Source organism: Companilactobacillus musae (genome assembly GCF_003967595.1).
Taxonomy (GTDB): domain Bacteria; phylum Bacillota; class Bacilli; order Lactobacillales; family Lactobacillaceae; genus Companilactobacillus; species Companilactobacillus musae.
The window spans coordinates 1-57,671 of record NZ_BIFW01000004.1; the positions used below are offsets into that span (position 1 = coordinate 1).

Below are 57,671 nucleotides of genomic sequence, written 5' to 3' on the forward strand. Positions count from 1 at the left end.
TAAACAGATTTTGACCGGAAATAGTGGCTTGAAAATCACTTAATATTTCTATATTACAAAGCTAGCACTACGCGTTATTTACAATAAACGCTTTTATTAGATTTTTAATTGAAATACTGACCGTAACTCTTGTCATTACTATTGGTTTAACCAAATACTCAATTCCCCTAAATATTTTAATTGGAATAATCTTACCAATAATTTTCATACTGTTATGGGCTACTTTCATAGCGCCTAATTCTCCAAGACGAGGTTCTATATTCTTACAAATTTTTATCGAGCTGATGGTTTTCAGTACTTGCACATATTTATTGATGTTCAAAATATCCATAATGGCCGGATCAGTCTACCTATCAGTTACTTTCTTAAATACTATAATTATTCATCTAGGAAATACATTATCATAAAAAAACAACTTACCATTATTTATATCGACTAAGTACCTGACTGGGATTTATTTTCTCGTAATAAAAATAGACAATTATACAAATCAGAGCAAGTTATTACTCCCTTTAACTTTTACAGTCTTACAATGAATTATTCAGAAGTAAAAGACTGGAGGTAATATTCATGGTACCTATTGAAGATAAAACTTTTCGAGGTTTTGAATTAATGATCATGAAAAATGCCATTGTTGATATTCTAACAACCGATTCTGTCAATATGATCATTAACTATCACGTCGACCCTAATAAAGACAAACGTCCGGTTCAGCCCAGTTTGATAAATCGACTTAACTTCTAAAGTAAGTCACCATCTTCTTTTTTCAGAAAGTGTTATGATGTCAAAATAGACTTTAAACTTTTTGAAAAAATGAGGTTTTAAAATGAATCAAACTATTGATAACTTGTTACAACATGTTTCTGTCCGAAACTTTACTAACCAAAAGGTCACTACTGAACAAAAAAATGCTTTATTAGACGCTGCTCAAAGTGGTTCAACCTCTGAATTTGTTCAGGCATTTTCAATTATTGAAATAACTGATTCAAAGTTACGCCAAGAAATTTCAGATATTACGATTAGTTCACCACATGTTAAAGAAGCTGATACTTTTTATATCTTTGTTGCCGACCTAAATCGCCAAGCCCAACTTCTTAAAGCACACAATCAAAGTCTCGACAGTATCAAAAACATGGAATCCCTTTTAGTTGCAACTGTTGATACGACCATTGCGGCTCAAAATATGGCGACTGCTGCCGAATCAATGAATTTAGGAATCTGTTACATTGGCAGTATTCGCAATAACATCAAAAAAGTTGCTCAAGCAATTGATTTACCAAAATATACTTTTCCACTTTTTGGCATGACTATCGGTGTCCCCGAACTTAAAAATCAGCATAAACCTCGCTTGCCTCAAAAAAATCAAGTTGCTATTAATTCATACAAGCAATTACAAGCCGATAACTTATCGGAATATGATCAAAAAGTTAAAACTTACTATGCTAACCGTAAGTCAAACCCCCAGGACACCACTTGGACAGAAAAGAATTTAAATATCTTTGATCATATCCATCGTCCTGAAGTTGCTGCTTTCTTGAAAGAACAAGGTTTTTCCTTAGAATAATTCATATAGTTATAACTTACATTTATTTGTTGAGTTATAGCTTTTTTTATTTTCTGAAAATTTACATAATTAATACAAAAGTTTACAATAATTGAACACAAAATACACACTACTTTTATATTATTTGATTATAGAAATAAATAATTAGTCTTACCGAATAAAAATTGTAGGTGTGAATGATATGGATAATTTAGGTGATATTTTAAAAGAAACTAGACAACAAAAACGGTTATCACAACTGGAAACAGCCGAAGATATCTGTTCTCAATCGACCCTTTCTGAAATTGAGCATAATAAGTACATCCCCAATACACAACTATTAATCAATCTCTGCCAAAGATTATCAATTGATTTTGATAACTTATCTTTAGCAGAAAATTTTAAAATTGGCAAAGAAAAATATTTCAATCAAAAAGTTAGATCCTTTTATAAAAGCCATGATTATAAAACTTTGCAAGCCTTTTTAAATCGACCAACCGTCATTGAAACAGTGCAGACAAGCAAACAAACACAAGCATATTATTTTTATCTTTCAGTTTGTGCGTTGCGCTTAGAACATGGTTTTGACAATGCAAAGGAATTACTTAAACTCTCTCTAGCTAGTGCCGGTCACAGTCGCAAACAAACCACACTAACTAGAATAGGTAACATTTCTTTAGCATATATCTACGCTCGTCAAGGTCTTAAAACTTCCGCTTATCGACAAATAAGTCTATCCCTCAAAAATATCCACAAAACTGACTACGAGGAAAATCTCAATTTAATTTTCTACGTGGCTGCCCTCTCGTACTTTGAGCTTTCCCAATTTGATTTAGCTATTGAAACTATTGAAGATGGAATTCACTTCACTATAAACAACGGATCACGCTTTATGCTAATCAACAGCATTTATCTAATGGCAAATATTGCTAACGTCATCAAACAAAACAATGCTCATTTAGCACTTAGAAGTTATGATTTATTCAACAATTTTATCCATGAAAGAACGTTTGAAAAAGCAAATTAATGAAAGCGTTATTTTTATTATCCTTAAAATGATATACTGCGAATAAAGGATGGTAATAAAAATGGATGATGTGGAATTATTAATTGAACAATTACAAGCAATCGCTCAAACAGGCAAACATTATAGCAAAGATGTTTTTGATCGAGAACGTTATGAACAATTGGAAACTGTCGCCAAAAAATTAACCACACAACTAACCAACAACGCTACACCTAAACAATTGGATATATTTTTTGACGCTGACACTGGTTATGTAACTCCTAAAGTAGATATTCGAGCTGCAACTTTTAAAGACGACAAGATTCTCTTAGTCCGTGAAAAAAGTAGTGGACAATGGTCAATCCCTGGTGGTTGGGGCGATATCGGTTACTCAGCAAGTGAAATAGCTGTCAAAGAAACCTTTGAGGAAGCTGGAATTCGTACTCAACCTAATCGTTTAATAGCTATCAAAGATATGCAAAAAAATCATTATCCTAAGAAGAATCTCAATTATATCTACAAATTATTCTTTGAATGTACGCCAGTTGAAGATAACCTTCACAGCGGCGTTGAAACCTCTGATGTTAAATACTTTACTCTCGATGAAGCTTTGAATTTAGATTTATCATTAGCACGAAATATGCGTGAGGATTTTAAGATGGCTTTTGAATGCCACCATTCTGAGAATTGGCAAACCTATTTTGATTAATTGATAATTATATGAGACAAAACAAATAGACCGCTAAAGTATTAATTACCTTAGTGGTCTATTTGTTTTGTCTCAAAATTCTGTACTTATATAGACAGTAGCTCTGAAACGAGCTACACAGAAACTGATTGCATCTGTTTTGCTCTCTACAGTAGATGTGCGTCTTTCAACAACTCTTCAATATAAGTTCCATGGACCTTTTCCATGACCTTCTTCTCAACTAAACGTTCCTTAAATGGCAATTTAATATCTTCAATCTTTTGTTTGCCATCTAAGTAATAGATTGCTCTCAACAATGTACGAACATCAAAGGCTGATCCAAATACTTCTGGAACTCCACGATCAACGTTCAACAATGTATAAACGGCTTCCATTGCTGTTCTAACTGAATATTCTGTCGTAAAGACAGTGTCACGTTCTGTTTCAGCAAAATTACCAATAAAGGCTAAGTTCTTTGAACCTTCTGGTACTACTAGTGGACGGTCGCCGACTTTTCTTGGCATGAAGTATGATGTGATATATGGCATATGTGCTGGAATAGTATTTGCATGATTTTCAGCAATATCTTTAATCTTATCTGTTGGTACACCGATATGGTAAAGCCACTCTTCACAAAGTTCATCACCGGTACATTCAGTAATCTTCTTATTTACAAAGTTACCTGGTTTATCTGAAAATAGTCCATAGACCCAAACTACCAATTCATTATCCTTTTGTCTCTTAAAGTGTTTTTGACGACTAATTGAATATCCATAAAGCCAGTTAGAATCTTTAATGCTTACTGGACCGCTTGTTACAATTGATCCACTGTGAGGGTCTTTTTGACTAATTTTTTCAATATATGGTACGGCTTCGTCATCAGTCAAAGTAATTGTTCCTGAAATTACCCAGTTAGCATCGGGTATATTCTTGCAAAAGACATCAGGATTACCAAAGGCTTTATCTTGTTTAGCCAAATTTTCCCATAGTTGCCAACTACTTCCTAATTCATGCTCAGTTGGTGCTGGGTGTGTCTTATCACCATAAGTTGTACTTTCAGTAATTGAACCGTTGGTAACAAAGACTAAGTCATTTTCAGTAAGACTAACTGTGCTGTTCTTACCGTCAGTTGTCATATCAATTTCTGTGGCAACCTTAGTTCCATTTGAAGTATCAACTTTAATATTATTAACGTGTGTATTATATGTAAATTGAACGCCCTTGTCTTCCAAGAACTTGATCATTGGTTGAATCAAGGATTCATATTGATTGTATTTAGTGAATCTTAATGAAGAAAGATTTGACAATGAATCAATATGATGACAGAAACGCATCAAGTAACGTCTCATTTCCATAGCACTGGCCCATGGTTCAAAGGCAAACATTGTTGACCAATATAACCAGAAGTTTGAATTCAAGAAATCTTCTGTGAAGACTTCATTGATTTTCTTATCGCCCAAATCTTTCTCAGGTGTCATAACAAGATCAATCAACTCTTTGACTGCTTTAGGTGTCAAAGTCAATTGTCCTTCTGTTGGCAATTCCTTACCTTGTTCTTGAATTACTCTGCCGTGAGAAAAACTAGGGTCCTTCTTATTTAACCAATAGAACTCGTCCAAAACAGAAACATCAGGATTTTCCAATGAAGGAATTGATCTGAACAAATCCCAAAGTGTCTCAAAGTGAGGTTCCATCTCTCTACCACCACGGATGATATAACCTTTTTGCTCATTACAAATACCATCCATACTACCACCGGGTAGAGCGAGTTCTTCTAGAACATGAATCTTGTCGCCTTTCATTTGACCGTCACGAACAAGGAATGCTGCAGCAGCCAAACCCGCTAATCCAGAACCAACAATATAGGCCGATTTATTATCAACGCCTTCTGGTTTCATTGGTTTAGCAAATGCTTCATAATTACCATTACTTCTATACATAAGAATCACCTCTTGATTCCATGTAACTGCTTACAGCTAAAATATAGTTCTATTGACACTAAGATACAATAGTAAAATTGTGATTTTTTTGTGAAATTTAGATTTATTTTTAATTATATTTTGAGACAAAATAAAAAAAGAGTGGCATTTGAGACATTCTCAAACATCACTCTCATTTTTAGAATTCTTCATAAACTGCAGGATCTTGGTTTTCTGTACGACCATCTGGTCTAGTTAGATCATTAATTTTTTCCATATCGGATTGTGAAATTTCAAAATCAAAAATATTCATATTTTCGCGTTGTCTAATTGGAGATGAAGACTTAGGAATTGGAATCGTATCTAATTGATATTCCCATCTCAAAATAATTTGGCCAACTGATTTATGATACTTTTGACCCAACTGTACCAAAGTTTCATTCTTCAAAACTGAACTAGCACGCCCAAGTGGGCTCCAATCCATTGTTACAATACCATTTTCCTTATCAAATTGACGCATTTCTTTTTGATTGAAATATGGATGCAATTCGATTTGATTAATAGCTGGTAAAATACCAGTTTCTTTTTGAAGTTTTTCCAAATGTTCAGGTAAGAAGTTGCAGACACCAATTGACTTAACCAAGCCAAATTTTTGGGCATCAATTAAAGCTTGCCAAGCTTCAACATACATCCCACGTTTAGGATTAGGCCAGTGCAACAAGTACAAGTCAAAATAATCTAAATGTGAACGATACAATGATTCTTGTAAAGCGGTAATCGCGTCATCATAAGCATAATAACGACCTGGCAATTTAGAAGTTACCGTCAATTTATCACGGTTAATACCACTTTCTGCAATAGCTTTACCAACTGTACCTTCATTTTCATAATTATAGGCAGTATCAATCATTCTATAACCGTTGTTAATGGCTGAAACTATACTTTGTACACCTTTACGACCGTTCAACTTATACGTTCCAAATCCAAAGTCTGGAATCTGTTGACCATCATTTAATTTATACATAAATACGCCCCTCTCAATAAACTAATATTAACGTACAACAAATTCTGGTATTCAACAATTATTTTAGTTTTTTGGGCAAAAAAAAGTCCTACATCAATCCGTGATGTAGGACTTTAGACCACTTTACAGAAAACTTTGGAATGTGCAAAGCGGTCATTTTGAATCACAGGTAGGCTACCTGCACAATTAATAATACAGGCTTTGCTTCAAAATAGCCAGCCTTTTTCACAAATAATCAATTTTCATCATCTAATAACTGATAAATCTGCTTAGCAGTTGGTTTGACATCGGCCGCAATCCGAGAATAATTCTCTAAAACTATAACGCCGTTCTTACCATTATTGGACATATGAACTACACCTTGAAAACCATATCCCCAGCCATTAGCAAAGTTGTCGTTCTTGCCATGGTACAAACCACCGCCATAGGTACTTGAACTACCAGGCTTGTATAATTCTTTACGAGATTTTTCCGTCAACATTGAACCAGTCAAAATATACTTTTCTACCTTATAAAGATCCGCAGCACTCATATATACTTGCCCAGTTCCTAGTTCATCGAATTCAAACGACCGCTTAGTGTAATAAGCATTTTTGTAATCCAAGCGAGCAGATAAAGGATCAATATTATTATAGCCATTAGCCTTTTGCAAACTAGGTTTCTCATCATAAGCAAAAATAGTATGTTTTAAATCAAGCTTTTTGATGAAAGCATGCGTAAATAATTTCCGATAGGACTTACCTGTAACCTGTTCCAAAATGCCACTTAATAAATTGTAATTAATTGGTGAATAAAACCACTTATTATACAGAATGCTAGAGAATTTAATATTATCAATATCGTTATCAATAATGTCAGAATCAGACATAACCTTATCTGGTCCTACATCCCCCTTCAATACCAAACCAGAAGTCATATCTAGCATCTGTCTAATTGTAATTTTTTTACTACCAGGTATTTGTGGATAAAATTTGGCTAATTTATCTGATAATTTGAGGCGTTTTTTCTGCACTTGTTTCATAATCAACGCCGCCGTCATAGACTTTTGAATTGAATCAATTTCGTAAGTAGTATTCTTATCGTTATAAATGCCATTATAAAAATCAGAATAACCACGACTTGTTTGATAAATTGGTTTGCCATCTTTAACAACCAATAAGGTTCCTGAATAACCTTTATTATCCAATAAGCTATTAACCTTCTGATCGAAATCATCTCCGGCCGTCGGATCAACTGAACTATCAGCTAAAACAATCGTGCTAGAAAAAGTTCCTAAAAGAATTATTTCTAACATCAAAATAGGTAAAAATGTTTTTTTCATATATATACACCTGTGAAACCTACTACGTACCTTCCCATATCGTAATTATAAATTAACTTGGTCAAAAACAATAATAATAAACTCGATACCTTATCGCATTTCACACCCCTATTCAGTCGTTATGTTAAAATATAGCCAATACAAAAAGAAGGAGATTTAAATGAATACAATAATAATAATTGCTATTATCTTAGTGATAATCGTTATCTATGCTGGCATGTACAATAGTCTAGTTAAAGCTCGTAATCGTGCTCGTGAATTCAGCTCACAGATCGATGTACAACTAAAACGTCGGACTGATTTGATTCCTAACCTAGTTGAAACCGTTAAAGGTTATGCCAAACATGAAAAGGAAACTCTAGCTCAAGTTATTGAAATGAGAAACAACGTTACTAATGCCAACTCACTTCAAGACAAAGTTGATGCTGACAATGCTTTGACTGGTGCTTTGAGACAAGTCTTTGCTTTGGCCGAAAGTTATCCTGATCTAAAAGCTAACCAAGAATTCTCTCAATTAATGGAAGAACTTTCCAACACAGAAAACAAAGTTTCTTATGCACGTCAAGCTTACAACAGTCAAGTACAGGCTTACGATACAGCTATCCAAACTTTCCCACGTAATATTATTGCAGGTATTCATGGCTTCAAAGAAATGAATTTCTTGCAAGTTCCTGACGTGGACAAAGTTGCTCCTAAAGTTAAGTTTTAATCGAGGTAACTTATGATTTACCAGCAAATTGATCGTAATAAACGTAAAACTTACTTGATATTTTTCATTTTCTTTTTGTTATTAGCTGCTTTGGGAAGTTTCATCGGTGCTTATTTCTTCGACAATATTTATTCAGGAATAATTATTGCCCTAGTAATTGCTATCGTCTATACACTGATAACTTACTTTCAATCAACTAGTATCGTTATGCAAATGAATGGTGCTAAAAAACTTAATTCAGCTAAAGATGCTCCTGACCTTTGGCATATTATCGAGGACTTGGCAATGGTTGCTGATATTCCATTACCAGATATTTATATTATCGACGATCCAAGTCCAAATGCCTTCGCCACTGGTCGCGATCCACAACATTCAGCTGTAGCCGTTACAAGCGGCTTATATAAAATGATGAATCGTGAAGAACTTGAAGGTGTTTTAGCACATGAAATCTCTCACGTTAGAAACTACGATATTCGAGTTTCAACCATTTCTGTTGCTCTGTCATCAGCAGTCATTTTAATTTGTTCCATTATTGGTAATGCCTATCGTTGGTGGATTCCAATGCGAGATGATGATCGCGATGGCAACAATTCCAACGCCATTCGTGTTGTTTTGTGGTTAGTTGGTTTAGTCTTCGCAATTCTAGGACCAATGATTGCTAGTTTAGTTCAAATGGCAATCTCTAGAAATCGTGAATATCTAGCCGACGTTTCTGGTGCAGAACTTACTCGTAATCCTCAAGGCTTGATCAACGCCCTAGAGAAATTACAAGAAAGCACCAAGCCAATGAAAAAAGTCGATGATGCCAGTGCCGCATTATATATCGATGATCCAACTAAGAAAAAGCATTTTTCAGGGCTCTTCGATACCCATCCACCTTTGGATAAACGTATTGCGGCACTGAAAAAAACATTTGAATAGTAACTTTGAACTGATCTTGATTACTATTATTAAGGTCAGTTTTTTATTCTTATTTTAGAAATCGTTTTATTTCAAAATAAATATACAGTTATATAGTTTTTAACTATTACACTATATACGAATTAAATTATACAATTCAGCAAATATTGTTCAAGATTTCTGAAAGTTTATGATAAAATCAAACATGAAGACAATCAATCTTCGTAGTGAGGGGAAATATTATGTATATGTTGTTATTAGTCGTTTTAGGGGCGATCGTGTTATTCACCACGTTCATGGTCAAACCCAAACGTCGGATTCATCGACGCTTAGTTTCATTGGGGGTATTGCTAGTTATAGTTGGTGGTTCAGGAATCTATGAATCCTATCAGAACACTGGACAAGAAACAGGTGACAATCCGCGACAGTCGGAAAAATCCACAACCTCTTCTAGCTCTGATTTAGCCAATCTAGACTATCAAGGCAACCAAGAAATCACCGTCAATAACAATAATCCTACTTTCACAAAATCCGAACTAAATGTCTCGAACGGTCCTTGGCAACAATTCGCTGACTTGGACAATCTTAACCGAGCCATTCAGGCAGATGCATTATTGAGTAAAAGCTTGATGCCTACCGCAAAACGTGAACCTTTGTATGTCAACCCTACTGGTTGGCACAACAAACACATTAAGGGAGGCTGGCTATATAATCGATCACACCTAATTGGTTATCAATTGACAGGACAGAATAATAATCCTAAAAATTTGATGACTGGTACACGTTCGTTGAATTCACCAGAGATGCTCAAGCATGAAAACGATATTGCTTATTACATTAAGCAAAACCCTAACAATTATATTAGGTATCGCGTTAAACCGATATATCGTGGCAATGAATTAGTTGCTCGAGGAGTTCAAATGATGGCTGAATCAATGACTGCCAATGGTCAACCAGATAACGGAGTTTCTTTCAATGTCTATATCTTCAACATTGAAAAGGGTGTCAAGATTAATTATAGTGATGGTACCAGTGTAATTAATAATAATTATTAAGGAGATGGTCGTAGTGCAATATAGTACAGGTGATAAGGAAATTTTCGATCTAATTAAAAAGGAAGAGAACCGACAAAATAGAAATATTGAGTTGATTGCTTCTGAAAATATCGTTTCTGATAATGTTAGAAAAGCTCAAGGTTCAGTTTTAACTAATAAATACGCTGAAGGATATCCTGGGCATCGTTATTATGGTGGTTGTGAAAACATCGATCAAATCGAACAAATCGCAATTGATCGTGCCAAAAAATTATTCAACGCTGAATACGTTAACGTTCAACCACATTCAGGTTCACAGGCTAATGCTGCCGCTTATCAAGCAGTTTTAAAACCTGGTGATTCTGTTTTGGGTATGGATCTTAATGCTGGTGGTCACTTAACACACGGATCAAGAGTTAACTTTTCTGGTAAAGTTTATAACTTCCATTCATATGGCGTTAATAGTGAAGGCTTGATCGACTACGATAACGTTCAAAAGATTGCTGAAGAAGTTCAACCAAAACTTATCGTTGCCGGTGCTTCTGCTTATAGCCGTATCATTGACTTCAATAAGTTTAGAGAAATCGCAGATTCAGTTGGTGCTTACCTAATGGTCGACATGGCCCATATTGCTGGACTTGTTGCCGTAGGTCTTCACCCTACTCCAGTTGGAGTTGCTGATATTGTAACTACTACTACTCACAAAACACTACGTGGACCTCGTGGCGGTATGATCTTAGCTAAAGCAGAACTAGGTAAAAAGCTTAATTCTGCAGTCTTTCCAGGAACTCAAGGTGGTCCTTTGGAACACGTTATTGCTGGTAAGGCAGTTGCCTTTGGCGAAGATCTACAACCTGAGTTTAAAACTTACATGGAACAAGTTATCAAAAACGCCGCTGCTATGGCAAAAGTTATCAATGATGCTGATAACCTTTCCGTATTAACTGGCGGTACAGATAACCACTTGCTTAATGTTGTTTTAACAGAATGTGATTTGAACGGTATGGAAGTTCAAAACCTTCTTGATTCAATTCATATCACTACTAACAAGGAAGCCATTCCAAATGATCCATTGCCACCAAAATATACATCTGGACTTCGTCTAGGTTCTCCTGCTATTACATCAAGAGGATTCGATGAAAAGGATTGTGAAGAAGTAGCTCGCATTATTGTTGACGCTATTAAGTATCATGATGATCCAGAAAAGCTCCAAGAATTGGATGCACGTACAAAAGCTTTGACTGACAAGCATCCCGTTGAATTTAACTAAAAATTGTATGTAAAAAGCGGACCTCTATTTTAGAGATTCGCTTTTTTTGTGCTTATTTGTTGTTGAATGATAAAAAAATTCTATTATTCATAATAATATTTCAATACTATTAAATATCTGTTTTGCTGAATAAATAAGATGATTCTACCCATTCATTTGTAGCAACACGATAATATGTGACACCTGCATATTTCTTTACTTGATCAGAATACCAGGGAGTCCCATTACTTAAAGCTCGATTAGTAATATCAAAAATTTTACCATCAGTAGTCGAAAATCCTACTAGTGGCACGTAAAGATCTCCATTCTTATTAACAACTCTCACTACTTCCTTATGCATAGTGACAATGGCTGTTTCAGGAGCGGATTCGGGATCAACCTTTGTATATGTTGGAACCTGTAATATTCTGTATCCTGTTGCCGTTCTCTGAATAGAGATAGTATCTTGACTAGGTACATAGCCCTTCACTTCAGGTGTTTCCTGTGTATCAATATCACCAACATTTTTTGCATTAACAATATCAGTAGAAACTATTTTTTTTCCGCCATCAACATTAACCCCAAAACTTAAACTAGTTAATATCCCACCATATGGATCATTGAAATCTAAATAATTGTCTTGATTAGCATCTGCCTGGACGATTGTTTCTCCATCTGCATATCCAATAATAGGTACGGAAATGGGTGCAGTTATCAATAACATTGCTGCAGTTATTCCTAAATACTTAATTTTTTTATTCAATTTAATTCCCCCATAGATTTTATTTTCTTCTAAAGAATAACAAATCACTGTGTCACATTATGACAATCTAAGTGTTTCTGTTAATTTTTTCATTTTTTTATAAAAATGAAGCTATCCTAAAATATTCAAAAAAACGAACTTCTACGTAATTAGAAGTTCGTCTTTTTGCGATTCATTTATTTATTGTTGAGTGATATATAATTCTATTGAACGTCGCTTGCTGCAACCCATTCGTCTGTGGCTACACGATACATCTTTACGCCATTAATTGTGGCTGATCTATCAGAATACCATGGAGTATTCTTTGCCAAAGCACGATTTGTCACTGCTTTACCTGTTGAAGTATAAAGACTAGCTTGTTTATTTGTATTTACGGTTGTGCTATTTGGAAATACTTCTATACCGTCTGATTTTTTGATCCATTCATTTGTAGCAACGCGATAATATGTTGTTCCGTTAATGTCCATTTGTCTATCAACTCCCCAAATTGAAGTTTTAGATAGTACTGGAGCTGTAAGATTTCCTTTATCATCATATGTAGCCGCATCTATTAATGGTGAGAAAGTTGTTACCCAATTTGTTCCAGGAACAGTAACATTATTATCATCAGAGCTTGAATTGTCAGAAGAACTGTCCTTTGTATAAATTATTGGACTATCAAGAGTAGTAAACCCTAATACCTTATTTGTCTTCCATTCAAGTTTCAAACCCATCAATTCAGTTGGATGGTTAACTGTATAGCCATCAAATGTTTGCAATTTAGCATTTGCATATCTTTTTCCAGAAAATTCACCTGGTGACATTGTTACATCATCAAATGAAACTGAAATTTGTTGACCATCTTTAGTTGCAGGTACCATACCACTAATTGTATAAGTACCATCATCATTCTTAATAAAATCTTTTACAGCATATCCTGGCGCACTTGCTGCCTCTACTTTTGTTTCCGTGGTAGTGCCAAGAACTGGTGCTGCGATTGGTGCAACAGCTAACAAAGTGGCTGCGACAACACCGGCATATTTAATCATTTTTTTCAAAATCTTTTCCCCCAATAAAAATATTTAATTTACTTCTAAATAGTAGCAAACCACTGTGTCACATTATGACAATATGACCGTTTTAAAATAAATTTTTCAAAAAATAATTATTTTTGAAAAAAGAAAATAATTTAAATCACAACTTGATATAAATAGTTATATAAAATGATTATCATGATTTTAATTCAAAGTGTAGTATGTATATATGAACAGTTTCATTAACATATGAAATACTTTCATTTGTATATTCTAATTAGGGGGATTATCAAGTGAGATTATCTAAACTCAAAATTATTTTCTCAATATTATTTATATTAACTTTAGGATTTATTAGTCATACTACTCTAGTTCAGGCTGTAAATGCGCCTAGCAAAGATTCGGTCTTCGAAGATGCACCTGACGGCTTGAATCTAAATGGTTTGATTGAAAATCCCAATTACGAAAACGGTACTAACGACGCCAAGCTCAATACTGACTTTCCGGTCAACATTGTGGAAATGCTAACCAAAGACGGCGGCACCGATCAAATCAGTTCTTTTTGGGGTAAGAAATATAAAAGTGGCGATTCTGGTGCATTGAACAACTACTTTGATTTAACCAAGAAGCAAACTATTTCAGCTTGGATTTATATGGGAGATGTTTATCACTACTATCGTGAAACAACTTCTAAAGACACTGATTATACTCCTGGTATGAATGACAACAAAGCACCAGATGGTTTAGCTCTTGTATTACAAAATGATGATCGGGGTGCCAAAGCTATCTCAACTGCTATTTCCGGTGATGATAAGGGTTCTCCTTCTTATGGTGAAACACTCGGCGTTTGGGGTGGTAGTACAACTGATCATTCACCTGCTATGTCTTCGGGTCTCACATATCCTAGTAGCAGTTTATTCCACGAAAAAATTCAAAATGGGGCTATTCAGAATAGTTTCGCATTGGAATTAGATAATGTACAAAACTATCAGGCTCCTAGTTTGAAAATAAAAGACATTAATTATCAGAAAATAACTGGTAAAGATGACTAATTTGATGTTGCAAACGACTATAAAGGTCAACATTTAGCAGTTGGTTATCCTGGTGATAAAGACGAATATACTGACTATTCAACTGATGGTTATCTGTCTGGCTTTTTAACATCTAGTCGTGGATATTATTTTTCACAAAAATATCAAAGTGGTACTTCTAATAACGTTCAAATATCAGGTTACTTATCTGATAGTGCAGCAGATATGAATCTTGATAAATCTTGGAAACACTTAACATTCAAATACACTCCTGTTAGTTCAACTACGGCTAACTTTAGTTATGCCTTTAATGACCAAGAACGCGATGGTACAGCTAAACCTGCATATCTACGAAACACTGGTAATGGATCAATCGATCTCACTAAACTAGGAGATAGTAAGGATGTTCGTTGGGGATTCACAGCTTCTACTGGTTCTCAATATTCCGCTCCTAATGACGTAGCTATCGTTATGCAACAAATGCCAAGTACCGCTAATGTTCAAAGTTCAGTTAAATTAACCGATATGTCACAATACAATAGTGATGGAACCTTGGGCCGAGATATTAGCAATTTAAATGAAAACAAAGGATACAGACCAAGCAATCCCAATCCTATTTCTTCATTTATCAATAACCCTTCCTATAATGTTGCCAATAAAGATAACCTACGTTTCCAATATGGTCTAACCTATACATCAGGAACTCTAGAAACTGGTGAAATTAATGCTAGTTTAAAGTTACCTGAAAATGTTGATTTCACGCCTGATTCTTCTAGCAATAATCAAAATGTTGGTAAAATTGTTTACGCTGGTACGAATAATAGTAGTCAAGACATCCCTGCCAGTGATATTACAGAGGATTCTGATGGTAACAAAGTCATTAATCTCAAGCTCAAAACTATGGACAATGCGGGTCAACAAGCAACTGTTTATCTATATGGTCAGGCTGATTCCGATACAACCCCTAAATTAGTTGAAGGTGAACCAACTTCTTTCGATAGTCAAAACTACATTGAAGATGTTACTTCACCAACCTTTATTATTAACGACCAGTTACAAAACTCTACCACTAAGGCGGAACAAGATGTTTCCTACAATGACGACGTTACAATTAACGGAACAACTAACTATGCTCATGATTCCACATTTGATGGTAATGATTTAACTATCCATACCACAATCAATGGCAAGGCTTTAGATGATACCCAAGTAGAAACTACTAAAGGCAATAAAAATGCCGACTATTCTATGGTCGCTACTAAGGCATCATCAAGTGGCAGTCCTTTGAAAATCGGCAAAAATACTGTTGATGTTTATGCTGTTGATTCAATGAACCGTGTTTCTAACATTCAAACTTATACAATTAACGTTAAAGATTATAAAGACCTTACTCTTACAGCCACTGATAAAGATCCGATGACTGTAGAAATTTCTGATTCGATTCGATTAAACAGTCAAGCTCAATACAGCAATGGCGACAAAATCACCGATATCGGACCAATATCAGGATATCTCAAGATTGATGATGGCGACTTTGAAAAGACGACTTTCAGTGGTGGTTCAGCGGTTTCTGATATCACTAACTTATACTTGGACTTAGCCGCTGTTAAACTACCTGTCGGACAACACACGATTAAGTTATATATTAATGACGGCGTTCGTGATTCAAATACGGTCACTTATCATATCAACGTTATCAATAAAAAGTTGATTTTAACTGCTAATTCAAGTGATACTAATCAAACGGTTTACGACAACAGCGATGTAACTCTCCGTGGTAGCTTTGCCTACGATGATACTTCTGATTTTGCAAATAAAACTACAAGTATTAAGTATCAAATAACTAGTGCAGACGGTACTAAACAAGCCGAAGTCACTAAAGAAGTCGACCCTCAGAGTACTAACAAAGCTAACTTTTCACTTGATTTGGAACCTATCGGTAAAAAACTTCTTAGTGGAAACTCTACTCAAAATGTTAATGACTATTTAAAGACAGCTACCGGTCTAAAGGTAGGTAAAAACGAAATTACTGTAACTGCTTATGATGGCAAGGATGCGACATCTAATACTGCTACATACATTGTTAATATTCCTGATATCACACCTACTATCTCATCTTCTAAACTAAGCCAAACAGTTATTTCCCAAATGAAACTTAATTTTCCAATCGAATTTACTTACCCAGATGTATCAAGTCACAAATATCAATTACAAGCACAGGATCTAGCTATCTTTGCGAATGTCAAAGATAGCTCCGATGATCCGACTATGACTGTTCTTGATCAACCGAAAACTTCAGAGGGTAAAGTTGATACTCCATATACTCTCAAAGCTCAATCTCAATGGGCCAAAAATTTAATTGTCGGTAACAATGATCTTTCGGTTTACTTAATGGACCCTTACTTAAGAAAAACTAACACTTTGGATTATCAACTAGATGTTTTACCAAAGGGTACTCAAATAGAAGTTGGCAATTACCACTTTGAAACTATTGATCCAAAAGAGAAAATTGACGATTATGTAAAACGTGATGGTAATTGGAACGTAAAAATTGACAGTTATCACGACAAATGGAATCTCAGAGCTCAAGCTGATAATATGTTGCACAAGAATATTGCTGGTCAATACACTGATGTTTCTAACCTAGAATTGGTCGATTTTGACAAAGACAGCAGTTCAGCTACTTCCCTAACTCAAAATCCTATCGTTGCTTCAGGTGATACTAGCGATTCAGCAACTCCCGTTTCTTATAACCTCTTCGGATCAAATAGTGATTCTAACGACGGTATCCTACTCAAGACTAACGGAGTTCCTTTGAGTGGTGAATATAAGAGCACAATTAAGTGGTTGATTTCTGATTCAATTTAATTTTCCAGACACAAAAAAACAGACCTTATCAAAATTGATAAGATCTGTTTTTTTTGCTTACTAATCTTCAGTATCAACTGAAATAGCAGCTTTTTTCGACCTGTGTTCATATCTGTAATAAAGTACAAACCCAACAAGACCAAATACCACTGGACCAAGAATTGTCCAAAGAGCATCTGTATATGCGCCTTCCATAATTGGTTGGAGCAATGTAAAGATAATAGCGAAAGCTAATACTAAGAAGACAATCACTGTAACTGTCCACATAGCCTTCTTATTCTTATAGAACAAGTAAGGCTTTTCAATATCTTTGTTCATATTAAAGAATGGATATGCACCAACTAAGAACAAATATGGAACTGTTGTTGAAACATTAGCCATCAATGTCAAAACATTATAAAGTGCTTTGGCATTCTTACCACCCATATCAACGATCAAGATAAGGACGATAACAACAATAGCTTGAATCCACATTGCATAAGCAGGCATACCATGTTTATTTAACTTTGTAACCTTTGCAGGCCACAAATCTTTTGGAGTTCCTAATATAAATGACTTCAATGGTGAATAAATCAAAACAAAGAAAGCACCCATATAAAGAACGAACATATCAAAACCAGTAAATCTAGCTAACCACTCACCTAATGTAATGGCAGCGGCACTACCTAATCCAATATGATTACCAAATTGATAACCAAGATTACTCATCATAACATAAGTAATATTACCCAAGTTAACATTACCTTTGGCAATAACAGTATTCCAGTTAGCACTCATTGACCAACAGAAGATTGTTAGTGAATACATTAATGCCATAATAACGGCGGCAATTAAAACACCACGTGGAAAATCACGCTTAGGATTCTTCATACTATCTGTAACACCACCAACAGATTCCATACCACCATATGCAAAGATTGCATAAACAATAAAGGAAACCATCCCTAATGGTGAAGAAAAAGCAGGATTAGCAGAATGAATAAAAGTATCTAATCCATTAATTGGTTCAGCTGTGTGGAAGCCTGACATAAATAGAACTGCCAAACTCAACACGAAGAAAATAACTTGCAAGGCAATTGTCATGATTCCACCAAAACTTGTGATTTTGGTAATAGTATCAATACCTTGTGAAGCTGTAAATGTAACAAAAATAATCCAGAGAACAGCTAAAATACCAATAACTTGTGTAGCACTTAATCCAAACATACCCCAAGTTTGAGTTGCATCATGGCCAGCAAACATCGTTGACAATGGAATCCAAACTTTTGAAGAAGTTGACACTAGCCAAACTTCCCATGAAGCTAACCACATAAAGGTACCGATGAAAGCCCATTTTGCACCAACGGCTCCCTCGATCCAAGAATAAATTCCACCTTTTGCTTCATTAAAAGCAGAACCATATTCCGCTACCATAAATCCTACTGGTAGAAAGAAGAATAATGCAGCGAAAATATACCAAACAATACTTGCTAATCCCATCTGCTCGTAAGCAACAGTTGTATTAGCGAATCCAAAGATCGCCGTGAAAATCATCATTATTAAACCAAATAATGTGATTGTTTTTTTCGACGAATTACCATCATCCATTATATAAAACCCCTCATTTAATTTTCAAAGTACAAATTTTTATAAATTCATATCTGTCTTGAAGTTTAGAGGTGAAAAATCAGTCGAGTCCGTAATTAACTGAGCAATTAGCTCTTTATAGCCATCAAGTGAAACTTTTGCCATTTCAAATGAAGCCTTTGTTAAATAATTAGGTAATTTATCATCATCTTTGCTCAAGGCTTGCTTATCAAAATCATTCAACATTTTGCGAAGTGTGATATTGATATCCTTTTGCTTGGCTTGGAAATCTTTTCCAAGTTCTTTGTAGTGACCATCTAATAAAACTCCGGCCAATTTATAAGTCCAATAAGCTGACTTACCATCATATGGTAGCTCCCCGAGTTTGTATTCTTCAGGAGTATCAGTCATACCCATATAAAACGGTACATAGATACTTTGTGAGGCAACACCCATAGCTAACCATTGAACACAAGCAATTTCAGGAGCCATATTGGGTCTTATTTGCAAGACGTGTGACTCTTGAGTTTTAGCCAAACTGATTGGACGATAACGTTTGCTATTAGCTGACTTGTTCAAAGGATCGAATTCGGTCTTTTGATAGTGAGATGCTAAATAGTCTTGTGCGTCATCAACACTTAACAAACGATTTGCCTTCTTAATGAAAGCTAAATCTTCACTTTCTGGGCTCTCATCAGTCGCACCAGAAAATTGTTGTTGTCCCCACCAAACACGGGGAGTACTGTAAATTTCATCAGACAAATCGTGTGTTCCAAAAATTTCTCTAAAATTAAATCCATTGGGTCTAACATTCAAATGATTATCTTCAACGAATTTCTTAATATCTTGGCGATACAAGAAGTTGTTTGAATCATCAAAGTTTATCTCTTGAATAGCTAGTTGATTGGCAACAACCGCGTAACTATCGTCGGGGATACGTTGCGCAACCCAATAATGACCTGATCCACTTTCAAAGTACCAAACTTCGTCTTTATCCGAGAACAAGACGCCGTTAGTTTCACAGGTTCCATAATCTTCAACAATCTTACCTAGACGCAAAACACCTTCCCGAGCGGTTTGAACATAAGGTAAAACTACTGTGATCATGGCTTCTTCGCCAATACCATTTTCAACAAGAGGATCAACGCCTAATACACGTTGGTTTGAATAAGCACTTTCAGTAGCACTCATTCCAACGCCATATTCGTTAAAACCATCCTCTTCAAATAATCCTTCTTTAAAGGTCCATTCAGGAGTGGCAGAATATTTATAGCGAATTTTAGGTAGGTCTATTTGAAAATCATTGGCTTTAGAAACGAATTTTTGATCATCATTAAATTCTTTATGTTCATGGATTACAAAATGTTTGGGCCATGAAGCCTTAGCATCTTCATTTCTTCCGATAATAGTTGAACCATCAACGGTAGCATTCTTTCCAATCAATATACTTGTACAAGCTGATAAAGAACTTTTGTTATATTCTAATGCCATCTAATCACCTTACTTAAATTTTACTGCGGTACCATATGCTGCAACTGTTTCCATGTCAGCGCTGATCGAATCAGAATCAAAACGCATCATTACCACCGCATCAGCTCCCATGTCCAAAGCATTTTGACGTAAACGGTCAATTGCAATATCACGAGCTTCTGTCAGTAATTCCGTATAAGCTTTAATTTCTCCACCAACAATATTTTTAAAACCAGCGCCGATATTCTTGACGACATTTTTCGATTGAGTCGTTAGTCCAAAAACTTCACCGATAATCTCGTAGTCACGACCTGGTACATTTTCAGTTGTAGTAACTAATATCTCGCTCTTCTCCATTGATTCACCTCACAAAAATAATTATTTCACTCCATTAAATAATGTAACACACAAATACCCCAATATGGTTATAACTCAAGAATAATTGTGAATTATTTTCAATATAAATATATAAATAAAAAAAGCTATCACAACGCTGTGATAGCCTGTCTTGAATCACTTTATGTGATTACTATTTATCGGTTTTTTCATTGATTTTTTTAGCGACTTTGTCTACTACTTCATCAGCTTTTTCTTTGGCTTTGCTCATTTTTTCTTGAACTTTGCCTTTCAATTCTTGCTTGTCATCGCCAGATGCTTTACCGACCGCCTGATTCGTTTTACCTTTGACCATATCTTTTTTACTTTCCATACTCATAATAAAACTCCTCTCTTATTTCTTCTATAAATAAAGTTTAGCAAGTTGCTGGTGGATTGGGCAAGTTTTTAGATTCTTCAAAATTTTGATTTTTAATAAAAACAAAATAACACCTACTAAGAGATCAAGGTTTGGATATTGTGAACCTTTAATCTTTTAATAGATGCTATCTGTTTTATATTATTTTGAAATTTAGAACATTTAATTACTTATAGGAACAACGCATTTTCAATGTTCCAACTTATGAGTTCTTAATGTAAAACTACCTATATTATATCAAGAACTACAAATCGATAGTCATAACCATCTGGCAAATGAAATAAATTACGGCGACAACAATAAACATTTGTACAAAACTTATGTTACGACCAACTCTTTGTGTCTTTCTCTTTTGATGTAATCTATCGATTCTCGTCATTTGTTACACCCGCCTTTCTTATTTATGTCTATACCTTTATTTTATATATATTTTTTAAAATGTTCACTTTCTAAAGAATCCTTAAACAAATAAAAATAGTTAGGTCATTTTCGACCTAACTATTTGACAATTGATTTATTTTGCTAAACTTTTTAATCCTTCTTAACACTGTCCTTAAAGAACTCTACCGTAATATCGAAGATTGGTTTCATAATAGCCATGATCATTAATGCCAAATCGACAAATAATAATTTAACCATCCAAGTTACTGACATTGATGTCGTAAAATGGAAGTATAAGGCAAATAATCCTAAGAATACCGCCACAAAAACGAAAATATAAATTACTACAAGTCCCACTAAGTTTTCTACTTCTGTTTCTTTATGTTTCACGATATTCTCCCCCTCATTCAAGCCTTTTTGTTAACGCTTACATTATACCATTATCAGTATTCTAGGAACAGAAATCGTAAGAAAAGAATTAAGAATAAAACATTTTTTCTGTATAAAAAATCTCCATGTAGCAATCGTCAAAAACGGTCACCACATGGAGATTATTTATCATTCAAAAGCTTATCTTATTCTCTAAAAGTTAATTTCAAAAAAAATATTGCTATTTATTTGATTATTGAATCAGATGCTATTAGTATAGGTGTAGTTAAAAAAATGATGAGATTAAATTAATTATAAAAGTATTATGCCCTGGGGGGTCATTCCTAATGAAATTATCAAGAATTATTACTTTATCTGCCGTATTAATGATGGCAACTTCAAGTTCTTTTGCCATTGCACAAAAAAATGCCGATGCATCAGCTGTCGCAACCACAAATGCCAGTGGTATTACTAAGCTATATACTGCAAACGGTAAACTTATTTCTAATCGTGCCTTAGCTCCTAAAACTGATTGGGCTGTTGGTAACGTTATTACTGTCAATGGTGAAACATTATATCAAGTATCAACTTCAGAATACTTAAAAGCCAGCGATGCCACTCTATCAGGCACTCCGGTTAATAGTAACAATACAAAAGCCACAACAACGGTTGCAACTGAGGCTCAAAGTAGCACTGAATACACACCTAATATGAATAATATTAATAAATACTTTGTTGAATACGTCAATGCTCTTCACAAAGCCAACGGTACAAGCCCTGTTAACGTTTCTAATGATGTTGTGACTTACGCTGCTCAAAGAGCCGATCAACAAAACGGTAACAATTTGGATCACAGTACGGCTACTAAGAATATGTCAGAAAACCTTTCTGGTGCTGGTTTTGACTATATTATTAAGACCGCCGGTGCTAAATCCGACAAACAAGTCGCTTTCTTCCTATTGAAACAATGGTATGACGAAGACAACTGTGTCGATGCACTTGGCACTGCTGGTCACTTTGGTCACCGTGCTGCCCTTATTTATGGTGGTCCTAATGTTGGATTAAGCATTAACGACAAAAATTCAGCCTATGAAGCCGACTGGAACGTCGATGACCTCAATGCTGAAAAACAACTCTACAACTATACAGGTACCAATCCTGATACCAAATTTATTTCTGAAGACTCAGTTCAATAAACTCAATCTTAACCATGACCTAAAGTAGATTCTCTACTTTGGGTCTTTTTTTATGTTCTCTTTTTCAAGAACTAATTTGACTTAAACTTAATAGAATTGATGAGATTAAATTAATGTTTAAATCCAAATGAAATATTCAAGATGTATCTTGATTACAAGAAGAATTATACAAGTATACGAATAGCCATGTGATTCAAGTTTCGATAGAATTGTTTTTCTAAACTGGAATTTTTCATAATTGAATCAGTTTCACTCTACTTTTTGACTTTAAAAATCACTATAAATATATTTCTATTACCGTAATATCGGGATTTGTCAGTCATTAATACTCCAAAGTATAAAATAATATTTCTTCTATTCTGGTCAATTTATTCATTTACATCCTTTTATAATACGAATTGGATAGTAAATAACAAGCAAATAAATAGACAATAAGAAATAAATTAAGAGGGGTATTTATTATGAAGAGAATTAATAATGCAAAAAACTTAAATAAGAAATTCATCGTAACTGCCCTCGGGGTAGCCGCTTTAGGATTCCAACTAATGCAAACCAATAACGTAAAAGCTGCTGATGTCAAAGCTGATACTGATTCTAATACTGAACAAGCTAGTGACACTCAAACAAAAGTCAGTTCAGTAGCTGACAGTACTCCTCTAAAATCAGTTTCTACTATTAATAGTGATAATAGTGGTACCGAATCAAATAATAATGCAAATGCCGAACAGGAACAAAGTTCCGACACAAATGCTGGTGAATCCAGTAAAAATGCCGATTCTCAAGAAAAAGTTGCTGATTTATCAAAAACAGATAGTCCTGTAACAAACGATTCTGAAAATTCTGCCGATGATTCAACTACTGAAACTAAATCAAATACTAATAACGATAAAACTACCACTAATGAAGAATCAAAAACTCCAACAGATTCCCAAGCTGACAATACTGTCACAAGTACAGATCCAGCTCTTATTGACGAAACTCCTGCTGGCAGTGAAGCAAATGTAGATACGACTAATGATCCTATCCAAAGTAATATTAAGATCACTGCCACAAATTCAAATGGTACAGTGTCATCTACATCAACTGCCACTAAAGGTGCTTCCGCAGTAATCAATTCCGATTCAACTTCGGCTAATATTGTTTTAACTATTACCAATACATCAGACGAAAAACAAGATGATTACGGTGAAACAATCAGATTACCAAAACATTTTCAAGATGCTCAACCTGCCGGTTATAGAACCTCGAATGTTGTTGTTTCAGACGATTTTGATGACACACTTTTCATTTCCGGTTTACCAGAAGGCGCTGAAGTGGTTTATACTACTTCAGATAAAAATAATTTCAAAAGTGCTGATGAATTAAAAGCTGATCCTAATTTTAAGTGGTCAGACATAGATGCCATCGAAATCAACTCAAATGTTTTTAATTTTAAAAAACCAACTGCTTACCTTGAAGCTGGTAAATCTATCGTCCTTACCATTCCGATTACAGCCAAATCATCAGATGAAGAACATCTTCAGGGTGTTTCTGAAGTACATACTGAATATAACAGAATGAACAGTAGTCACGGAAGATTTGGTGATACTCTCAATTTCAGATATTCAACTATCGTTACTGATTCCACAGATTGGAACGGTGCTTCCTACCATGCTGTTTTATCTGATGGAAAAGGCGGCTTTGTAGCTGCTCCAGCTGATGCTCAAGCCTTAATGCCTCAATATAAAGACGGAGATATCGATGTCGATAACGTTTATGGTGCTAATACCGTCGATGCTTCTGACAGTCCTTTAACCGTCGGGGGAACTTTTACAGTTCATCTAGATAATTTAAATATCATCAATGCTTTAAATAAAGAAGGTTATTCAACCAATTTAAATGCTGACGGTACTCAACAAAATGCTTATGGATATAAAATTGGAAGTAACTTCTTGAATAGTGCCACCAGAAGTGTTCCTTACCTATCTGTCACAGTAAGACAAGTTATTAATGCTAATGACAATACCGTTAAAGTTGGTCAAAATTGGACTACTGCCGATGGTTTAACTTCTGTCGAAGACAATTCAAACAACGTTTTAACTGGAAACGATGCTATCAATGCCGTCAAGACAACTATTAATGATCAAAATGGTGTTCTCCAAGACGGAAAAATCGCTAAAGATGGTTCTTTCAAAGTTACCTATACTTATCAATTAAAAGATGGAACTAATATTTCTAAGACTATTACTGTTAAAACTAAATCAACTACTACCAATTCTGGTTCTAATAATTCAAGCTCTAATAGTTCAAGTTCATCATCTAACTCAAGTTCTACAATTACTGATCCAGTAATTTCACCTGATTCACCAGATAATATTAATGATGTCAATCGTTTAGTTTCAACTCATCCCAGTGATGGTGTAGTTTCACTTTATAAACTAGATACTTCTAAGATTACTAATCGCAGTCTTAATACCGCTAGTGATTGGTTCAGCGATAAGGAAATGACCTTTGCCGGAGAAACATATTATCGTGTTGCTTCCAACGAATGGGTAAAAGCTAGTGAAGTCTATGTTTACAAAGATAACAAGATTGTTGTGGAAACAAAGAACAATCAACAACTAGTAAACTCAGAAGGCGAAGTTGTAACAAATCGTGCCCTATTAGCTGATACAGCTTGGTATTCAGACCGTATCGCTTATATTAATGGCAAAACATACTATCGTGTTGCTACTAATGAATTTGTTCCAACTGATGCCGTTACAGTTAGATAATTTAGAATATGAAAAAGGACTATTCATAATTTGAATAGCCCTTTTTGTTATCTCTATATTTTATTTATATCTAATAATTTTTAAATAATTTATCTTATTTCAAAAATAATAATAAATATTATTTCAATAAAAGCATATTCCCTATTTAATGGATATTTTTTTGTTTAAAGAAAAAAAGTAACATCTTCTATGCTATATTATTAATACTTAAAGCCAAAATAGATTTGTCCAAATACTGACGACTTAAAAAGCTGAATATATGTTTTTATAGGGGGAAATTATGAATAAATACTCTAAAGTACTTTTGACCAGCATTGCTACCGTCACATTATCTACTACTTTTTTAGAGACACCGGGATTGAACCTCAATCCAACACAAGAAACTATCGTTTCAGCTAAGGCTAAACAAGCAACATTGATTCCCGGATCATATAAAGTTGGATCAGATTTAAAACCTGGTAGATATACTATCACCTCTACTGATGGTTCAAGCGGTAATATCTCTTCCACACCAAAAAGAACTCTTCACGGAGATTCAATAAATGAAATCCTTGGTAGTGATCCTGATATGTTGCAAGTTCCATCTGTTACTGCAACTTTAAGTAAAGGCGATAAAGTTAAAGTTGATGGTCTTACATCTGCGACATTTACACCAGTCAAACAAAGAAATAAGAAAAATAACACTGCCTTAACAACTGGTTTCTGGGTAGTTGGTAAAGATATCAAAAAAGGTAAATATACAGTTACTCCAGCTGAAGGTCAAAGCGGTAATTTCATCGTAACTCCAAAGAGTACATTTGGGGATACAACTAATGAAGTACTCGGTGGAGATACTGATATGTCTCAAGTACCAAAAGTAAACGTCAAATTGCACAATGGTGATAAAGTTGAAGTATCAGGTATGACACAAGTCAACTTTTCTAAAAGATAATATTAATTAATTGCACAGTCTTATATAGTTATATAATAAGCTCTTAAAATAACCGCAAATAACTAAAGTTTGACGGTTATTTTTTACGCTCATTTTTCGCCATCATACCACTATGAATGTATAAAAAAAGATTGTTAGTCCAACGACTAACAATCTTAAAACCAATTTATTCTTTTTAAAACTAAAACTTGTAAACTGCTTATTTATCAAGGATCATAACACCTTGTGAAACTCTCAACATTGGGCATATTGGGTTCGAACCAATAAATTGCGGATTCAGAGTCCGCTGCCTTACCATTTGGCGAATGCCCATTAACAATAAAATGTTATAAAAAAAACGGTCCAATGTCAATAGTATTAACGAATTGAACTTAAAATAAATACAAAAAAAGACCATTTTGGCTTATTTTGGTCAAGATGATCTCTCAATCATACATTATTTTACTTATTTCCATTGATTTTAGAAACTGTGGTATTTTTCTTTTCCAAAATTCTAATGGACTTCTCCAACGATTCAAATATCTCAGTATTCAATAACTCCATAATCGGACTGAGACGTTTCATTTCGTGTGACAGAAGATTCTTATTAGGCTGTTCCTCATCAACACGACGCAACTTCAAATTGTAATCCATCAATGCATTAATTCTGATTTTTGAATTATCTAACTCGCATAGTAAATCATCGACATCGTCAGCATCGAAAGTCTTGGTCTGCTTACTCTTCTTGTTATCCATCAAAACGTACCCCTTTTTATTAATTATAATAGCTATCCTCCTATCTTTTGGTCTATACCCATATTCTAGTAGCTTTTTTTGAGAATGACAGTATATTGTCCGTTTTGTACATTTTTAAATTGTATATTTTGATATAAATAAAGTGTATAAATTCTTATTTTATATATTTTCGATATAAAATAATATATTCAATTTATTTTCAGAAATTATCATGATGTGTTACAATTATCTAGTTTTGCTGAGAACTACGTTAAACAGAGGAGGATATCGAGTTACTTATGCGATTATCTACAACTGAAAAAAGAAATTATTTACTTGGATTTATATTCATTATTTTCATGGTAGCGAGTGCTACTATTCTAAACGATATGGAAATTATTTTGCCTGAGATCGGTGCTTTGACTGCTGGAACTTGGATCTATCAAAATGGTGGTTGGATCAATCAACCCTTCAAAATATTTTTAGCACCATCAGGAACAGCCATAATTGGCTTTCTAGTTAACAAATTGAATATTTCATACGCTGAAAAAGTCCTCTTAGGACTATTACTAATGTTAGTATTATTGCGTCTATTACATTCAAATCTTGCCCCATCATTTGCTACTGGCTTATTACCAATTATTATCAATGCTACTCATTGGTCATTTATTGTTGCTATTCTCTTTTTCACTTTAATATTAATGTGCGGGGTTTATCTTCAAGGTAGTTACCACCAGACATCCCCTAGCTCAATCATTCAAAAACACCATATGATTATATTTACAATTATGGCAATTGTCTGGGTCGGAGCTGTTTGGTTCTTTGGCTTTTCACAAATGGCTGCTATCCCGCCCGTAATGGTTGTCTTCTTCGAGGTTTTACAGAAGCCGCAGTATAGTTGGCAAATGGCCAGTAAACATTTTATTGCTTTAGTCGGTGCTGCTAGTATCGGTGTAGCAGTTCACTTAATCTTTAGCTCTTGGCTAATTTCTGCCATTATTTCATTGCCATTGGTATTTGTTCTACTACAATTACTCAAAATTAAATTACCCGCCGCTTTTGCCTTTCCTTTATTGGCTCTAGTGTTGCCAATAAATATGTTTCATATGTTACCAATTACAGCAATCCTAGCAACTACCTTTTTCTTAGGAACAATTGTCCTACTTAAAAAATACGTTCCCTATCAAAAATTATCTAAAGTTAACGAATAAAAAACTAGTATGGCGACCATCGAAAATGGTTACTATACTAGTTTTTTATTCAACGATTCCTAAATCAATCATTGACTGAGCTGTTGCAATAATAGCTGTCTTAGCAGAACGAGGATACCAATTTAATATGGATTTGGCTTTCTCATTGCTTGTTCCTGCATATTTACCAACAATTGAAGCAATCATACGTAATTTAGGATCGAAAATTGCTGCAGCTTTAATAACAACATTAGGAACCGTCTTTTTAGGTAATTTATCAGCACGATCTGGAAAAGCTTCACGTAAGATATTAGCTACATCCATCATTGATAAAGTTTCTCCGGTTGTTGCCAAGAATCTTTCACCATTAGCTTTTGGTGAAGTCATAGCCAAAATATGCAAGCTCGCTACATCACGAACATCAACGTAACCCGAGTCAACATTGGGCAAAGCCTTGATCTTGCCTTCCAACATCTCTTGAATTTGAATATTGGAATGTGAATACTTAGCTGACAAAACAGGTCCCATAACCCCAACTGGATTAACTGTGGCAAATTCTAAACCCTTACCTTCCTTCTTGATAAAATCCCAAGCTGCCATTTCCGACATAGTTTTAGACTTTTGATATGGGTGAATATTCTTAGCATCCAAATTAGACCAATCTTTTTCTGTATAAGGAGTTGTGCGATTCTTATGACCAGCAAAAATAGCTCCATAGGCCGAAGTTAAAACTACTCTTTTAACGCCCTCATCACGAGCGGCTTTGAGAACTCTAAGTACTCCATCGACTGCTGGACGAATCATTTCAGATTCATTTTTAAAGTTCAATTTAGGTGTTGGTGAGGCTACATGAATAGCATAGGTAGCTCCATTCATTGTTTCTGTCCAATTTTTATCTGATGTTAAATCCGCAATTGAGAACGATAAATCTGAAAAATCAGTAATCCCACCATTGATTAACATTTCTTTAATGACATTTTCTTTAGCTTGAGAACGGACGGTTGTTCTAACTGCATATCCTTGTTCTAACAATTGTAAAATAATATGTATAGCAATAAAACCACTTCCACCAGTAACGACTACCAATTTCTTTTTCATAATTATATTTCTCCTTGAATTTTCATTTAACTAACGTTTCACTTGTAACGCTCATGTGTTGTATATTAATATCTACATGATTGGTTCTCAAGCAAATTGGAAGCATCTGTGACAAAAAGGAGAAATTGTAATGGCAGCTACTGAACACTCGCAACAGATTAAACAAGATTCCAAGGATTATCTTATTACTGCTTTATTGCAACTGCTACAAACTAAGAATCTAAATGACATCACTGTCACTCAAGTAGTCAAAAAAGCTGGCGTCAGTCGTATGGCATTCTATCGGAATTTTCAAACTTTAGACGATATATTAATATCTTATTTCAAGCCTAAAATCGATTCTGAATTTGAGCTTGTTATCAATAGAGTTCCACAAGATCAAAAGCTAAATGCCTTAGGAGATTTTTTTAATGAAATAGCTAAAACAATGAAATTGGCCGTTGATAAAAATTACGAATTTATTATTCAAAACATCTTCAATGATAATATGGTTAATTTTTACGATACAGCCATAGATTGGAAAAAATTCTCAGAAATTCAAAAAAGATACTGGATCAAATTTATGAGTGCTGGCGTTTATGCGATTTGGCGTGAGTGGTTAATTAATGATCAAAAAGAATCACTTAATGATATTCATATTTTAATCGCCGATTTCCAAACTTCTACACTCAGAGCTTTAGTAAATGAAAAGAGAAATTAAAAAGCCAATCTGAATTTTTCAGACTGGCTTTTTTAACTTCTGTATTAAGAATGAATTTTATTTTGCAATTTATCTCCGACGTTATCAATACCCTTAGCGGTTAAAATGGTTCCGCCAACTAAGACGCCGCCAACAATTAAAGTACTGATTGCCATAAATTTTAAAATTGATTTGGTAGTTTCCATTTTAATCACCTCTAAGACATTTTTCTAACTACGAATGAAACTATCGCTACTAAAATAACGGCGCCAATCAGAGAGGGGAAAATAGCCATTCCGGCTAACTGTGGTCCCCAAGAACCCAAAATACCCTCACCGATACTTGAACCAACGATTCCGGCAATAATATTGCTGATCCAACCCATTGATTTACCGTTATTCGTTATTGCTCCAGCAATCGCTCCTATGATTGCACCAATAATTAAGACCCATAACCAATGCATATTAATTCCCTCCTTCAATCTATTTATATTCTTATATTAATAAATTCCGGAAAAATATGCACCAAATATGCTGAAAGCCTATTGTTCAAAAGGATTACCATACTTATCACAGTATTTGTAGAAGCCTATCTTATACAAATCAGTCTTCTTATCAACTTCCAAATCAGATGCGAAATGAATCATTTTTAATACAGCATTTGTAAACTCTAAAGCCGCAGTTCCATTTGCCGTAACCAAATTACGATCTCTAACAACTTGATTAAGAATAAAATCCTCTGGATTTAAATAACTGGAATAGTTTTTCCAAAGATATTGAGCATTGCCGGTATGCTTGTAAGAGCTCAATAATCCGTTTGCTGCTAAATAATCCACAGCTCCACAAATTGCTCCAACTGGTTTATCTGCTGATAATCGATTTGCAATAAGTTGTTTTAACTCTGTATTTTCTAACGCCCATGAGTTCCCACCTATCAATATTAATAAATCAATTTCATTTGTTATCTCAGTTAGCGTTGATAAAGAATAATCCACATTAATATTTAACCCACCAATAGAAGTGACTTTATTCGTAACCGAAGCTGTTTTGACTGACCACCCCGAGTCCTGATTCAATAAAGCAGATAAGTATGCACCTTCCCAATCGGCATATTCGTTTAACATCAAGAATACTGCATTTTTCATAATTTTCCCCCACTAATTATTTGTTCTCATAGCTTAACACAAATAAAATTTTGAATTAAAAAAAGAACGGTATCTATTAAGTAATTCAGATATTTATATACCTTGAATACTTTGTAATAGACACTGTTCTTTGTTATTCACCCGGATCAATTCGATCAATCACTGCTCGGGCATCATCAGTAGTTTTAGTTTGCATTAAATCATTTCTTATAGCAGAAGCACCCTTCATACCACGAACATAAATCTTAAAGAAACGTTGCAGTGGAGCAAAGTGTCCCGGGATTCCCTTGGCCACGAACTGATCATATAGATCTAATTGATAACGCAACAAATCCAATAATTCGTGAGTTGAATGCTCTTGAGGAACTTTTTCAAAGGCATAAGGATTCATAAATATTCCTCGACCAATCATAATTCCATCTACTCCAGGATGTTCTTGAGCAAGTTTGATACCAGCTTGATAATCAGCAATATCACCATTGATCTGCAATAAAGTATCAGGCGCATAAGTATCACGCATCTGAACTAATTGATCAATCAATTCATAATGAGCCGGAACCTTACTCATTTCTTCACGAGTTCTAACATGAACTGTTAAAACAGGCACTTGCTGTTTCAAAAGAAATGGTATCCAAGTCTCGAATTCTTCAACCTGACTATAACCCAAACGAGTTTTAACACTAACTGGTAAATCAGCTTGACGGGCTCCTTCAATTACTTCTTTGGCAGTGTCAAAATGACGGATCAGATCACTTCCACTGTGGTTTTTAATAACGGCAATGTCAGGACATCCCATATTAATATCAATTGCTTCATAACCTTGCTTTTCTACTTCTTTAGCAGCTTTGGCAAAGTCGATTTCCGAATTACCCCACAATTGAACAATAGGTTTAGGATCTTCCTTAGGGTCAATATACAAACGTCCCTTAGTAGTTTCCTTAGCCAACGGATGCGTAATACTCAAGGCATTCGTAAACTCAGTATAAAAATTATCGGGAGCAGCAGCTTTCATTACCACTCTTCTAAAAACTGATCCTGTTACAGCTTCCATAGGTGCCAGACTAAAGAAAGGACGATTTTCCTTTTTAGCTTTGTCGGCAATGCGATTCCAGTATGCTGACTGGGTCACACTCTCACTTCCAATCACAATTAATTACAATACTATCAACTATACCTAGTTTGACAATACTTGTGCAAGTATTATGTTTGAAAAAACACCTTGCTTTATCATAATTCTTTCTATAACATGATAAGCAGACTTTAAGAAACTAGGTGAAAACCATGGAACTATCAAACATCATGGCTTGTATGCCTGCAAATGATGAAGGACGTTTTTCTGTAGAATAAAAATTTAGGAGTCTAAAATGAAAAACGTCCGCAATACCGCACCATCAATTCTTTTAATTATTGTTCTGGTGGGATTTCCCCAGATCAGTGAATCAATTTTTACACCAGTATTACCAATGATCAGTAGCAATTTACATGTTACGGCAGCTACATCACAACTAACTATGAGTATCTATTTTATCGCCTTTGCGATTGGAGTACTCTTTTGGGGGCAATTATCCGATAAAATTGGCCGTCGTAAATCAATAAATCTGGGTATCATCGTATACTTATTAGGAAATATTGGCTTATTTCTCAGTCCTACATTTAAATTGTTGTTAGCATCACGCTTTATTCAAGCTTTTGGTGCCAGTGTCGGTTCAGTTGTCACTCAAACCATCATGCGTGAAAGTTTCGACGGCATAAAGGGTGCCAAAGTATTCTCACAAGTCGGGGCAGCCATGGCTTTATCTCCTGCTTTGGGACCTTTAATTGGTGGAGCAATTCAAACCTACTTTGGTTATCGCAATGTCTTCAGTACTTTAATCGTCATGGCAATTTTAGTTCTACTATACAGTTATACTTCTCTGCCAGAAACTCGTGATGAAAATAATATTCAGCAAGTTTCCCTATTAAGAGTTACTTGGCGCTTATTAAAAGATCCTATCGTTTGGACATACGGAATTCTAATTGGAGGAATTAACGGTATTCTCTTTGGTTATTATTCTGAAGCGCCATTTATTTTTATGGAACACTTCGGTTATTCTTCTGTTAAATATGGAAGTCTAGGCATGACCTTGGCACTAGCCAGTTTAATTGGAGCTACGATCGTTAACTTTGCTATCAAATATATAAGGGCTGAAACAATCGCCCTATTAGGATTAACTTTCAGTACCATCTCAGGTTTATTATTATTGATCAGTTTGCAATTTGATCAAGCCTATCTGATGATTGTTGGCTTTTTCTTGATCTTTTTAGGATTAAATACAACTTTGCCAATTACCTTGGATCTAGCCTTGAAAGGTTACGAAGATGTTATCGGTAGTGCCAGTGGTATCTTTAGTTTTGGATACTACCTAATTGTAAGTTTACTAACTTATCTAATCAGTTTTATTCACGATGGGACTATCTTTGCATTACCAAGCTTTATTTTTGTAATTAGTCTGATTATGTTGATTATTTACGTACCAATTGCTTTTGGAAAAATTAAAATTCTTGAATAAATGGTTTAAGCCCAATGTAATAACTATCTTTTGATGGCTATTACATTGGGCTTTTTGATTATTTGCATTGTAAGCGTATTAATGAAATACTAAAATCATATTCATTAAGGAGGGCAACATATATATGGTTGAACTATATATCGTCAGACATGGAGAAACTGACACTAATTACACTGGTAAGATCAACGGATCAGCTACTAATTTAAGCTTAAATGAAACTGGTAAAAAGCAAGTAAATTACTTAAAACAACATTTAAATATCAATGATTTTGATGAAGTCTACGCTAGTCCCTTGAAGCGTGCACAAGAAACTGCTGAAATTCTTAACCAAGGCGTTCATGAAATAAAAACTGATGATCGTCTACGTGAAATAAATTATGGTGCTTGGGACGGTTTATCTGCCGCTGATGTTCAAGCCAAGTATCCACAATGCTTTGATGAAAATAATTACTTATCGGCAAATTACTCTGATTATTCAGAGGGTTCCGAAACATACAAAGAAGTTTTAGAACGTCTACAATCATTTATTGACGATATGAGTAATAAGGGCAATGAAAAAATTCTTGTTGTTTGCCACGGTTTCGTAACACGTTCATTCGTTCAATTAGTTACCGAAACTCCTAATATTGAGGACATTCTTGAAGCTATTAATGCTGCCGTTACTAAAATTAAAATTTCTGATAGTGGCAAAACTTATCTAGCTTATTACAATCGTTTGGAAAACATCTAAAAGCATATTAATAAAAAGTCGGAAAATTTCCAAAATTTGGAAGTCTTCCGGCTTTTTTCAAAAACTAATCATTAGCATCAAAAAACATAAACTAGTAATATATAATGATGTAGTTAATCATTTCCAAACAGTAAGGGAGTAATGAAACGTGACAGAATCAACATTTTGGTCAGACATCGCCGCTAAGGCAAAGGCAAAACAACGACCTTTTTTCACTATGGCACCTATGGAAGCCGTCAGTAATACTGTTTTTCGCCAAGTAATTGCTAAGGCAAGTGCCCCAGATACTTTCTTCAGTGAATTCGTTTATGCCAAGGGTATCACCGACCCCAATACTAAGTTTCCCGTTCACGGTCGACTTTATATGGACCCTCGTGAACAAATGAAACCCGTTGTCCAACTTTGGGGTAATGTTGCGGAAGACTTTGAAGCAGCTGGAAAAGTTCTAAAAGATATGGGCTTTCCTGCCATTGATATCAATATGGGGTGTCCAGATAGCACCGTTATTAAAAACCACGGTGGTAGCGATTTAATTAGAAATCACCAGTGGGCTCAGGACGTTATTGCTGCTGCAAAAACTTCTGGTCTCGCCGTCAGTGCTAAAACACGTCTGGGTTACAGTAAAGTTGAAGAATTCAGAGATTGGATTCCCTTCTTACTTGAACAACATGTTGATGTTTTGACGATTCATCTCCGTACTAAAATGGAAATGAGTAAAGTCGATGCTCACTTAGAAGTAATCGACGATATTATCAAAATGCGTGATGAAATTGCTCCTGAAACTTTAATTCAAATAAATGGTGATATTCCTGACTATCAATCTGGTCTCAAGCTTGCCCAAGATCATCCCGGGCTTGATGGAATTATGATTGGTCGTGGCGTCTTTTCCAATCCTTTTGCCTTTGAAAAAGAACCACAAACTCATTCTTTATCGGAACTTCTCGACTTGTTGCAAATGCAATTAGATCTTTTTGATGATTTTGCAAAGCATTATGACATACCTCGTTTCGCATCACTCAAACGTTTCTTTAAAATTTACGCTCGTCCAGAACTTGGCGCTACTGATCTAAGAAACAAAATGATGGATACCAAATCTACTGATGAAGTTCGAAAGATCCTAGCTGAAGCCGATAAATATATTTCTAATTAACCAAGATATAAAAAATAACATCTATTAAGAAAGATCACAGGTATATAGATCTGTATCCTTTAATAGATGTTATTTTTTATTTGATTTTAAAGTCAAAATTCCGTAGTGTACCAAGATCCTAAATGACTGAGAATATTTTGAACATTGAATCCTAACGCACTAAATGAAATAAACATTAAAATTGCTCCCAATAAAAATATGAGAACGGCAGCAACTAAAATATTTTTATTAAATTTAAAAATATTCATTATCTAGCCTCCCTAGGACTAAACTTTTGAAATAAATACTTACTAGAATCAAATAACCCTTTGCCCGATAGAATAAACAATTGCTCAAAAATCACACCTAATCCCAATAGCATTAATGCCACCCCTAATTGAAACATGGCATATAAAACGTTCATTTGAAAAACAACAACTAAACTACTTATCAAGACCCACACTCCGGCCACTCCAAAGGCTAAAGCACAGACTAGTAACGCAAATATCAATCCTAAGACGGTAATATAAAGGGCAGCTACCAATGGTCCCCATAATGGCAGGCCTAATGCCAAGAATAGATTTCCCATTGCCTTTTTACTAGTTTCTGGAATAACAACATCTTCATCCGACAGAATCTCTAATAAAACTTTTTGAACTCCCCCAACTCTGTCAATTGCTTGCATATCGGTTAATCCACTCTCAATTAAATCATCTAAATATTCTGAATAATAATCCAGATAATCATTAGCATTCTTAACCCCATAACGTTTTAATTTTTTTTGCAAATCTATTAAAAAATCAGTCTTATCCATTTGAATCTTCCCCTTTTATAAACTGAAAAATCTTTTCAACTTGTCCCCACTCACTAATAAATTCCGTAATTTCTTGTTTACCAATATCAGTGATCTGATAATACTTTCTGATCCGATTATTATGAATTTGATTCTTCGAAGTAATCGCCTGTTTATTTAAAAGACGCTTCAAAATCGGATACAAGGTTGATTCGGATATTTCAATCAACGGTTTTAAATCTTGAATAATTGCGTAACCATACGATTCTTTTCGCTCTAATTCTGCTAAAACACAAATATCAAGCAAACCCTTCTTTAATTGTGTATTCATTCATATACCTCTTTATACATAGTATTATGTAATAAGATGTATTTGATGTCAAAATAAATTTAAAATATTATTGATTCCAGCTAAAAAAGCCTAGTAGAACAAACCATATTCAATGGTTGTTATACTAAGCTTTTTAACATTTGTGAGTTAAACTCGCTATTTTATTAATCCCTTTTTCACTAGATAGTCATGTGCAACTACACTAGCTTTTTTATTCTTCACTGACACTTGGTAATTCATCTTTTGCATATCTTCGGTTGAAATATGTCCAGCAAGTTTATTCAAACTTTTAATCACTTTAGGATTTTTCTTAGCAAAATCAGAATTCATCAATGGTGCACCCTGATATGGTGGGAAGAAATGTTTATCATCTTTCAATACGACCAAATGATATTGTTGAATTTGCGGATCAGTCGTATATCCATCAACTAAATTAACTCGATTATTGGCAATTGCCTTGTAACGTAAACTTGGTTCCATACGATTGATTTGGGCAAAGTCCAAATTGTATTTCTTCTTCAATCCTAAATAACCATCTGCTTGATTAGAGAAATCTGGATCAAAGGCTGCTTTGACTTTATCATTGACCCGGTTCAAATCACTTAATTTCGTAACATGATATTTCTCTGAAAATTCTTTTGTAACGGCCAAATCATAGCCATTTTCATATTTCATAGGTTTCAAATAAGTCATCTTCTCTTGTTTAGATAACTCATCTTTAGCAATATGATAAATTTTATCAGTATCCTTAGGTGTCGGTTGATCATATTTAACCAATGATTCCAAAACCGTTCCCGTAAATTCAGGATAAATATCAACTTGATTTCGTTTCAAAGCTTTAAATAAGAAAGTTGTACCACCAAAATTAGGTTTTAAAGTAACTTTGGCTTTTGGTTGATCTTGCTTAATCAAATCCTTGTACATATTCATTAAAATTTCTGGTTCACTACCTAGCTTACCTGCAATCGTAATTTGAACAGGTTGAGGTTTTACCATTTGATAAATCCTAGTTCCACCAATTCCCAAAATGAATAATAATACTATTATTCCGCCTGAATAAATTCTTTTCTTAGAGGATCCCATAAACTTCAATAAGCCACTGAAAATAAAAGCCAATAAAGCTGACAAAACACCACCTATAACTAGGTAATAATTATTATTTTGCTGAATACCCAACATAATATAATCACCTAAACCACCAGCACCGATAAAAGCTGCTAATGTTGCCGTACCAATTATCATAACCAAAGCAATTCTAATACCCGAAATTATCATTGGTAAGGCTAAAGGAAACTCTAATCTTTGTAATCTTTTCCACTTCGATAAACCAAAAGCTACCGCTGCCTCTTCCAAATTAGGATCTATATTCGTCAAACCTGAATAAGTATTTTGATAAAGGGGCATAATGGCATACATTGTCAAAGCCACGACAGCTGGAACCGTACCAATACCAACTACAGGAATCAACAATCCTAATAATGCCAAACTAGGAATTGTTTGAATAACACCGGCAATTTGTAAGCCAAATTCTCCCCAACGTCGATGATTTCTCAATAAAATTGCCAAAGGAATCGCAATCAACATTGCTATTAATAGTGAAATAAAAGAAATTTCAATATGTTGATAAAGAGATTTTAAAATCTCTCCTCGTTGATTAATCATTGTCTGCATTAACATTTGCATTATTGATTGCCCCCTTCTCTTTCAAAGTAGGCTAACAATTGTGGAACAGTTAATGAATAACCTTTGCCTTGATATTGAAAATCAACACTCGTAGCTGATTTTAATAAATTAACTAGTTTATCGAATTTATCGATTTTAATTAAATCGTCATGAAATTCAATTTTTTCCAGTACACCTGAATCGACCAAAAAGTCCATACTCCACCAATGAGGAGTTTTAACACCAAAAAATTGACGAACAAAATCATTAGCTGGATGTTGCATTATGTCATGTGGCGTCCCTACTTGTTGAATTTCACCCTTATTCAAAATGGCAATTCTTTGTCCCATACGTAAAGCTTCTTGCATATCGTGAGTAACAAATACAACCATTGTTTTATATTTCCTATGCAATTTCAACACTAAATCTTGTGACTTTCGTCTTAAAACTGGGTCCAAAGCACTGAACGATTCATCCATCAAAACCAATCTAGGACTGGTTGCTAAAGCACGAATAATTGCCACACGTTGTTGTTGACCACCAGATAATTCATCTGGCATTCTTTTAGCATATTTCTTAGGATCAAGTTCAACTGATTCCAATAGTTCAGCTGCCCGTTGATGTCTTTTGGCTTTAGAAACGCCCTTTTGTTCCAATTGAATTGTTATATTATCTTCCACATTCAAATTTGGAAACAGACTACTATCTTGCAAAACATAGCCCATATCTAATCTTAATTTCTGAACATCGTAATCTTTTATTTTTTTATCAGCAAAATAAACGTCCCCACTAGTTGGAACGGTCAACTGATTTAACATTCTGAGCAAAGTGGTTTTCCCACTACCACTAGGACCCACTAAAACGAATAATTCCTCATCGTTAATCGTAAGGTTGATATCATGCAGAATTGTATTGTTGTCGTATTTCATACCAACATTTTTATAAGTAATCAATCTTTTCTCCCTCACTAAACAAATATCTTAATTCAACTATAAATTTCCTTGTTATATTAAACAAAGAATAAGCCCTAAATAATCAAAATAATATTATATTTTCAATCATTTATAAACGATATACACTAGGGTATAACTATTTATCTATATAGTACATTTATTAATTAAAGTCTTTACATTAAAAATAATCATTTAATAAAGTTATTGTTATTTTAATATTGGCTACAAAAATATCCTCTAGCAAAAAATGCTAGAGGATATTTTTGTATAGTTTATTTAACTATCTTTTCAAACCCAATCATATCTGCAACACCAACACGTTTAATAATGCCGCGTTTTTCAAAACCATTTTTCTCAAGTGTCTTCTGCATAGGGAAATTTTTTCGATAAGTATCAGTTCTTAAACTATTTACCTTAAGAAAACGACATTTTTCTGTTGCAAAACTCAATGATTTAGTTGCTAAACCTAATCCCTTACTCTCATTATCCACCGCTAAACGATGAATTGTTGCATAAGAATCATTGGATTTCCACTTTTCTCCACGAATATCACTATATTCAGGTTGTTCAGTAAAAGTTAGGGTCATCGTAACAATAACCTGGTTATTGTTCCTAACAACATAACTCTCATGATTACGAATATCAGTTAAGATAACTTCTTCAGTTGGATAATTATTTTGCCACTGATCAATCTCATTCTCCCTAAAGAACTTCTGTGCCTGATGAATTAGACTCATGATTCCTAACAAATCAGATTCTTTAGCTCTTTCAATATTCATAATCAGACCTTCTTTATTTTAGAATTCAGCATTACCTGGTGTTCTTGGGTAAGCAATGACATCACGAATATTTTCCATACCTGTAATATACATAACAAGTCTTTCAAAACCAATACCGAAACCTGAGTGAACTGTACCGCCGTACTTACGTAATTCTAAGTACCACTTGTAGTCTTCTTCGTTCATATCAAGTTCAGCCATTCTGCTTTCTAGCTTATCAAGACGTTCTTCACGTTGTGAACCACCAATTAATTCACCAATTTCAGGAACTAACAAGTCGGCTGCAGCAACGGTCTTACCGTCATCATTTGCACGCATATAGAAAGCTTTGAAATCCTTAGGATAGTCAGTAATGAAAACTGGCTTCTTGTAAACTTGTTCTGACAAGTAACGTTCATGTTCTGAATCAAGATCAAGACCCCAATAAGGTTTAACTTCAAATTCAACGTCGGTAGCTTTTTCCAAAATATCAATTGCATCAGTATAAGTTACATGAGCAAATTCTTCATTAGCTGTAGCCTTCAAACGATCGATCAAAGTATTATCAACATTTTCATTCAAGAATTCTAATTCTTCTTTGGCATGATCCATAACGTAATTGATAACATACTTCAATAGAGCTTCTGAACAATCCATTTCATCTTTCAAATCAGCAAAGGCCATTTCTGGTTCGATCATCCAGAATTCTGAAGCATGACGACCAGTATGTGAATTTTCTGCTCTAAATGTAGGTCCAAATGTATAAACGTTTCTGAAAGCCAGAGCAAATGGTTCAACTTCTAGTTGTCCACTAACTGTTAGGTTAGTTTCCTTTTTGAAGAAGTCTTCACCATAATCAACTTTGCCATCATCAGTCTTAGGAACATTATTCATATCCAATGTTGTTACTTGGAACATTTCACCAGCACCTTCGGCATCTGAACTAGTGATGATTGGTGTATGAACGTAAACAAAATCGTTATGTTGTAAGTATTCGTGAATAGCAAATGCAGCTAGAGAACGAATACGGAATACAGAATAAAAAGTATTTGTTCTAGGACGCAAATGTGCAACTGTTCTCATAAATTCATATGAGTGAGCTTTCTTTTGTAATGGGTAATCTGAATCAGAAGCACCCTCTTCAATAACTTCTGTAGCATGAATTTCAAATGGTTGTTGTGCTTTAGGTGTCAACGCCAATTCACCGACAACTTTAATTGTTGTACTGATTGGGAACTTAACTACTTCAGCATAGTTTTCCATATCAGATGTCATAACTACTTGCACATTCTTAAAGAATGAACCATCATTCAATTCAATAAAACCAACTCTTTTTGATCCTCTGATTGTACGAATCCAACCAGAAACAGTGATTTTGTCACCGTCAGCAAATTCTTTTTTATATAAATCTTCAACTAAAACGTTTTGCATTGATTTCTCCTCTTCAAATCTGGAATACTATAAAACTAAAAAAAGATCCTCCATCCCCCAATAAAAGGGACGAAAGATCTTTCCGCGGTACCACCCAAGTTTTTTTGTAAAAAAACACCTCAAAGTACATCAAATACTCTCCAATTATAACGTACTGGGTCACGTCTAAACCTACTATTAATTTCAGTTAGAAAACCAAAGATGTTTTTCCTATATACCGACACGTTAAGTTCTCACTTGCCTTAACTCCCTGTGGATAAAGTATACAGTACTCCTTCTTCTTAATATCTTATATATTAATTTTCTTAAATGTAGCATATTTTCATACGCCTTGTAAAGTACAATATTACTTAGTAAATCTATGTAAGGGGTCTTTATCGTGAAAAAAATTTACAAATGGATAATTGGCATTATTATTGCCCTAATTGTCATCTTTTCAGCAACATTTTTTATTGTTAAAAATAAAGAATATCAACCGTCCGCTGCCGCTCAAACAGCAGCTACTAACAGTAGTATTGTCAATAACACCATTAAGTTTCAAGGGGATGATCAAAAGCCTATGGTTATCTTCTATCCAGGTGCTTTGGTTGAACCTAAGAGTTATAGTATTTGGGCAAAAAAAGTCGCACAGGCAGGTTATTCAGTCTATATCGTACGTTTTCCACTTGACCTAGCGATTCTTCAATCCAATGCTGCTAGTAGAGTACAAAAAAACCACGACTATGTTATTGGCGGTCATTCTCTTGGCGGAACAATGGCAAGTCGTTATGCCAAAAATCACTCTCAACATTTGAAAGGAGTTTTCTTTCTAGCAAGTTATCCTGAAAAGAAAGGCGATTTACATGAAACGGAAGTACCTGTTCTCTCACTAACTGCTACTAATGACGGTGTCTTAAATCATACCAATTATAACAAGGCTAAAAAATTTCTACCAAATAACACAATTTACCAACAAATATCCGGTGGCAATCATGCCGGATTTGGTAGCTATGGCAAGCAACGAGGCGATAAAAAGGCCTCTATCAGTAATAAAAAGCAACAAAATCTTATAAGTAAACTTTTAATAAATTGGCTAAATCATTCCATTAGTGAATAAATTAAAACGTTTTCATAAATTTCCACAAAAGCGCATACATTTTTGTTATACTGGCATTAGTCGTTACAGTTTTTGGGGGAATTTATGACTATTTTAATTAAGAAAACTATCAATTTAGCTGAAGATGCAAATACATTTATTCAAAAATATATCAATTACCTTCAAGATGTTAATCCAAATGATTTGTATGAGGGATTAAATAATAAACAAATTCTAAAAAACAAATTTATCTTTCAATTATATCAATTAGAAAATTTAGATTTAACACATATTGATCTTCATATTACAAATAATACAATTTATATTCTCGCTAGCTTCTGGAATTCAAAAGTTGTCAAAGTAGGATCACTACCTTTAACCAATAAGTTAAAGATGGCACTTTCACAGAACTATTACCCTACTTTAAAAATTATCGGTGGTAACTACAAAAAAGTTGTAACGAACGAATACGGCGAAGACCACATCGAAGATGGCTTTGAACCTTATCAACTAGCTTTGGAAATTCATCAAGCCGACACAACTGAATATAAATCACAAAAAATCGATACTCTATATCATGTTGCCTTCAAGAGTGAGAATAGTTTGATCACATTGTCCAAAAATTTGATGCGCTTTTTCGCAGTTTTCGGACTTGTATTAGGTTTGGGATTTATGTTTCTAGGATTCTTCTTCACTGGATTAATGGTTATCATTGCCTTCTTTGGGGTTAATTCCTATACCCTTCTACTGGCGGACGCTCATATGATGCAAACGCAACGTCAACGTATTAATTGAAATCAAAAGCAGAATTTAATTTATCTTGTACAAAAAAGTCCTCGTGTAAAACACACGGGGACTTTTTATCATTCATTAATTAGGCATTATTTTTTGTAAATACCTCGATCTTTTATATACCAAGCAACATCATCAGGAACGTAATATTTCAAAGATTTTCCCTCTTTAACACGTTTTCTGATTACAGTTGAACTAATTTCAATCACTGGTGTATTGACCCAAAGAATTGGATAGTCAAATTTTTTCTCGAATCCTTTTCGACAAACACCAACGAAATGAACTTCTTTAACTAATTCTTCAATATGCGACCACTTAGGTAAATTTTCTACCATATCATAGCCAACAATCAAATAGTACTCAGTGTCAGGATGACGTTCTTTCAAGGCTTTAATTGTTTCATAGGTATAACTAACTCCGCCTAAATCAATATCGGTCATATCCAGTTGAAAATGAGGATTATCTCGAATTGCAAATTTAACCATATTAATTCGATCATCAACACTAACTTTAGGAATATAACGGCTGATACCACGATGTGGCGGAACTTTATCAGGGATAAAAAGAATTTTATCGAGATCTAATTGTTCATAAACTTGTTCCGCAATCATCAGATGTCCCATGTGAATCGGATTAAATGAACCACTGAGAATCCCAACATGTTTCTTTTTACCATTAAATTGTGTCTGTGGTTGTACTTTAGTTTTTGTTAAAACTGATCCTGCAGTATCCATAATCTCACCTGTTTCAAAAATATTTTACTATTCAATAATAACGCATATTTTTAAAACTTTTAGTCTAAAGGTTTCAAAAAGAAGAACAGTATCCATTAAAAGGTGTTCCAGGTATTTTGCTACCCCAAATACATAATAGATATTGTTCTTCTTTTAATTAAAATCTCAAATTTTTATTTTTGATAATCTGTAATTGCTTTTTGTAAACGATTCAATCCATCAGAAATCATTTCCTTAGGACTGGCAATATTCATACGGATGAAATGTTGTCCATCGCCACCATAAACTGATCCGGGTGTGACGATCAAGCCAGTATCTTGACGAATAAATTCGGACAGCTTAGTTGCATCGTCAGTTAATTTAGAAACATCAAACCATAACAAGTAAGTTGCTTCACCTGGAACCCATTTAATATCAGGTACGTTGTCTTGAACAAAGTTCAAAATCATTTGACGATTTTCTAGTAATTGTTGTTTTAATGCCTTCAACCAATCGTGTCCTTTAGTATAAGCTGTAATAGTTCCGGGAATAGCGGCAAAATTAGGTTCAGCTAATTCCTCACTATTTAAACCACGACTAACTTGTCCTCTTAAATTAGCATTAGGAACAATTATTGTAGCTGCATGCATTGCTGCAACATTAAAAGTTTTGCTTGGAGAAACAGCCACAACAACATTATCTAAATATTCTTGATCAAGTCCAAAGACTGGGTTATATCCCTCTTTGTTGAAAGTAATATCACCATGAATTTCATCACTGAACAATTTAACATTATATTTTTTACACAAAGCAGCAATCTTCGTTAATTCATCCCTAGTCCAGATCTTTCCCACTGGATTATGAGGATTGCAAAGAATCATCATATTAGTTAATGGATCACTTAATTTTTCTTCTAAATCTTTAAAATTGATTGTATATTCACGTAATTTGGCATCGTAGTCCAAATCATTAGAAACTACATGACGACCATTATTAACGATTGAATTATAAAAGATATTATAAACTGGTGCCTGAACTAAAACATTATCACCTAAAGAGGTCAAACGTCTAACTGCTGAAGAAATAGCTGGTACCACCCCTGTTGCAAAGATCATCCAATCTTCTTGGGGACGTGTATGATGTTCAATTTCATACCAATCAGCAACCGCCTTAAAGTATTCTGTCGGAATCTCTTCGTAACCAAATAATCCCATCGCAATCTTGTCCTGCAAAGCCTGAATTATTTCAGGTGCCACCTTAAAATCCATATCAGCTATGGTCATTGGTAACTCGTCTTCTTTGACATCCCATTTAGCTGAATTACCGGCTCTTTTTTTGTTTAAAGTTTCAAAATCATATGACATCTAAACACCTCACCGTTATTTTTTTTCAGTAACTTGAATCTTTGTTTGATCAGGGTCAATCTTTGCATCATCGAAAATAATCTTATCAACTGACTTAACTTTAATTGAACCACTGATAGGATTCTTAATGCTCATCACATTAGTTGTGATTTCGGCATCAATATTTGAACAATATTCAAAGGCCAAATCAGTTCTTAAAACTTTGCAATTGACCATTTTAAGACCATCAATATAACAAAGACCTTGATCACTTACAATTGTACAATTAACTAACGTAATATTCTTAGTATTCCAAGCCAAATATTCACCACTGATTTTAGAATCATAAACTGTAACATTTTCACAATTCCAAAAGGCATCTTTTGATACAAAAGTTGAGTTATGAACTTCAACATTTTTGGCACCATCAAAAACATAATTACCAACAACATTGAGATTTTCGGCATAGATATTTTCACTATCTTTACCAAAATAATTACCATTAACTTGAACATCATTTAGCTTAATATCACGGCAAGTCCACATTGTTTCCTCGGCATCCGCAAAATGAACGTGATTTAATCTGATATCTGAAGCTCGGCGGAACAATTTAGGTGCTTGTAATGCTGAATTATTGATTTCAATATCATCGGTATACCAAATACCAGAACGTGACATTGTTTCAAAAATACTATCGTCAACCTTGACGTGTTCGGCATACCACAATGGGTACTTCCACTTAAAGGTGACATCAGTTAAATTCAAATCGCCAGCCTCTTTAAGAGGTGACTCCCCTTGTCCAAAAATAGTATCTGTAATATTCAAATCATGTTCGTTAAACAATGGTCTTTCGCCATCAAAATATTTTCCATTAATTTCTTTTGTCATTTAATTTCCATCCAATTTAATTTTTATTTATTAGTTTCATTTGCTGCTTGTAATGCATAAAGTTCCGCATAATGCCCTTTAGCAGCCAGTAATTCTTCATGAGTTCCTCTTTCAATAATGCGACCATTATTAAGAACCAAAATTTGGTCAGCATCTTGAACTGTTGACAGACGATGTGCTATCGCAATGGTTGTACGATCATCACGCATTTTCTTCAAACCAGTTGTAATACTTTGTTCAGTTTGAGGGTCGATATTGGCAGTTGCTTCATCCAAAATCAAAATTTTAGGATTACGAACGATCGTACGAGCAAACGAGATCAACTGCCTTTGTCCTGTAGAGAAACTAGCTCCACGTTCAGTAACCTTGGCATGATATTTACCAGGTAATTTCTGGATAAAATCGTCAGCATCAACGAATTTTCCAGCTTGTTGAACTTGTTCATCAGTGATTTGATCATCAAACATTCTAATATTCTTAGCAATATCACCGTAAAATAAATATGGTTCTTGAATGACCAAGCCCAACTTTTGACGTAATTCCTTTGTAGAATAATCACGAATATCATGATCATCTAACAAGATTTTGCCTTCACCAAATTCATAAAAGCGCAATAACAAGCTAATAATCGAACTCTTACCACTTCCAGTATGCCCTACAAAGGCTACCGTCTCACCAGGTTGTACAGTAAATGAAATATCTTTCAAAACTGGTTTACCAGGTACATAACTAAATGTTACGTGTTGAAATTCAATTTTGCCTTGAGTAATAGCAGTTGAACTGGTTTCATTTTGCTTTGGTGCATTAGTTTCATTATCAAATAGTTTCATAATTCGATATCCAGCTACTAAGCCATCTTGGAAAAACGACATATAGTTCATGACATCTGACAATGGATTGAAGAAATTCTGTTGATAAGACAGGAAGGCATAAATCACACCCGCTTCAACCACAATGTGCATACTTTGCCAGCCAAAACCACTTAAAGAAATGACCTCTGCCAAAATGAACATCAGACTGATTGTAGGATAAAGCAAGAACGCATTAACATTGATCATCTTATTGCGCATTTGAAAATACGCTCCGTTACGATCTTCAAATTCACTTGTCATACGCTTCTGTTGTCCAAACTGTTGAATAATGTTGATTCCCATTAAAGATTCATTCAATTTAGTATTGATTTGACTTAAATATTCACGCAAATGTTGATAAATCTTAAAACTCAATTTTTGATATAACCAAATCAAAAAATAAAGTACAAAGATAAATAAGGCTGTGGCAATTGCCAAAACAACGTTAACTGAAAGCATCGCGATAAAAGCAGATAACATCGCAAAAAAGGCAATGATGATCATCAAAAATAATGTCCAAAAATTATACAATGTCTTGGTATCATTCGTTACTCTTGAAACAATTGAACCTGCTGGAGTAACGTCAAAATAATTCAAACCTAGAGTATGTAATTTATGAAATAGTTTACTTCTAATTCTCTCAAGCGTTCTTTCCGCTCCCATTGCAAAGGCAAACTCTTCAATAAACTGCACTAAAGCTTTAATAATAGTTCCAATAGCGTACAAAATTGTGAAGCCAACAATTATTTTAATACCTGTACTTTGGTCGGCTAAATAATGGTCCATGTAGTATTGCAACATTCTTGGCAACAACACATTAACAACACTTAACAAAATCGCAAAGATAACCGCGATTCCAAATTGACGTTTAAATAACCAAGCAAATTTGAAAAGTCTTTTCAAAACTTGGCGCTGATCTTTCCTAGATAAAGAATGAATTTCATCTAAATCCTTTTGATTTTTATTTTCCATTATTTAACCTCCCTTCTATCTCAGCATTTCGAGCTTGCAAATTAAATGTATCAGCGTACCAACCAGCTTGATGTAACAACTCTTGATGAGTTCCTTTTTCAACAATCGTACCATGATCGACCACAATTATTTGATTAGCATTTTCTACTGAACTCAAACGACTAGCTGCAATAATAGTTGTTCCTTGTTGCCGATTTTTCGCAATCCTCTGTTCAATATTTCGTTCTGTTTTTGAATCGACCGCTGATAAAGAATCATCCAAAATCAATAGCTTAGGATTACTTAGAATAGCTCGAGCAATTGCTAAACGCTGTTTTTGACCACCAGATAATGACACACCTAATTCTCCAACCTGGGTATCATATTTTTCAGGTATTTTTTCAATATCAGCTTGTAAATCGGCAATATAACTAGCTTGTTCAACTTTCGATTGACTAGCATGGATATTAGCGAAACGAACATTATCACGAATATCAGTCGAAAATAGGAAATTAGTTTGAGGCACATAGCCAATCGTATCTAAATAACTATTCAGGTTATAATCACGAATATCAGTTTTTCCAACCATGATCTGCCCATTATAATGATCAAAATCACGCATTAATAAACCGATGATTGTTGATTTCCCACCACCAGTTGGACCAACTATTCCTAATGTCTGTCCTTCATCTAAATGAAAGTTAACCTCACTTAAAGCAATTGCCTTATCATCAGGGTAATGGAATCGCTTAATATCAAAATCAATCGTGCCACTAGGAATAGTCGTTAAAGCATTCTTTGGATTTACCAGCGATGATTTTTCAGCCAATAACTCACTAATTCGGTCATAACTAGCGGATCCACGTTCCAATAAATTGAACAAACTACCAACTGCATACATTGGCCACATTAGTTCTGCCATATATGTAATGAAGGAAACCAATTGTCCGATTGTAATTTTCTGTTGTAAAACGGCTAGTCCACCAAAGATAATCGTTAAAGTATATGAAATACCCATAATTATTGTTGTTAGTGGATCAAACAAAGCATCTAAACGATATGAACGTTTATTTGCTTTAATGTTTTGATCAACATATTTGTTAAAATCGGTTTCGTCTTCTTTTTCTTGACCCAGAGCCTTTAATACTTTAATACCAACGACACTTTCTTGCGTCTTGTTATTAATACTGGAAAAGGCCGCCTGAGAATCTCTGAAGGCTACATGAATCTTGCCTCCTAAAACATTTGCCATCACTGCTAAAAGTAATAATGGCAAGACAGCTAATAAAGTCAACTTCCAATTGATAAACATCCCCATAGCCAAAATCATGGATGTTCCTGTAATCAAGGAATCAGCCAAAGTCAAAATTCCTGGACCGGCAACATCACGAACAGCATCAATATCATTAGTGGCATGAGCCATTAGATCACCAGTCCGCCACTTTTGGTAGAAGGTCGTGTCCATCTTCATAAAATGTCGAAACAATCTACTCCGTAAATCACGTTCCAATACATAGGAACTACCATAAATCATTTTTTGCCATAAAAATCTTAACAAGTACTGTACAATAGCGACCACAAAAAGTGTCACCATATTAGTAATTAAAAAACTTGCTGTCATATTCTTTTTACTAACAGCATCAACTACGTTACCAATAATCCGTGGTGGAATAACATTACAAATTGCTACCAAAATTAAAGCAATTACACCAACTAAATATTGTTTCCATTGATGTTTGAAAAACCAACTTAATCGAGAAAAAATTCCCATATTTCCTTCACCACCTAAAATCCCGTCATACTTAGATATTAACTTTACACCCTAAAGTCGACTTTAACTCAAGTATTAAAATTGATTTTTTATGATGAAAACGTTTTAATTCAGAATATAAAACAAGGACAGCCTCTATTAAGAAATTCAGGTATGTATTGCATACCTTGAATATCTCTTAATAAATGCTGTCCTCTTTTAATTATAATTTTTATCTGACTATACATGATTATGTAGAGCCATAATATTAATCTAATAGTTCAGTATTTTTAACATCATTAATTGTCTTAGTTCCAGCTAGTTGCATTGTGATTGATAACTCCATATTTAAATGATCAATTACATCTGTTACACCTTGAGCACCACCGAGGTTTAGACCATAAATAATTGGACGACCAATAGCTACTAGATCAGCTCCACTAGCCAAGGCTTTAAAGACATGTTCACCACGACGTACACCACTGTCAAAGACGATTGGTACACGTTTATCAACAACTTCAGCAATGTATGGAAGAACATCGAATGATGCAGGTCCACCATCTAATTGACGACCACCATGATTTGAAACCCAGATACCATCTGCACCGAATTCAATTGCCAAATCGGCATCATCAGGTGATTGAATCCCCTTAACAAAGACTGGTAAACCTGACATATCTTTAATCTTTTGAATATCTGAAGGAATAATTCCTTGTTTGGCTGAAGCATAAATTTCAGAAATTCCTTTACCTTCACCATCTCCGGCAGCATAGCCTGCCAAATTAGGCATTGGTAGTGGGAATTGGAACTTGTTAACTATATCAGCTTCACGATAACCACCTAAAGTAGAATCAACTGTTAAAATAATAGCTTTAACTCCCGCCTTAACGGCCTTTTTAATCAAAAATTCATTAAACTTATCATCTTTACTCATGTAAAGTTGGAAGAATTGTGGTGCATCTGGAGCAGCTTCTGCAGCATCTTCAACTGAAGTACTTCCATAAGTACTGATTGAAAAGATTGAACCAGCATCAGCAACACCCTTAGCCGTATCCTTCTCACCCTTAGCATGTGCTAATCCTTGAGCAGCAGATGGAGCTTGAATAATTGGTGTCTTTAAATCAATATCCCAAAGCTTAGTACTTAGATCAGCATGATCAATTCCCTGAATGACACGAGGCATGATCTTTTTCTTATTGAAAGCTTCAGTATTTTGTTTCATAGTCCATTCGTCTTCAGAACCACCACGAATATAACCGAAAGCTCCCTTTTCATTACTCATATGATCTTTGACACGGGCCTCTAGACCAGCAATATTAACAATATCAACATGATTTTCAGCAGTACTTGCTTCATATTTTTTCTTCATTAAAATCCCGTCCTTTAATTTGTATTATTCAACAATGATCAGTTTAACCTACATCGGTATATTTTGCTGATATTTGTTCCGAAATTATCAATTTTTCTTTTAATATTAACAAAACAATTTATTTAATATTGTCGATTAAAAAATATAAAAAAATAACGGATATTTTAACAAATTTATCCGTTATACATTATCAATGTTGTCCAAGTGCCTTACTTAGTCTCAAATAAGCTACAAAGTGAAATCCAATTCCCGCTAATAAAAACAATGCTCCTAATGGAATATAAAAAATCGAAGCAATAATTGCCAAAATATAAAGACTTACACTCACTAGTGGATCATATTTATTCTTTGAAAATGATGTTTTTTTCATCAAATCAGATTTCAATTCTTGGTGATTGCCACTATACGCATAAAGAACGTAAAACATAAAAGATATCAATAAAGCAACTAAATCATAAGTTATAAAAGCTACTCTAATATCATTTAAATTGCCCCGACTTAAAGTATCAGCAACTAAAGCCATTGGATAATTTATCAATGTAATTGTGAATAGCATTAATAAATTTATTAAGTTCAAATTTCGATTGATCTTTTTGAGCGAATTAAAATAATCATGATGAAATAACCATAATGTACCTACATAAAAATACGAAACCACATATGCCACCAAGATGGGCCACTGATGAAACATTGCAATTAACAGATGTCCCGATTTAAAGCTTGGTACTGTAAATTCCAAAACCAAAATGGTGATCAAAATGGCAAATACTCCATCACTAAATGCTAACAATCTATCCTTCGTCATAGAATCCCCTATTCTACCGCATCATCTGTACTAATAATCTTATTAAAAATAACTGGACAAACTAGACAAGTAATAATAGCCGCTAAAGTAATAGCACCAGCTTGAGGTACCGTAATTAGCTTCAAATTTTGTCCAACTTGTAAAATTGGCAAGACTAAAGTAATTGTTGTTGAAGTAACGATAGCCGCTGCACTAGCATATTTTCTGCCAAAACGTTTTCTAAAGACAAAGTAGACGATAGCTTTGGAAACAATAAAGGCAACTAGAAAGACCGGTATCAATAATAAAGCTTCCTTATTAGTAAACAATGTTCTCAAATTCAAATTGACCCCAGTTGTAATAAAGAATACTGGAATAAAGAATCCATATCCCATCGAACTCAATTTCTCTTCAGTATCAGGCTTAGGCTTAAGTAGTTTCATCACTGCACCTGCCAAGAATGAACCCAAGATATTTTCTGCACCAATTTGTTCTGCAAAAGTTACCAACGTAAAGATCAAGAAAAACGCCAAACGAATATCCAATTGCGTGGTAGACTTATCAATCTTATCAAAGAAAATATAAATTCGATTGAATCGACGTAACAGAATAATAGCAATAATAAAGATAACTGGTAAACCAAAAACCGAAATATAGTGTTGTTGTTTAACAGCTGAATAAATTGTTAATGCTACCAAGGGAATAAACTCACCAAAAGCCGATGTTAATAATATTGTTTGACCGTAATTAGTATTCAACAAACCGACTTCTTTGAGCAGCGAAATAATTACCCCCAGAGCAATCGTACTGAACAAGATTACGGCCAAGACAAATTCGCTAAAAATTCCAGTAGCATACAGAATCCCACTGAGAATTATTGACATAATAAATATCGTTACAAATCCAGCAAAAGAAGTTCCTAATGGCGAATAAGTAGACTTATCTTTTTTAGGTTCCAAGAGTGAAAAGTCAATTTCCATTCCCCCTAAAAAGATCAACATGATAACACCCAAATTAGCAATATATTGCACGCTCACATCTGGATGAACGATATTCAGTCCAGTTTTACCGATGATGATTCCCATAATAATTTCTGAGATAGCTGTCGGCATTCTCTGTAAATGAAATCTAGCTGTAATTAATGGTGTAATTAAAGCCGCAAATAAAACTATTAATAATGCAAATTTTTCCATAATATTATCCTCACGCAATGATAATATAACATTCGCTCTTATAAAAAAAGTCTAGCCACTTATAATTAGGTTTCTTTACAACTAATAAGGAATATTAAAAAATAGCTACTTCTAATTTAATCCACTTCAGTATTTAACTTTTCAGGCTCACCAATAACAAAATGATCTATTACTGCAATAATCAAAAATACCAAAGCCACTAAACAGACACCCAACCAACCGGCATGACTCCATGCCCATGTTGCCAAAAGTGTCCCAAATGATCCACCTAAAAAGTAGCTAAACATAAAGATGGAATTATTTCGGCTACTCTGTTGACGATTCAATGATTGAACGATTGCTTGATTTGAAACTTGACTGAACTGTGTCCCTAAATCTAGCAAAACAATTCCAACGATTAAACCGATCATCCAAAAACCAATCAACCAGAAGACCACAAAAGCTAAACCTGAAAAGATCATACTCAAACCTATCGTCAACTTAGGTGAACGTTGATCAACTAAGTCACCGACCCAAGGCGCTACCAAAACACCGGCAATTCCTAACAAGCCTAATAAACCAGCAACATTACTACCTAGGTGATACTGACTAGCTAAGTAAAATGCCAAAGTTGACCATAAAACATTCGACATCCCAAACATACAAAATCCATTAATAGCTGAACCTCTCAAGGCCTTTTGATGCGTAAATAATTTTGGCAAAGTCTTAATAACGGTCCAATATTTCAAATCACGATGACCACGTTCATCATGTGGCAAGAATTGATGAACAATTACTAAAAAGACCAAATCTATTCCTGCAGCGATTAAATAGATATCTTGCCATGGCATAATACTACCTAGTAAACCACTAAAAGATCGTGACAATAAAATTCCCGTCAATAAACCACTCAAAACTATTCCTAAAACTTTTCCTCGTTGTAAAACAGGGGCTAAGTAACCCGCATAAGGAATAATAATTTGTGGTGCCACCGAAGTAATCCCGATCAAAGCAGTAGCCACCGCAAAAACAACCGCATTTGGTGCCAAAAAAGCTAATAATAACGAAATAATTGATAAGATCATCATAAATTGAATCAAATGATAGCGATCAAAAATATCGCCCAAAGGCACTATCAACAACAATCCAAAGGCATATCCTAATTGCGTAATCATCGCCAACATACCTACAACTGCCTTTGAAATACCAAAATCAGTTGCAATTAAATTCTCAATTGGCTGAATAAAATTCAAATTAGCAACGATAACACCAGTTACCACCGCCATTAATAAAATTGTTTTTTTAGATAAAGTTCTTGTTTCTTCCAAGCTAAATCTCCCCTTACTTCCCAAGTTCTTTTAAAGACAACCTAACCCAATCAATTGCCGCCTTATTTTTCATTTGTTTCAATGAAATAACCCATCTGGCATTTTTCAAATCAGGTTCAGATATTTTAGTTTTTTCTAAATCAGCTGACTGTTTTGTCAATAAACTTTGATTACTCAATAAATAATCTTGATAATCCAGCAATATTTTTTGACGTAATTTGATATCCACTTGATGAAAATTACGAAATTTTACACTATAAGTAAACTCAAGGTTTGGATTCAATGGAACTTTTTGAACCATTAGTTCTTTGAATCGTTCACGCCCTAGTTCAGTGATCGTAGCCACCTTTTTGGTTCGTTTACCAACTTCACTTTCTTCTTCAAGACTAATGTAACCAGCTTCATGTAATCTTTTAAAAAGTGGATAAATCATTCCAAAACTAATTTTTCGTTGTTGTCCCACTATTTGCTGTAAAATCTGTCGCATCAAATAACCGCTCATTGACTCATCCATTAATTGACCTAAAACAAATAAATCATACATAAAGTTCTCCTTATATATCAGACTGATATAAAATAACTTTCCCAATATATATCAGTCTGATATTGGTGTCAAATTGAAAATCGTGCTTGACCTAAAGTCGACTTTAAGTAATATGCTAAATTTAAATCAAATCAAAAGGAGCAACAAAAATGAAACGACCATATATTATCTGCCACATGATGACCTCAGTTGACGGTAGAATCGACTGTGATATGACTGCACAACTTCAAGGAGTTAAAGAATACTATTCCACATTAGAATCTCTTGATACTCAAACAACTCTGAGTGGTCGTGTTACCGCTCAATTAGAATTGGCTAATTCTGGCAAATTTGAACCTAAAACTCAAACATATCTCAATAAAGAATCTTTCACACAAAACACTATTTCTGATTCTTACGATGTTATCGTCGATACAAAAGGAACCTTACTTTGGGACGATGATTCTACCTATAATAAGCCCCATATTATTATTACTAGCGAACAAGTCAATCTTGATTATTTGGACTACTTAAATTCTAAACATATATCTTGGGTTGCAACTGGAAAAAAAGAAATCAACTTAACTCGAGCTGTAGAAATCTTATCCGAACAATTTAAGGTTTCTCGAATGGCAATCGTTGGTGGCGGGCACATTGATGGTTCATTTCTTGATGCTGGTTTAACTGATGAAATCAGCATTCTTATTGGTTCTGGTGTCGACGGTCGTAATGGAATGCCTGCCGTCTTTGATGGACGACCAGAAACTCGTAAACCAATTCCTTTAAAATTAGAAAATGTTAAAAGCTTTGAGGACGGTGCAGTCTGGCTACGTTATTCAGTAAAGTAACAAAAAATCTTCTCCAATAATCTTATTGATTACTAAGAGAAGATTCTTATCGTTCACTATAATTGCTTTATTTAAATAGCTAATCGAACTAATGCTAATGAAATAATTCCTACAATAACGATCAACAATAACTTTTTAGTTAAAATAGCTGTCAAAACGGTCGGAATTGAAGCTATTAAGTTGGCGTAATCAATCTGTGGCATATGCCCTAGTCTTTGCGTAAAGAGATTTTCAAACCATAAAGCTGCCATAATAGTAATAGGAACAAAGCTCAAAAATTCTACGACCTTAGCTGGTAAATTAAACTTTTTCAAAAGAACAAAAGGTAGAATTCTCGATAACCAAGTCGCCAGTCCACAGGCAATCAAAGTCCATAATATAAATTTAGTCGAAGGCATGTTTCAAAATCACTCCTAACGCACAACCTATTAAGGTCACTACTAGAATCAAAAGATCACTCGAGATAAAAATCAGTCCAAAATATACTAATGGCAACATCAATACCACAACAATCAATTGAACTTTTAATGAAATTGTCTTATCACTGATCAACTGTAGATAAAGCAAACCAATAAACATTGCTACTAAAGCAAAGTCTAATCCTAACTTTTCAGGATCACTAATGACTTTGCCCAGCATTGCTCCTACCATGGTTGAAGCTGCCCAAACTAAGTAAGCCATTAAGTTAACGGTATTGAACCACTTAAATGATAGTTTTCCATCAGTAAAATTGAGTTTATTCATACTTAAAGCAAAACTCTCATCGGTAATTAAACTACCTATTAGTATATTTTCAAATAATGAATTCTTTTTAAAAAAATTAGCTGTCGTCATACTCATCAAAATCATTCGGGAATTAACCAAAAAGACTGATAAAACAATAGAAACAAGTGGCGTTCCAATTGCTAATAAACTAACTAAAATAAATTGAGCCGAACCTGCATAAACGATCAATGACATTAACGTTGCCATAAAAACGCTCATCCCCGCTGCAGCTGCAACAATTCCAAACGATATTCCTATTCCAATGTAACCAAATACAGTTGGTAGGGTATCTTTTACAGCACTTTCAACGCTTAAGCTGTCATCCATATACTCTCCCCCTTGTTATATAAATTATTATAATAATTTTAATTTAGTTATATGTCAATTAGACAATTAAAATAGAATATGTTATTAACATACTAAAATTTATTTTGTGTATTAAAATGAAATTAAAAACATCATGAAGGAAGATATAACATGAAACTTGGAATGTATAACGAACGCGCCGTTGTCATTAACGATGACAGTTTACAACTAATCAATGGTGTAAAAGATATTCAATCACTTTTGCCACACTTGAATGAACGACTATTTTTGAGTAGCAAACGTAATTTACCTGATATGGCAGACTTCTCTGCCCCAGTTAGTGCTTCTAAACAAATATTTGCTGTAGGATTCAATTATCGCGACCATATGAACGAATTAAAAACTCAAGCACCCAAAGTTCCCAATATCTTCACCAAATTTGTCAGTTCAATCACTGGACCTAACCCAACAGTTAAAGTCCCAAGCCCTCAAACAGATTGGGAAACAGAATTAGTCATTGTAATTGGTCAAGGTGGACGTAATATTAGTCAGGACAAGGCATTG

The 57,671-nt window shown here is 34.3% G+C and carries 59 protein-coding genes, 1 tRNA gene and 1 other annotated feature (1 of these 61 running past the window's edge); of the genes, 23 read left to right on the top strand and 37 right to left on the bottom strand.

Annotated elements, in window-relative coordinates:
* The first annotated feature begins 107 nt into the window (after positions 1-107).
* The 5 genes from LAB100_RS11800 (at position 108) to LAB100_RS06515 (ending at position 3,258) form a co-directional block, all read left to right on the top strand.
* Positions 108-407 carry a DUF2568 domain-containing protein gene (locus LAB100_RS11800; RefSeq protein WP_371851215.1) on the top strand — a complete coding sequence of 100 codons (300 nt, stop codon included), beginning with the start codon at positions 108-110 and terminating at the stop codon, positions 405-407.
* Between the two features lie 163 nt (positions 408-570).
* Positions 571-744 (top strand): hypothetical protein, encoded by a 174-nt coding sequence (locus LAB100_RS11555; protein ID WP_162894205.1) that lies wholly within the window; start codon positions 571-573, stop codon positions 742-744.
* Positions 745-826: 82 nt separating this feature from the next.
* Positions 827-1,564: an oxygen-insensitive NADPH nitroreductase gene (gene nfsA / locus LAB100_RS06505; protein WP_119326388.1), complete on the top strand. Its 738-nt coding sequence runs from the start codon at positions 827-829 to the stop codon at positions 1,562-1,564.
* A 181-nt stretch (positions 1,565-1,745) separates the two neighbouring features.
* Entirely contained in the window at positions 1,746-2,570 is an 825-nt protein-coding gene (locus tag LAB100_RS06510; RefSeq protein WP_119326389.1) for a helix-turn-helix domain-containing protein, read from the top strand.
* 61 nt (positions 2,571-2,631) lie between these two features.
* Positions 2,632-3,258, top strand: a complete 627-nt coding sequence (locus LAB100_RS06515) for an NUDIX hydrolase (RefSeq protein ID WP_119326390.1) — start codon at positions 2,632-2,634, stop codon at positions 3,256-3,258.
* A 146-nt stretch (positions 3,259-3,404) separates the two neighbouring features.
* Here LAB100_RS06515 and LAB100_RS06520 read toward each other — a convergent pair whose 3' ends face one another.
* From LAB100_RS06520 to LAB100_RS06530, 3 genes are all read right to left on the bottom strand, one after another.
* Positions 3,405-5,177, bottom strand: a complete 1,773-nt coding sequence (locus LAB100_RS06520) for an oleate hydratase (protein ID WP_119326391.1) — start codon at positions 5,175-5,177, stop codon at positions 3,405-3,407.
* A gap of 178 nt (positions 5,178-5,355) precedes the next feature.
* On the bottom strand, positions 5,356-6,180 hold the full coding sequence (locus LAB100_RS06525) for an aldo/keto reductase (protein WP_119326392.1): 825 nt from the start codon (positions 6,178-6,180) through the stop codon (positions 5,356-5,358).
* A 235-nt stretch (positions 6,181-6,415) separates the two neighbouring features.
* A complete protein-coding gene (locus tag LAB100_RS06530; protein WP_119326393.1) occupies positions 6,416-7,501 on the bottom strand; it encodes a serine hydrolase domain-containing protein in 1,086 nt (361 codons plus the stop codon).
* 160 nt (positions 7,502-7,661) lie between these two features.
* On the opposite strand from LAB100_RS06530, the gene LAB100_RS06535 reads away from it, so the two are divergent.
* The 4 genes from LAB100_RS06535 (at position 7,662) to glyA (ending at position 11,414) form a co-directional block, all read left to right on the top strand.
* Complete coding sequence (locus LAB100_RS06535) at positions 7,662-8,210, top strand: LemA family protein (RefSeq protein ID WP_119326394.1); 549 nt, start codon at positions 7,662-7,664, stop codon at positions 8,208-8,210.
* Between the two features lie 12 nt (positions 8,211-8,222).
* Positions 8,223-9,131, top strand: coding sequence for a zinc metalloprotease HtpX (gene htpX / locus LAB100_RS06540; protein WP_119326395.1), 909 nt, complete (start codon positions 8,223-8,225; stop codon positions 9,129-9,131).
* 221 nt (positions 9,132-9,352) lie between these two features.
* A complete protein-coding gene (locus tag LAB100_RS06545) occupies positions 9,353-10,165 on the top strand; it encodes a DNA/RNA non-specific endonuclease (protein WP_119326396.1) in 813 nt (270 codons plus the stop codon).
* Between the two features lie 4 nt (positions 10,166-10,169).
* Positions 10,170-11,414 carry a serine hydroxymethyltransferase gene (gene glyA / locus LAB100_RS06550; protein WP_119326397.1) on the top strand — a complete coding sequence of 415 codons (1,245 nt, stop codon included), beginning with the start codon at positions 10,170-10,172 and terminating at the stop codon, positions 11,412-11,414.
* Positions 11,415-11,523: 109 nt separating this feature from the next.
* On the opposite strand, the gene LAB100_RS06555 is transcribed toward glyA, so the two are convergent.
* Both LAB100_RS06555 and LAB100_RS11680 read right to left on the bottom strand, forming a co-directional pair.
* Positions 11,524-12,156, bottom strand: coding sequence for a hypothetical protein (locus LAB100_RS06555; RefSeq protein WP_119326398.1), 633 nt, complete (start codon positions 12,154-12,156; stop codon positions 11,524-11,526).
* Between the two features lie 203 nt (positions 12,157-12,359).
* The gene (locus LAB100_RS11680) at positions 12,360-13,184 is read right to left on the bottom strand and encodes an SLAP domain-containing protein (RefSeq protein ID WP_119326586.1); all 825 of its coding nucleotides are present in this window, start codon (positions 13,182-13,184) and stop codon (positions 12,360-12,362) included.
* A gap of 278 nt (positions 13,185-13,462) precedes the next feature.
* Between LAB100_RS11680 and LAB100_RS06565 the strand changes: the two genes are divergently transcribed.
* Both LAB100_RS06565 and LAB100_RS06570 read left to right on the top strand, forming a co-directional pair.
* Positions 13,463-14,221 carry a lectin-like domain-containing protein gene (locus tag LAB100_RS06565; protein WP_119326399.1) on the top strand — a complete coding sequence of 253 codons (759 nt, stop codon included), beginning with the start codon at positions 13,463-13,465 and terminating at the stop codon, positions 14,219-14,221.
* A gap of 204 nt (positions 14,222-14,425) precedes the next feature.
* Positions 14,426-17,068 (top strand): hypothetical protein, encoded by a 2,643-nt coding sequence (locus tag LAB100_RS06570; RefSeq protein WP_119326400.1) that lies wholly within the window; start codon positions 14,426-14,428, stop codon positions 17,066-17,068.
* A gap of 60 nt (positions 17,069-17,128) precedes the next feature.
* On the opposite strand, the gene yjeM is transcribed toward LAB100_RS06570, so the two are convergent.
* The 6 genes from yjeM to LAB100_RS06595 all read right to left on the bottom strand — a co-directional run bounded on the left by yjeM (position 17,129) and on the right by LAB100_RS06595 (position 21,629).
* Positions 17,129-18,655, bottom strand: coding sequence for a glutamate/gamma-aminobutyrate family transporter YjeM (yjeM, locus tag LAB100_RS06575; RefSeq protein ID WP_119326401.1), 1,527 nt, complete (start codon positions 18,653-18,655; stop codon positions 17,129-17,131).
* 39 nt (positions 18,656-18,694) lie between these two features.
* Positions 18,695-20,125 (bottom strand): C69 family dipeptidase, encoded by a 1,431-nt coding sequence (locus LAB100_RS06580; protein WP_119326402.1) that lies wholly within the window; start codon positions 20,123-20,125, stop codon positions 18,695-18,697.
* A 9-nt stretch (positions 20,126-20,134) separates the two neighbouring features.
* Entirely contained in the window at positions 20,135-20,461 is a 327-nt protein-coding gene (locus tag LAB100_RS06585; RefSeq protein WP_119326403.1) for a heavy metal-binding domain-containing protein, read from the bottom strand.
* A 172-nt stretch (positions 20,462-20,633) separates the two neighbouring features.
* Positions 20,634-20,819, bottom strand: a complete 186-nt coding sequence (locus LAB100_RS06590) for a CsbD family protein (RefSeq protein ID WP_119326404.1) — start codon at positions 20,817-20,819, stop codon at positions 20,634-20,636.
* Between the two features lie 283 nt (positions 20,820-21,102).
* Positions 21,103-21,237 carry a hypothetical protein gene (locus tag LAB100_RS11765; protein ID WP_281273983.1) on the bottom strand — a complete coding sequence of 45 codons (135 nt, stop codon included), beginning with the start codon at positions 21,235-21,237 and terminating at the stop codon, positions 21,103-21,105.
* A gap of 152 nt (positions 21,238-21,389) precedes the next feature.
* Positions 21,390-21,629 carry a hypothetical protein gene (locus tag LAB100_RS06595; RefSeq protein ID WP_119326405.1) on the bottom strand — a complete coding sequence of 80 codons (240 nt, stop codon included), beginning with the start codon at positions 21,627-21,629 and terminating at the stop codon, positions 21,390-21,392.
* 326 nt (positions 21,630-21,955) lie between these two features.
* Between LAB100_RS06595 and LAB100_RS06600 the strand changes: the two genes are divergently transcribed.
* The 3 genes from LAB100_RS06600 (at position 21,956) to LAB100_RS06610 (ending at position 26,488) form a co-directional block, all read left to right on the top strand.
* A complete protein-coding gene (locus LAB100_RS06600; RefSeq protein ID WP_119326406.1) occupies positions 21,956-22,804 on the top strand; it encodes a CAP domain-containing protein in 849 nt (282 codons plus the stop codon).
* 461 nt (positions 22,805-23,265) lie between these two features.
* The gene (locus tag LAB100_RS06605) at positions 23,266-25,557 is read left to right on the top strand and encodes an SLAP domain-containing protein (protein WP_119326407.1); all 2,292 of its coding nucleotides are present in this window, start codon (positions 23,266-23,268) and stop codon (positions 25,555-25,557) included.
* A 280-nt stretch (positions 25,558-25,837) separates the two neighbouring features.
* On the top strand, positions 25,838-26,488 hold the full coding sequence (locus LAB100_RS06610; RefSeq protein WP_119326408.1) for a hypothetical protein: 651 nt from the start codon (positions 25,838-25,840) through the stop codon (positions 26,486-26,488).
* A gap of 240 nt (positions 26,489-26,728) precedes the next feature.
* On the opposite strand, the gene LAB100_RS06615 is transcribed toward LAB100_RS06610, so the two are convergent.
* Both LAB100_RS06615 and LAB100_RS06620 read right to left on the bottom strand, forming a co-directional pair.
* Positions 26,729-26,800: transfer RNA gene (locus LAB100_RS06615), tRNA-Gln, on the bottom strand.
* Between the two features lie 129 nt (positions 26,801-26,929).
* A complete protein-coding gene (locus LAB100_RS06620; protein ID WP_119326409.1) occupies positions 26,930-27,223 on the bottom strand; it encodes a hypothetical protein in 294 nt (97 codons plus the stop codon).
* A gap of 278 nt (positions 27,224-27,501) precedes the next feature.
* Between LAB100_RS06620 and LAB100_RS06625 the strand changes: the two genes are divergently transcribed.
* Positions 27,502-28,413, top strand: a complete 912-nt coding sequence (locus LAB100_RS06625) for a hypothetical protein (protein ID WP_119326410.1) — start codon at positions 27,502-27,504, stop codon at positions 28,411-28,413.
* Between the two features lie 45 nt (positions 28,414-28,458).
* Here the strand turns inward: LAB100_RS06625 and LAB100_RS06630 are convergent, their stop codons facing one another.
* Positions 28,459-29,490, bottom strand: coding sequence for an SDR family oxidoreductase (locus LAB100_RS06630; protein ID WP_119326411.1), 1,032 nt, complete (start codon positions 29,488-29,490; stop codon positions 28,459-28,461).
* A gap of 130 nt (positions 29,491-29,620) precedes the next feature.
* Here LAB100_RS06630 and LAB100_RS06635 point away from each other — a divergent pair, with 130 nt between their 5' ends.
* Positions 29,621-30,190, top strand: coding sequence for a TetR/AcrR family transcriptional regulator (locus LAB100_RS06635; RefSeq protein ID WP_119326412.1), 570 nt, complete (start codon positions 29,621-29,623; stop codon positions 30,188-30,190).
* Positions 30,191-30,234: 44 nt separating this feature from the next.
* Here LAB100_RS06635 and LAB100_RS11565 read toward each other — a convergent pair whose 3' ends face one another.
* The 4 genes from LAB100_RS11565 to LAB100_RS06650 all read right to left on the bottom strand — a co-directional run bounded on the left by LAB100_RS11565 (position 30,235) and on the right by LAB100_RS06650 (position 32,442).
* Entirely contained in the window at positions 30,235-30,375 is a 141-nt protein-coding gene (locus LAB100_RS11565) for a hypothetical protein (RefSeq protein ID WP_162894206.1), read from the bottom strand.
* An 11-nt stretch (positions 30,376-30,386) separates the two neighbouring features.
* Positions 30,387-30,632, bottom strand: coding sequence for a GlsB/YeaQ/YmgE family stress response membrane protein (locus LAB100_RS06640; protein WP_119326413.1), 246 nt, complete (start codon positions 30,630-30,632; stop codon positions 30,387-30,389).
* Positions 30,633-30,710: 78 nt separating this feature from the next.
* Entirely contained in the window at positions 30,711-31,313 is a 603-nt protein-coding gene (locus LAB100_RS06645; RefSeq protein ID WP_119326414.1) for a type 1 glutamine amidotransferase family protein, read from the bottom strand.
* A gap of 133 nt (positions 31,314-31,446) precedes the next feature.
* Positions 31,447-32,442, bottom strand: coding sequence for a tRNA dihydrouridine synthase (locus LAB100_RS06650; RefSeq protein WP_119326415.1), 996 nt, complete (start codon positions 32,440-32,442; stop codon positions 31,447-31,449).
* Between the two features lie 235 nt (positions 32,443-32,677).
* Between LAB100_RS06650 and LAB100_RS06655 the strand changes: the two genes are divergently transcribed.
* The 3 genes from LAB100_RS06655 to LAB100_RS06665 all read left to right on the top strand — a co-directional run bounded on the left by LAB100_RS06655 (position 32,678) and on the right by LAB100_RS06665 (position 35,742).
* The gene (locus tag LAB100_RS06655; RefSeq protein ID WP_119326416.1) at positions 32,678-33,862 is read left to right on the top strand and encodes a multidrug effflux MFS transporter; all 1,185 of its coding nucleotides are present in this window, start codon (positions 32,678-32,680) and stop codon (positions 33,860-33,862) included.
* Between the two features lie 124 nt (positions 33,863-33,986).
* Entirely contained in the window at positions 33,987-34,592 is a 606-nt protein-coding gene (locus LAB100_RS06660) for a histidine phosphatase family protein (RefSeq protein ID WP_119326417.1), read from the top strand.
* Positions 34,593-34,740: 148 nt separating this feature from the next.
* A complete protein-coding gene (locus tag LAB100_RS06665) occupies positions 34,741-35,742 on the top strand; it encodes a tRNA dihydrouridine synthase (protein ID WP_119326418.1) in 1,002 nt (333 codons plus the stop codon).
* A gap of 92 nt (positions 35,743-35,834) precedes the next feature.
* On the opposite strand, the gene LAB100_RS11570 is transcribed toward LAB100_RS06665, so the two are convergent.
* The 7 genes from LAB100_RS11570 to asnS form a co-directional block, all read right to left on the bottom strand.
* On the bottom strand, positions 35,835-35,990 hold the full coding sequence (locus LAB100_RS11570; protein WP_162894207.1) for a hypothetical protein: 156 nt from the start codon (positions 35,988-35,990) through the stop codon (positions 35,835-35,837).
* Complete coding sequence (locus tag LAB100_RS06670; protein ID WP_119326419.1) at positions 35,990-36,535, bottom strand: DUF1700 domain-containing protein; 546 nt, start codon at positions 36,533-36,535, stop codon at positions 35,990-35,992. Before LAB100_RS06670 ends, LAB100_RS11570 begins: the two co-directional genes overlap by 1 nt.
* Positions 36,528-36,845 (bottom strand): PadR family transcriptional regulator, encoded by a 318-nt coding sequence (locus tag LAB100_RS06675; RefSeq protein WP_119326420.1) that lies wholly within the window; start codon positions 36,843-36,845, stop codon positions 36,528-36,530. The genes LAB100_RS06670 and LAB100_RS06675 overlap by 8 nt, the downstream gene beginning before the upstream one ends.
* A gap of 156 nt (positions 36,846-37,001) precedes the next feature.
* Positions 37,002-38,528, bottom strand: a complete 1,527-nt coding sequence (locus LAB100_RS06680) for an ABC transporter permease/substrate-binding protein (RefSeq protein ID WP_119326421.1) — start codon at positions 38,526-38,528, stop codon at positions 37,002-37,004.
* Positions 38,528-39,460 (bottom strand): ATP-binding cassette domain-containing protein, encoded by a 933-nt coding sequence (locus tag LAB100_RS06685; RefSeq protein ID WP_119326422.1) that lies wholly within the window; start codon positions 39,458-39,460, stop codon positions 38,528-38,530. The genes LAB100_RS06680 and LAB100_RS06685 overlap by 1 nt, the downstream gene beginning before the upstream one ends.
* A 272-nt stretch (positions 39,461-39,732) precedes the next feature.
* Positions 39,733-40,239, bottom strand: coding sequence for a GNAT family N-acetyltransferase (locus LAB100_RS06690; RefSeq protein ID WP_119326423.1), 507 nt, complete (start codon positions 40,237-40,239; stop codon positions 39,733-39,735).
* An 18-nt stretch (positions 40,240-40,257) separates the two neighbouring features.
* Complete coding sequence (gene asnS, locus LAB100_RS06695) at positions 40,258-41,649, bottom strand: asparagine--tRNA ligase (RefSeq protein WP_119326424.1); 1,392 nt, start codon at positions 41,647-41,649, stop codon at positions 40,258-40,260.
* A 62-nt stretch (positions 41,650-41,711) separates the two neighbouring features.
* Positions 41,712-41,943: a binding site (T-box leader), on the bottom strand.
* 85 nt (positions 41,944-42,028) lie between these two features.
* Here asnS and LAB100_RS06700 point away from each other — a divergent pair.
* Positions 42,029-42,745, top strand: coding sequence for an alpha/beta hydrolase (locus LAB100_RS06700; RefSeq protein WP_119326425.1), 717 nt, complete (start codon positions 42,029-42,031; stop codon positions 42,743-42,745).
* A gap of 84 nt (positions 42,746-42,829) precedes the next feature.
* Positions 42,830-43,519: a hypothetical protein gene (locus LAB100_RS06705; RefSeq protein WP_119326426.1), complete on the top strand. Its 690-nt coding sequence runs from the start codon at positions 42,830-42,832 to the stop codon at positions 43,517-43,519.
* An 86-nt stretch (positions 43,520-43,605) separates the two neighbouring features.
* Here the strand turns inward: LAB100_RS06705 and LAB100_RS06710 are convergent, their stop codons facing one another.
* From LAB100_RS06710 to LAB100_RS06755, 10 genes are all read right to left on the bottom strand, one after another.
* A complete protein-coding gene (locus tag LAB100_RS06710; protein WP_119326427.1) occupies positions 43,606-44,250 on the bottom strand; it encodes a nicotinate-nucleotide adenylyltransferase in 645 nt (214 codons plus the stop codon).
* A gap of 173 nt (positions 44,251-44,423) precedes the next feature.
* Positions 44,424-45,593, bottom strand: a complete 1,170-nt coding sequence (locus LAB100_RS06715; RefSeq protein WP_119326428.1) for a MalY/PatB family protein — start codon at positions 45,591-45,593, stop codon at positions 44,424-44,426.
* Positions 45,594-45,608: 15 nt separating this feature from the next.
* A complete protein-coding gene (locus tag LAB100_RS06720; protein WP_119326429.1) occupies positions 45,609-46,460 on the bottom strand; it encodes a DUF3737 family protein in 852 nt (283 codons plus the stop codon).
* A 23-nt stretch (positions 46,461-46,483) separates the two neighbouring features.
* Positions 46,484-48,283: an ABC transporter ATP-binding protein gene (locus LAB100_RS06725; RefSeq protein ID WP_119326430.1), complete on the bottom strand. Its 1,800-nt coding sequence runs from the start codon at positions 48,281-48,283 to the stop codon at positions 46,484-46,486.
* On the bottom strand, positions 48,273-50,033 hold the full coding sequence (locus LAB100_RS06730; RefSeq protein WP_119326431.1) for an ABC transporter ATP-binding protein: 1,761 nt from the start codon (positions 50,031-50,033) through the stop codon (positions 48,273-48,275). The genes LAB100_RS06725 and LAB100_RS06730 overlap by 11 nt, the downstream gene beginning before the upstream one ends.
* A gap of 247 nt (positions 50,034-50,280) precedes the next feature.
* The gene (locus LAB100_RS06735; protein WP_119326432.1) at positions 50,281-51,381 is read right to left on the bottom strand and encodes a lactate oxidase; all 1,101 of its coding nucleotides are present in this window, start codon (positions 51,379-51,381) and stop codon (positions 50,281-50,283) included.
* Between the two features lie 190 nt (positions 51,382-51,571).
* On the bottom strand, positions 51,572-52,186 hold the full coding sequence (locus LAB100_RS06740; RefSeq protein WP_119326433.1) for a TMEM175 family protein: 615 nt from the start codon (positions 52,184-52,186) through the stop codon (positions 51,572-51,574).
* A gap of 8 nt (positions 52,187-52,194) precedes the next feature.
* A complete protein-coding gene (locus LAB100_RS06745; protein ID WP_119326434.1) occupies positions 52,195-53,358 on the bottom strand; it encodes a cation:proton antiporter in 1,164 nt (387 codons plus the stop codon).
* A 116-nt stretch (positions 53,359-53,474) separates the two neighbouring features.
* Complete coding sequence (locus LAB100_RS06750) at positions 53,475-54,623, bottom strand: MFS transporter (RefSeq protein ID WP_119326587.1); 1,149 nt, start codon at positions 54,621-54,623, stop codon at positions 53,475-53,477.
* 55 nt (positions 54,624-54,678) lie between these two features.
* Entirely contained in the window at positions 54,679-55,209 is a 531-nt protein-coding gene (locus LAB100_RS06755) for a PadR family transcriptional regulator (RefSeq protein WP_119326435.1), read from the bottom strand.
* A gap of 149 nt (positions 55,210-55,358) precedes the next feature.
* Between LAB100_RS06755 and LAB100_RS06760 the strand changes: the two genes are divergently transcribed.
* Complete coding sequence (locus LAB100_RS06760) at positions 55,359-56,036, top strand: dihydrofolate reductase family protein (protein WP_119326436.1); 678 nt, start codon at positions 55,359-55,361, stop codon at positions 56,034-56,036.
* A gap of 71 nt (positions 56,037-56,107) precedes the next feature.
* Here LAB100_RS06760 and LAB100_RS06765 read toward each other — a convergent pair whose 3' ends face one another.
* Entirely contained in the window at positions 56,108-56,434 is a 327-nt protein-coding gene (locus LAB100_RS06765) for an AzlD domain-containing protein (protein ID WP_119326437.1), read from the bottom strand.
* Positions 56,421-57,128, bottom strand: a complete 708-nt coding sequence (locus LAB100_RS06770; RefSeq protein WP_119326438.1) for an AzlC family ABC transporter permease — start codon at positions 57,126-57,128, stop codon at positions 56,421-56,423. Before LAB100_RS06770 ends, LAB100_RS06765 begins: the two co-directional genes overlap by 14 nt.
* A 150-nt stretch (positions 57,129-57,278) precedes the next feature.
* Here LAB100_RS06770 and LAB100_RS06775 point away from each other — a divergent pair, with 150 nt between their 5' ends.
* Positions 57,279-57,671: the 5' portion of a fumarylacetoacetate hydrolase family protein gene (locus LAB100_RS06775; protein WP_119326439.1), read on the top strand. Its footprint extends 408 nt past the window's final position; the window shows 393 of its 801 coding nt (coding positions 1-393); it begins with the start codon at positions 57,279-57,281; its stop codon lies beyond the right edge, outside the window.

Bases quoted from the DNA above. Each gene is read 5' to 3' on its own strand.
- LAB100_RS11555 (WP_162894205.1), top strand. From the start codon at position 571: ATGGTACCTATTGAAGATAAAACTTTTCGAGGTTTTGAATTAATGATC.
- nfsA (WP_119326388.1), top strand. From the start codon at position 827: ATGAATCAAACTATTGATAACTTGTTACAACATGTTTCTGTCCGAAAC.
- LAB100_RS06510 (WP_119326389.1), top strand. From the start codon at position 1,746: ATGGATAATTTAGGTGATATTTTAAAAGAAACTAGACAACAAAAACGG.
- LAB100_RS06515 (WP_119326390.1), top strand. From the start codon at position 2,632: ATGGATGATGTGGAATTATTAATTGAACAATTACAAGCAATCGCTCAA.
- LAB100_RS06520 (WP_119326391.1), bottom strand. From the start codon at position 5,177: ATGTATAGAAGTAATGGTAATTATGAAGCATTTGCTAAACCAATGAAA.
- LAB100_RS06525 (WP_119326392.1), bottom strand. From the start codon at position 6,180: ATGTATAAATTAAATGATGGTCAACAGATTCCAGACTTTGGATTTGGA.
- LAB100_RS06530 (WP_119326393.1), bottom strand. From the start codon at position 7,501: ATGAAAAAAACATTTTTACCTATTTTGATGTTAGAAATAATTCTTTTA.
- LAB100_RS06535 (WP_119326394.1), top strand. From the start codon at position 7,662: ATGAATACAATAATAATAATTGCTATTATCTTAGTGATAATCGTTATC.
- htpX (WP_119326395.1), top strand. From the start codon at position 8,223: ATGATTTACCAGCAAATTGATCGTAATAAACGTAAAACTTACTTGATA.
- LAB100_RS06545 (WP_119326396.1), top strand. From the start codon at position 9,353: ATGTATATGTTGTTATTAGTCGTTTTAGGGGCGATCGTGTTATTCACC.
- glyA (WP_119326397.1), top strand. From the start codon at position 10,170: ATGGTCGTAGTGCAATATAGTACAGGTGATAAGGAAATTTTCGATCTA.
- LAB100_RS11680 (WP_119326586.1), bottom strand. From the start codon at position 13,184: ATGATTAAATATGCCGGTGTTGTCGCAGCCACTTTGTTAGCTGTTGCA.
- LAB100_RS06570 (WP_119326400.1), top strand. From the start codon at position 14,426: ATGAATCTTGATAAATCTTGGAAACACTTAACATTCAAATACACTCCT.
- yjeM (WP_119326401.1), bottom strand. From the start codon at position 18,655: ATGGATGATGGTAATTCGTCGAAAAAAACAATCACATTATTTGGTTTA.
- LAB100_RS06580 (WP_119326402.1), bottom strand. From the start codon at position 20,125: ATGGCATTAGAATATAACAAAAGTTCTTTATCAGCTTGTACAAGTATA.
- LAB100_RS06585 (WP_119326403.1), bottom strand. From the start codon at position 20,461: ATGGAGAAGAGCGAGATATTAGTTACTACAACTGAAAATGTACCAGGT.
- LAB100_RS06590 (WP_119326404.1), bottom strand. From the start codon at position 20,819: ATGAGTATGGAAAGTAAAAAAGATATGGTCAAAGGTAAAACGAATCAG.
- LAB100_RS11765 (WP_281273983.1), bottom strand. From the start codon at position 21,237: ATGACGAGAATCGATAGATTACATCAAAAGAGAAAGACACAAAGAGTT.
- LAB100_RS06600 (WP_119326406.1), top strand. From the start codon at position 21,956: ATGAAATTATCAAGAATTATTACTTTATCTGCCGTATTAATGATGGCA.
- LAB100_RS06605 (WP_119326407.1), top strand. From the start codon at position 23,266: ATGAAGAGAATTAATAATGCAAAAAACTTAAATAAGAAATTCATCGTA.
- LAB100_RS06610 (WP_119326408.1), top strand. From the start codon at position 25,838: ATGAATAAATACTCTAAAGTACTTTTGACCAGCATTGCTACCGTCACA.
- LAB100_RS06620 (WP_119326409.1), bottom strand. From the start codon at position 27,223: ATGGATAACAAGAAGAGTAAGCAGACCAAGACTTTCGATGCTGACGAT.
- LAB100_RS06625 (WP_119326410.1), top strand. From the start codon at position 27,502: ATGCGATTATCTACAACTGAAAAAAGAAATTATTTACTTGGATTTATA.
- LAB100_RS06630 (WP_119326411.1), bottom strand. From the start codon at position 29,490: ATGAAAAAGAAATTGGTAGTCGTTACTGGTGGAAGTGGTTTTATTGCT.
- LAB100_RS06635 (WP_119326412.1), top strand. From the start codon at position 29,621: ATGGCAGCTACTGAACACTCGCAACAGATTAAACAAGATTCCAAGGAT.
- LAB100_RS11565 (WP_162894206.1), bottom strand. From the start codon at position 30,375: ATGGAAACTACCAAATCAATTTTAAAATTTATGGCAATCAGTACTTTA.
- LAB100_RS06640 (WP_119326413.1), bottom strand. From the start codon at position 30,632: ATGCATTGGTTATGGGTCTTAATTATTGGTGCAATCATAGGAGCGATT.
- LAB100_RS06645 (WP_119326414.1), bottom strand. From the start codon at position 31,313: ATGAAAAATGCAGTATTCTTGATGTTAAACGAATATGCCGATTGGGAA.
- LAB100_RS06655 (WP_119326416.1), top strand. From the start codon at position 32,678: ATGAAAAACGTCCGCAATACCGCACCATCAATTCTTTTAATTATTGTT.
- LAB100_RS06660 (WP_119326417.1), top strand. From the start codon at position 33,987: ATGGTTGAACTATATATCGTCAGACATGGAGAAACTGACACTAATTAC.
- LAB100_RS11570 (WP_162894207.1), bottom strand. From the start codon at position 35,990: ATGAATATTTTTAAATTTAATAAAAATATTTTAGTTGCTGCCGTTCTC.
- LAB100_RS06670 (WP_119326419.1), bottom strand. From the start codon at position 36,535: ATGGATAAGACTGATTTTTTAATAGATTTGCAAAAAAAATTAAAACGT.
- LAB100_RS06675 (WP_119326420.1), bottom strand. From the start codon at position 36,845: ATGAATACACAATTAAAGAAGGGTTTGCTTGATATTTGTGTTTTAGCA.
- LAB100_RS06680 (WP_119326421.1), bottom strand. From the start codon at position 38,528: ATGCAAATGTTAATGCAGACAATGATTAATCAACGAGGAGAGATTTTA.
- LAB100_RS06690 (WP_119326423.1), bottom strand. From the start codon at position 40,239: ATGAATATTGAAAGAGCTAAAGAATCTGATTTGTTAGGAATCATGAGT.
- asnS (WP_119326424.1), bottom strand. From the start codon at position 41,649: ATGCAAAACGTTTTAGTTGAAGATTTATATAAAAAAGAATTTGCTGAC.
- LAB100_RS06705 (WP_119326426.1), top strand. From the start codon at position 42,830: ATGACTATTTTAATTAAGAAAACTATCAATTTAGCTGAAGATGCAAAT.
- LAB100_RS06710 (WP_119326427.1), bottom strand. From the start codon at position 44,250: ATGGATACTGCAGGATCAGTTTTAACAAAAACTAAAGTACAACCACAG.
- LAB100_RS06715 (WP_119326428.1), bottom strand. From the start codon at position 45,593: ATGTCATATGATTTTGAAACTTTAAACAAAAAAAGAGCCGGTAATTCA.
- LAB100_RS06720 (WP_119326429.1), bottom strand. From the start codon at position 46,460: ATGACAAAAGAAATTAATGGAAAATATTTTGATGGCGAAAGACCATTG.
- LAB100_RS06725 (WP_119326430.1), bottom strand. From the start codon at position 48,283: ATGGAAAATAAAAATCAAAAGGATTTAGATGAAATTCATTCTTTATCT.
- LAB100_RS06730 (WP_119326431.1), bottom strand. From the start codon at position 50,033: ATGGGAATTTTTTCTCGATTAAGTTGGTTTTTCAAACATCAATGGAAA.
- LAB100_RS06735 (WP_119326432.1), bottom strand. From the start codon at position 51,381: ATGAAGAAAAAATATGAAGCAAGTACTGCTGAAAATCATGTTGATATT.
- LAB100_RS06740 (WP_119326433.1), bottom strand. From the start codon at position 52,186: ATGACGAAGGATAGATTGTTAGCATTTAGTGATGGAGTATTTGCCATT.
- LAB100_RS06745 (WP_119326434.1), bottom strand. From the start codon at position 53,358: ATGGAAAAATTTGCATTATTAATAGTTTTATTTGCGGCTTTAATTACA.
- LAB100_RS06750 (WP_119326587.1), bottom strand. From the start codon at position 54,623: ATGGCGGTGGTAACTGGTGTTATCGTTGCTAATTTGAATTTTATTCAG.
- LAB100_RS06755 (WP_119326435.1), bottom strand. From the start codon at position 55,209: ATGTATGATTTATTTGTTTTAGGTCAATTAATGGATGAGTCAATGAGC.
- LAB100_RS06760 (WP_119326436.1), top strand. From the start codon at position 55,359: ATGAAACGACCATATATTATCTGCCACATGATGACCTCAGTTGACGGT.
- LAB100_RS06765 (WP_119326437.1), bottom strand. From the start codon at position 56,434: ATGCCTTCGACTAAATTTATATTATGGACTTTGATTGCCTGTGGACTG.
- LAB100_RS06770 (WP_119326438.1), bottom strand. From the start codon at position 57,128: ATGGATGACAGCTTAAGCGTTGAAAGTGCTGTAAAAGATACCCTACCA.